Below are 57,671 nucleotides of genomic sequence, written 5' to 3'. Positions count from 1 at the left end.
GGGGTTTCACTCGGGCACAACGGTGCCCTGAATTTGCGCGCTCTTGCCGCGGAACATGGCAATCACTTCACCGTTTTGGTTGCTGACTTTCATGTCGTAAATGCCATGGCGGCCGCTGAGCGTTTGCTCAAGGCCTTCACAGGTCAGCACATCGCCGAGCCTGCCTGGCTTCAAAAATTCGATGCTGCAACCGGCCGCCACCGCGTTTTTGTTGTAACTGTTGCAGGCAAAGGCAAAGGTGGAATCGGCCAGTGTGAAGATGAAGCCGCCGTGGCAGATCTTGTGACCGTTCAGGTGCAGCTCTTTGACCACCATGCGCATCAGGGCGCGGCCGGGCTCGCAGGCCAGCAGTTCCATGCCCATGGTGTCTTTGGAGGCCACATCGACTGCGAACATGGTGTCGCCCACCAAACGGGCGAGGGCTTTGGGGTCTGGGGTACTCATCATTCTCCTTCGATCATTGGCCCGTGAATTGCGGGGCGCGTTTTTGCAAAAAGGCGTTCACGCCTTCCATGTAGTCGTGCGTTTTGCCCAGGGCCGATTGCGTATCACGTTCGACGTTCAGGTGCGTGTCCAGCGAGCGGGTGCCCGCATCGCGCAGCAAGTGGCGTGTGGCCACCAGGGCTTTGGTCGGCAAGACGGCCAACTTGTCGGCCAGCGCCAGGGCGGTGGCCACGCAGTCCTCGGCCACCTCCCAAATCAAGCCCCACTCTTTGGCTTTGTCGGCGCTCAACTTGTCACCCGTCATGGCCAAGGCCATGGCGCGGGGCAGGCCCAAACGCTCGACCAGCAACCAGCTGCCACCAGCGTCGGGAATCAGGCCAATCTTGCTGAAGGCCTGCACGAAACTGGCAGTCGGCGCGGCAATGGCAATGTCACACGCCATGGCCACCGACGCACCGGCACCAGCCGCTACGCCGTTGACGGCGCAAATGACCGGCATGCGCAGCGACTGCAGGCGGCGTGTGGTGGGGTTGAAGGCGTCATTGATCACCGGACCGGGGTCGGCGCGCTCCAGCAAGCCGGGGCCAGGGGTGAAATCGAGTTCCGACAAATCGAGGCCTGCACAAAAGCCACGACCTGCGCCGGTCAACACCAAAGCGCGCACGTTGGGGTTGGCCTCGGCCTGGTCAAATGCCGCCCACAAGGACTGGTGCATTTCGCGTGTGAAACTGTTGAGGGCTTGCGGGCGGTTGAGTGTGACCAGCGCCACAGCGCCTCGCACTTCATACAACACCGATGCGGTGGATTCGGTCATGTCGTTTCTCCTGAACCCGTGAATGTACCATTAACCGACCGATCGGTTGGTTAATGTTTTCCCTATGCAATCGACAACGCCAGAGCGACAGGTTCGGTACAGGGGGCGTGGTTATAGTCACCGTTTGACACCACTGCTGGAGAAACCCATGAGTTACGAAAACATTGAAGTCCGCACCGAAGGTGGCCAGGTGGGCATCATCACCCTCAACCGCCCCAAAGCGCTGAACGCCCTGAACGGCCCGCTGATGGACGAGCTGGGCACAGCCCTCAAAGCCTTCGACGAAGACGAAGCCATAGGCTGCATCATCATCACCGGCAGCGAAAAAGCCTTTGCAGCCGGAGCCGACATCGCGGCCATGGCCAAGTTCAATTTCCATGAAGTTTACAAAAACGACTTCATCACCCGCAACTGGGAAACCATCCGCAGCATTCGTAAGCCAGTGATCGCGGCCGTGAGCGGCTTTGCACTGGGCGGTGGTTGCGAGCTGGCCATGATGTGCGACTTCATCATCGCCGCTGACAACGCCAAATTTGGTCAACCCGAAATCAAGATCGGCATCATCCCCGGCGCAGGCGGCACACAGCGTCTGCCCCGCGCCATGGGCAAGTCCAAGGCCATGGACCTGGTGCTCACCGGGCGCATGATGGACGCCCAAGAGGCCGAGCGCGGCGGCTTGGTCAGCCGCGTGGTGCCGCTGGACAAGCTGATGGATGAAGCCCTGGGCGCCGCTTTGATGATCTGTGGCTACGGCCGGTTGTCGGTGATGGCGGCCAAGGAAAGCGTGAACCGCGCCTTTGAAAGCGGCCTGAGTGACGGGGTGATGTTTGAGCGCCGCATCTTCCACGGCCTGTTTGCTACTGCTGACCAAAAAGAAGGCATGGATGCATTTTTGAACAAGCGCGCCCCGAAGTTCATCCACGGCTGATGGGCTTGGCACCCCGGCGCAAGTGCCCAAGCTTTGGTGACAGAGTTCTGAGGGCGTGTCCCACGCCCATCGCGCTCGGTGTGCGACCTGCTGATCCGGCACGCTGAAGTTTGAAATGCGAGAGACATGTCATCGCGTACGTCGGTACTCGAAGAGTCCGACGTTTAAGCGCTTCGGCACAGGCTCATGTCAGGGTCTTCGCACGCCAACGGCAAGGACTCGCAGGTCGGTACTCGAAGAGTCCAACGTTCGTCCGCTTCGGCACAGGCCCATGTCGGGGTCTTCCCACGCCAACGGCAAGGAATCGCAGGTCGGTACTCGAAGAGTCCGTCGTTTGGCCGCTTCGGCACAGGCCCATGTCGGGGTCTTCCCTCGCCAACGGCAAGGAATCGTATGTCGGTACTCGAAGAGTCCGACGTTTGGCCGCTTCGGCACAGGACCATGTCGAGGTCTTCAACCATCGACAACATCTTTGAGCTTTGAAAACTTCACAGGGCCGAATCAATAGAGAAAGATCGACTCAATCCCCCTGATCAAGCTCCTGGCCATGGGCAGGAGCCCTCCCCTGTGGCCAATGTGTCACTGGCCTTCACTCAGTGGGCTGTCGTCAACAGTTCGGGCTGCCAGACCATGCGCTCTGGGGCGCTGAAGCACAAAAAGCGTTTGTTGGTGGCGCGGCCGATGGCGCATAGGCCCAAGCGCTTGGCCACGTCGAGGCCCATTTGCGTGATTCCGCTGCGCGACACCACCACGGGCACGCCCATCTGGGCAGACTTGATGACCATCTCGCTGGTCAAGCGCCCTGTGGTGTAGAACACCTTGTCTTGGCCGCTCACATCGTTCATCCACATCCAGCCAGCGATGGTGTCCACCGCGTTGTGACGACCCACATCTTCTACAAACATCAGCATTTGCTCGCCCTGAAACAGCGCACAGCCGTGCACAGAGCCAGACGATTTGTAGGTGGTCTCTTGCAGGCGGATGGCGTTGACCAAACCATAGAGTTGGCCTTGCGTGATCTGGGCGGGAGGCAATTGAATCTCGTCAATGTGGGCCATGAGGTCGCCAAACACGCTGCCCTGACCGCAACCGGTGGTCACCACGCGGTCAGCACTGCGCTCGATCACCACCTGGGCGTCAGCACGGGTTTTGACAGCGGCCACACCAGGCTCCCCCACCTCACCTTCGCCGATTGTCCAGTCCACGGTGATGGATTCGATCTGGTCCACCGAATCGATCAGGCGCTGGTTGCGCAAAAAGCCCAGGACCAACCACTCGGGCTCTGCCCCCAAGGTCATCAGGGTGACGAGCTCTTTTTTATCAAGGTAAATGGTGAGCGCGCGTTCAGCCGGGATTTGCGTGTGGGATGTTTCGCCCAACTCATTGCTGACCTGCACGGTGCGCGTAAGCGGAGCGCGTGCATGGGTGATGTGCGGCTTGCGCGGGGCCAAACTGGCAGCAGGGGCGTTCAAAACAACTGACATGGCTTGAGCCTAACGCAAAAATCCCTCGCCGTGACCGGCGAGGGATTTTGAATGCGCGACTGGAATGGGATCAGCCTTTTTTGGCGGGTGCGGTTGGCGCTGCAGGCTTTGCGGCTGCAGGTGCTGCAGGTGCTGCAGGTGCAACAGTTGCAGGCGCTGCGGCCGTCACCTCCGCAGGCTTGTAAGCACCAGGGTCCACACAAGCGGGCGTGGCCGTGGGTGCAGCTTTGCCTTTGCCATTGGTTTTGTAATAGTGCGCAGCCACTTTTTCGCGGGACTTGCACAGTTGAAAGTCGGCCACTTTGTTGCCGTGCGCGGTCTTGGCCGCAGCCTCGGCCGCTTTGGCCTTGGCTTCTTCGCTGGGGGCAGGCAGTTTGGCCGCAGCACCGAAGCTGATGGCCAATGTAAACATGACAAGCAGGTGTTTTTTCATGGTGTTCTCCTGGCTCAAACCGAAGCCGTAGATGCAGGGGCAGCAGGTGTGGAAGCGGAAGGGATGGAGCGCTGCACCGGGATCTTGCCTGCCTTGATGTCGTCGTACCAAAGCTGGTGGTGCTCTTTGGCCCAGGTCTCGTCCACATAGCCTTCGCGCATGGCCTTGTAGGCCCCGCGCATGCCGATGGTGCCCATGTAGATGTGACCGATGAACATGGCCATCATGAACAAGGTGGCGACACCGTGGATCATGTTGGCAATCTGCATGGTGCTGCGCTCATAAATGAGGCCAGGGATCAGCATGTCCAGCACCAGGCCGGACGCCACCACGATGGCCCCCAGGAACAGCACACCGCCCCAGAACACCACCTTTTCACCGGCATTGAAGCGGTGCGATGGCACTTCGGTGCCGGAAAACAGGCCACCGCCCTTGAGCAACCAGACCAGGTCGTCCTTGCTGGGCAGGTTGTCCTTGAAGAAAGTGACAAACACCACCACCAGCGACACCGCAAACAAAGGACCTGCAAAGTTGTGCAGGTTTTTCATCGCATAGCTCAACCAGCCAAACAAGGTGCCCCCCATGATGGGCAGCAAGAAGAATTTCCCAAAGGCCATGATGATGCCCGAGATGGCCAGCGACACAAAGGCAATGGCGTTGGCCCAGTGGGCTGAGCGCTCAAACGGGGTGAAGCGTTCGATCTTGCGGCCGGTTTCCTGGCCGTGTAACTCCATCGTGCCTTTGCTGAAATAAAACAGCGCCATCGCACCTGCGGCAATCAGCAACAAGGCCGCACCATAAGGGATGATGATGTTGTTGCGCACCTGACGCCAGGACTCACCGGCCGAAGCCAGGCGCGAGCCGGGATATTGCACAAAGGGCTGGATCAAGTTGCCCGCCTCGGGGGCCTGGCTTTTGGGCAGGCTGGTGTAGCCGGTCACGCCCTGCCCTACCGCGCGCCACATGGGCGCGTTGTTGCCGGGCTGGACTTGGCCGCGCTCGGCGTTGGTCTGGTCCTTGTACTTCGGATCGGCGTCTGCACCGGGCGCGATCTGGAAGATGTTGGCGCTTTTCACGCCCAAGCTGTTGTCAGCCGCGGCCGTAGATGGCGCGGGCGCTGTGGCAGGGGCCTGCGTCTGGGCGGCAACGCCCCACGCGGCCACAGCCAACCCGATGGTCAGTAAGAAGCGACGCATGAACTTCTCCTTGGCGCTCACTTGGGTGCGCGAACGTGGTCGTTTTGGCCGTAAGTGGCACGGGCCTTGAGGTGGTTGGCCCAAGCGTCTTTGTCTCCGGCTTTCCAGCCCGCTTCAGTGAAAGAGGCCACGCCAGTGCCACTGTAGGCAGGCTTGTCGGTTCGCACGCCCTTGACCTCTTGCGGCTTTTCGCCGCAAGCCACCAACAAGGCTGCGCTGCACATGATGAACGCTGCTTTCATGATCAGGCTCCTTGCTTGGCTGGTTTGGCTTGGTTGCCGTAAGCGGTGCCCCAGCCCCAGACTTCGGCACCCTTGCCACGGCTGATCACACGGCCCCGCAAGATGTCGGTGATGACATCGCCGTCACCGGCCAGCAAGGCCTTGGTCGAGCACATTTCGGCGCATGCAGGCAGCTTGCCTTCAGCCAAGCGGTTGCGGCCGTATTTCTCGAACTCGGCTTGGCTGCCGTGCTCTTCGGGGCCGCCAGCGCAGAAGGTGCACTTGTCCATTTTGCCGCGCACACCAAAGGTGCCTTGGCTTGGGAACTGCGGTGCACCAAAGGGGCAGGCATAGGAGCAGTAACCGCAGCCAATGCAGATGTCCTTGTCGTGGAGCACCACGCCCTCTTCGGTCTTGTAGAAGCAGTTGACTGGACAGACCGCCATGCAAGGGGCATCCGAGCAGTGCATGCAGGCCACCGAGATCGACTTTTCACCGGGAACGCCGTCGTTCAAGGTGACCACGCGGCGGCGATTCACGCCCCACGGGACTTCGTGTTCGTTTTTGCAAGCGGTGACGCAGCCGTTGCATTCAATGCAGCGCTCTGCATCGCAGATGAATTTCATTCGTGCCATCGTGTTCTCCTGGGGCGCTTAGGCTTTTTCGATGTTGCAGATGGTGGTCTTGGTTTCTTGCATCATGGTGACGCTGTCGTAACCGTAGGTCGTGGCGGTGTTGACAGCCTCACCGCGCACAATGGGCGCGGCCCCTTTGGGGTAATGCGCCAGCATGTCGGCACCTTGCCAACGACCCGAGAAGTGGAAAGGCATCCACACCGTGCCCGTGTCCACGCGCTCGGTGACCATGGCCTGCACGTCCAGACGCGCACCTGTGGCACCCAGCAGCCAGACGCGGTCGCCGTTGCGAATACCCCGATCAGCCGCTGTTTTGGGGTTGATCTCGACATAGGCCTCTTGCTGCAATTCAGCCAGCCAGGGGTTGGCACGGGTTTCCTCGCCGCCGCCTTCGTACTCGACCAAACGGCCCGAGGTCAGGATCAGCGGGAACTTTTCGTGCATTTTGTCGGCGATGTTCTTGTCCTGCACGGTCTTGAACAAGGTGGGCAGACGCCAGAAAGCCTTGCGGTCATCGTGCGTGGGGTACTTGACCATCATGTCCGGACGGGTGCCGTACAGCGGCTCGCGGTGCTGAGGAATGGGATCGGGGAAGTTCCAGACCACAGCCCGCGCCTTGGCGTTGCCAAAGGGGTGGCAGCCGTGTCCTTTCATGAACACACGGATCATGCCGCCCGATGAATCGGTCTTCCAGTTCTTGCCTTCTGCCTTGGCTTTTTCGGCCTCGGTCAGTTCGTCCCACCAGCCCAGCTTTTTCAGCAGGATGTGGTCGAGCTCGGGGTAACCGGTGGTGATGTCAGCGCCCATCGAATGTGAGCCATCTTCGGCCAGCAGGCTCTTGCCTTCGCGTTCCACACCAAAGTTGGCGCGGAAGTTACCGCCGCCTTCCATGACGTGCTTGGAGGTGTCGTAAAGGTTGGGCGATCCGGGGTGCTTGAGTTCGGGCGTGCCGTAGCAAGGCCATGGCAGGCCGAAATAGTCGCCCGTGAAGTCGTAACCGGTTTCCTTGTCTTTGCCGCCTTTGGCCTTCAGGGTCTTCACGTCGAACACGTTCATGTTCTTCATGTGGGCCTTCAGGCGCTCAGGGCTTTGGCCGGTGTAGCCAATGGTCCACACGCACTTGTTGATTTCGCGCAGGATGTCTTCGGGCACGGGCTCGTCCATGCCGCCGACTTTTTGCATCTTGTAGTTCTTGGACAGCTCTTTGGCAAAGCCGAGTTTTTCGGCCAGCTGGTGCATGATCATGTGATCGGAACGGCTCTCCCACAAGGGCTCAATGACCTTCTCGCGCCACTGGATCGAGCGGTTGGAGGCGGTGCAAGAACCACTGGTCTCGAACTGCGTGGCAGCCGGCAGAAGGTACACGGCACGGTTGGGGTTCAGGTCTTCGGCCTTGCCGGGCATGGCGGCCATGGCCGCTGTGGCCGATGGATACGGATCGACCACCACCAACAAGTCCAGCTTGTCCATGGCGCGTTTCATGTCCAGACCGCGGGTTTGTGAGTTGGGGGCATGGCCCCAATAGAACACGCCGCGCAGGTTGCTGTCCTGGTCGATCAACTCGTTGTTCTCCAGCACACCGTCAATCCAGCGGGAAACGGTGATGCCGTTCTTGCCCATCATGGCGGGGCTGGCGAACTGTTTTTTGATCCACTCGAAGTCAACGCCCCAAGTGTTGGCGAAATGCTTCCACGAGCCTTCGGCCAGGCCGTAGTAGCCGGGCAGTGAATCGGGGTTGGGACCGACGTCGGTCGCGCCCTGCACGTTGTCGTGGCCACGGAAAATGTTGGTGCCGCCGCCGGTCTTGCCCACGTTGCCCAGCGCCAGCTGCAAGATGCAAGACGCACGCACCATGGCGTTGCCAATCGTGTGCTGGGTCTGGCCCATGCACCAGACGATGGTGCCCGGGTTGTTGTCGTGCAGCATCTTGGCAATCTTGAACATCTGCTCTTCTTTGACGCCGCAAGCTTCTTCCACCTTGTCGGGCGTCCACTTGGCCAACACTTCGGCCTTGACGGCTTCCATGCCATACACGCGGTCGTTGATGTACTTCTTGTCTTCCCAGCCGTTTTTGAAGATGTGATAAACCAGACCGAACAGGAATGGAATGTCGGTGCCCGAGCGGATGCGCACGAATTCGTCGGCCTTGGCGGCGGTGCGGGTGAAACGTGGGTCCACCACGATCATCTTGCAGCCGTTTTCCTTGGCGTGCAGCATGTGCAGCATGGACACAGGGTGGGCTTCTGCGGCGTTAGAGCCGATGTACAAAGCGACCTTGCTGTTTTGCATGTCGTTGTACGAGTTGGTCATGGCGCCATAACCCCAGGTGTTGGCCACACCGGCCACCGTGGTGGAGTGGCAAATGCGGGCCTGGTGGTCGCAGTTGTTGGTGCCCCAGAAGCTCACGAACTTGCGCAGCAAATAGGCCTGTTCGTTGTTGTGCTTGGACGAGCCGATGTAGTAAACGCTGTCTGGGCCGCTGGCCTTTTTGAGCTCCAGCATCTTGGCACTGATCTCGTTGAGCGCCACGTCCCAACTGATGCGCTCGTATTTGCCATTGACCAGCTTCATGGGGTAGCGCAGCCGGTACTCGCCATGGCCGTGCTCGCGCAATGCCGCGCCTTTGGCGCAGTGAGCACCCAAATTGATGGGTGAATCGAACACTGCTTCTTGGCGAACCCAGACGCCGTTTTCCACCACCGCATCGACCGCGCAACCCACTGAGCAGTGGGTGCAGATGGTGCGTTTAACTTCGACCTTGCCTGCGCCCGTGATGGACTTGGCAGTGGCGGCCTGCGCTTTTTGCACCAAGCTCAACTGAGATGCAGCCAAGCCCACCCCTACACCCAAACCAGAGCGACGCAAAAAACTTCGGCGATCCAGCGTGGGCAGGGCCTGTGACAAACCACGGCGCAAACTGTGGATGAAAGGGGATGAAGTGGCACCCGTGGTGCCGGTGGTTTTTTTGGTCAGCAACATGGAGAGCTCCAGTTGGGGATGAACAGGAAAGAGAGACGAAAAATCAGACGCGGGTGGTCTTGTAGTACTGCTGAACGTGCTCGCTCAGGGTGTAACCACCGCCACGCGTGGGTTTAGGCAAGGCAGGGGCAGCAGGCACTGCCTGTTGGACCACACCAGGCAAAACGGCCGTAGCCGCTGCCACAGCGCCCACTGTGGCAGCCCCGGAAAACAGGGTGCGGCGCGAAAGAGAAGAAGTTTTGGAAGACATCAAAGACTCCTGAAAGAGGGACAAGGTGATGGCTTTACGGAGCACTCAACCTAAGCAAGCAATTGCATAGGTCATCTTACTGTCTTGAATACAAGCTTTCCATGTGAAAACCCTTACTCACGATTGATTTGCGTCAAGCAGGTGACATGCCAATCGAGGAAGGACTTCAAGAAAGAATCCACACACACAAAACGCCAGGTTCCGTGTGCGTGAACGCCGTTCTTTACTTGTACAGAACCTCAGGCAACCACATGCCGATGGCCGGGAACAAGTAGAGGAGCACAATCGCAAAGACCTGGATGGCCATGAAAGGCAGCATGCCTGCAAAGATCTGGTTGAGCGTGACGTGCGGTGGGCTCACACCCTTCAGGTAGAACGCGGCCATGGCCACCGGAGGGCTGAGGAACGCGGTCTGCAAGTTCAGGGCCACCAACAAGCCAAAGAACAAGGGATCGATGCCGAAGTGAGGCAGCAAAGGGATGAAGATCGGCATGAAAATCACGATGATCTCGGTCCACTCCAGGGGCCACCCCAACAAGAAGATGACCACTTGCGCCAGGATCATGAACTGCACGGGCGTCAGGTCCATGCCCAGCACCCAGGTGTTGATGATCTCTTGCCCGCCCAGCAGCGCAAACGCGGCCGAGAAAATGCTGGAGCCCACAAACAACCAGCACACCATGGCGCTGGTTTTGGCCGTGAGGTACACCGACTCTCGCAGCACCACATAGTTGAGCCTGCGGTAAGCCGCAGCCAGCAACAATCCACCCAGCGAACCCATGGCCGCCGCCTCGGTGGGCGTGGCCAGACCAAACACGATGGTGCCCAGCACCGCCAAAATCATGAGGGCCAGAGGGAAGAACGAACCCAGCAGCATCTTGAAGATTTCAAGGCGCACAAAACTGAAGTACGCATAAAAGATGGCCAAGGCCACTGCGCAACTGGCCAAACCGATCCAGAAAGACAGTGGCGCGGGCAAGCGCTCGGCATCGGCTGCGGGTGTTGCTGCCGCAGCAGTGACCGCAGCACTGGCAGGAGCAGGAGCATCGGCTTTGGCCGGCTCTGCCCCAGGTGCCGCATCTGATTTGGCGACCTCGGTCGAACCGGGTGGTGTTTGCAAGCCATCGGCTTCGGGTTCAGCCAAACCACTGACACTGGAGGCCTCTTCTTCGGCGACGGCCGAATCAGACAACTCGCCACCCATGGCCACGACGCCCTCCACCGCCTCGACTGGCAGAGGTGCTGTGACTTTGAAGTAGATGGTGCCCATGATCGCTGCCACAGCCAAAAGCGGCAGCAAAGCAATGACCAAGTGGTTGAGCAAGTCACGCATGGGCACGGCCGCATTGCGTTTGCCTTTGATCGCACCAATCAAACCAGGCAATACAGTGCTGCTGATGTCTTTGGACACCACTTGCGCAAACGCTGGCAAAGGCACGATGCGGTCTTCAGCCGACATGGGCGGGGCCATGCTGGGCTTGATTTTGGCAATGATGACCACATACAAGACGTACAAAGTGGCCAGCATGATGCCCGGGAAAAACGCCCCGGCGTACAGCTTGACCACCGACACGCCCGCCGTGGCACCATACACGATCAGCATGACCGAAGGCGGAATCAAGATGCCCAAGCAACCACCTGCAGTGATGGCACCGGCCGAAAGTTGCACGCTGTAACCAGCACGCAGCATGGCGGGCAGCGCCAACAAACCCATGAGCGTGACCACCGCGCCCACGATGCCTGTGGCCGTGGCAAAAATAGCGCAGGTCACGATGGTGGCCACCGCCAAGGAACCCGGCACACGGGCCATGGCCAGGTGCATGCTCTTGAACAATTTCTCGATCAAATTGGCGCGTTCAATCAGGTAACCCATGAACACGAACAAGGGAATCGAGATCAGCACGTCGTTAGACATGACCGAATACGCTCGCTGAACCATCAGGTCGAGCGTTTGCTGAACCGCCAAATCGGGGTTAGCGCTTCGGTAAGCAATCCAGGCGAAGATCATGCCCATGCCCATGAGGGTAAAAGCTGTGGGGAAACCCAACATGATCGCCACCACCACCAAGGCCAGCATCAACAAACCCAAATGACCGTTGGTCATCTCAGAGGGTGCAGGCAGCAACACAAAGGCCGACAGCACGACCAAGGCCATGATGGTCAGGCCAAACCAGACTTCTTTTTTCATTTTTGATTTCCCTTGGCAGTCGCCAGCTCGCCCAACTTGGCAATGTCTTCGTCTTTCACGTTGACCATTTCTTTGAGTTTCTCGACATCGACCTCGTCCACATCGTCGCCACGCTTGGGCCATTCGCCTTGCTTGATGCACACGATGCACCGCACAATTTCAACCAAGCCTTGAGCCAACAAGAAAGCACCCGCAATCGGCAAGATGGTTTTGAATGGATAGATGGGCGGACCGTCGGCCGTGATGTTGGAGTGTTCGTTGATAGCCCAGGACTCGGCAGCAAAGCCATAGCCGGCATAGGCCAAAGCCACCACACCGGGAATGAAAAACAGGATGTAAAGAATCAGATCGAGCCAAGCCTGCAGACGAGGCGGGAAAAAGCCATACAGCACATCGCCTCGCACATGACCGTTCTTGGACAAGGTGTAGGCACCCGCCATCATGAACAAAGTGCCATACATCATGCTCATGACGTCAAAGGCCCAGGCGTGGGGGCTGTCCAGCACATAGCGGGAGAAAACCTCCCAGGAAATCATGAAAGTCAAGGCCACGATCAACCAGGAAAAAAACTGACCGATCCAAGTGCTGACTTTGTCAATAAAGAGCAACAGGTTTTGCATAAGAGAACCACATAAATGAATCAGCCATCCAGGAGACCTGGATGGCTGATGGAACTGTCAAATGAAAATCAACCTTTTTTCGGTTCGGCTGCTTTGGCACCAAAGAAATGGTTCACAGCCATGCGGCGGCTGATGTTGGTGTCCTGGTCCCACTTGACCGCACGCTGAGCGAAGGCACGTTGCGATTCCACGATTTCCTTGAACAAGGGATTTTCCGCAGACTTCTTGGCAACGATTTCGGTCCAAATTTTCAGTTGGTCTTGCAAAATCGCATCGGGTGTTTTGTAGAACTTGACCTTGTCCTTGGTTTGCAACTCGATGTAGTCCTTGGAATAGCGGTCAATGGCTTTCCATGACATGTCGGCAGAAGCGGCCTCTGTGGCGATGGCGATCACCGACTTCATCTTGGCAGGCAGAGCGTCGTACTTGGTCTTGTTGAACATGATCTCGAACGTCTCGGCGCTCTGGTGGTAGCTTTGCAGCATGCACACTTTGGAGACATCGGGGAAGCCCAAAATACGGTCAGAGGTGGCGTTGTTGAACTCAGCACCGTCCAGCAAACCACGGTCCATGGCAGGCACGATTTCGCCGCCTGGCAAGGCGTTCACGGCAGCGCCCATGGCGGTGAACAGGTCAATGGCCAAACCGTTGGTGCGGAACTTCAGGCCCTTGAAGTCAGCCGACTTGGTGATTGGCTTCTTGAACCAACCCAGTGGCTGAGTGGACATGGGGCCGTACAGGAAGGACTGCACGTTGCCGCCAATGGAGGCGTACAACTTGGCCAGCAGTTCAGCGCCGCCGCCGTACTTGTGCCAAGACAAAATCATGTTGGCGTCCATGCCAAAAGCTGGGCCGGAGTTCCACAGGGCCAAAGCGTTTTGCTTGCCGTAGTGGTAACCCAGCACGCCGTGACCGCCATCCAAAGTGCCTTTGGACACGGCTTCGAGCAAACCAAAAGCAGGCACCACAGCGCCAGCGGGCAGCACTTCAATCTTCAGATCGCCACCGGTCATGTCGTTGACCTTCTTGGCGTAATCCAGGGCGTATTCGTGGAAGATGTCCTTGGCGGGCCAAGTGCTCTGCCAACGCATCGAGATAGGACCTGTTTGGGCCTTGGCGATCATGGGCGCAGACAATGCACCTGCGGCTACAGCGGCACCCTTGAGGAGGTTGCGACGACGTGGGGTTTTGGCTTCGGTCAAGGAGGTCTCCAGTGGTTATAAAAAACTTTTAAGCGTGAAAAGTTACCGCTTGGTTACATTATGTGAGGAGACCGCCTCAGCCCTCTAAGTGAAAACCCGCAATCTACTTGTCATTTTTTTCACTGTGATTCGAAAAAACTTTCAATCAGACCACCAAATCAAAACCCTGCGACTCCACGCTGATGAAAGCTTCAGTGAAAGCCGCCACGCGGGCATAAAAAACGGCACGCGGCTGCGACTGCAACACTTGGCACAGGGCGGGCAACCAGGTTTGCACATGTTGATTGAAAAAGGCTTGCTGACGCGTCAGGTTCGACACCGCCACATCGTCGCCCGCAATCAGAAAACGCATGACTTCAAATACATAGGCCACATGGTCTTCTGTTTCAAACATGGCTTCACTGCGTGCCAAGCCCAGCTCGGCCAGGTCATCACGCAGGCGCACCAAAGGTTTTTCGTTCAAAAATCCACTGAGGTAGTGCGAGCCGTAAAGGTAAACCTCGGGCTTGCCCACACCGCCAAACAGGCGGTTGTATTCGGCCACCACCTGATCATGGTTCAGGCTGCGTGCGCTGGCCACCAAATCGCGCCAAGGCTCCTCCAAAAAGCCACCTGCATCCGGCGCTTCGGTCACGGCCACTTGGAGTTGGCCCAGCAGTTCGGCGCTCGGCGCGGCGTAATACAACTGGGACAGCAAGCCGTAAATCTCGGCGCGGGCGGTTTCTTCGTCCAGTGCGTGGCTGTTGGCGGACACATTCAAATCTTGGCTCATGGCAACAACTTATTGGGATTTGGAGGGGGTGTTGGCACCGGGGATGCGCACCTGGTTTTCGTCGGTGAACATGTCCACCACGCGGCAGTCGCCGCACATTTTCAGGCGCTCCAGAGCTGCGCCCTGGAACATGCTGTGCCCAGCCAGGCGACCCAACATGGCTTCGATGCCCTTGAGCGTGCCAAAAGGTTTGCTGCAGCGAATGCAGGCATAAGGGGGGCTGCCGTGTAAAACACGGACTTGCGTGCGTTCGGCCAACAGCGACAGGCGAGGCTGCAAGGTGATGGCGTCTTCGGGGCAGGTTTTGGCGCACAAGCCGCACTGCACACAGTTTTTCTCGATGAAACGGATTTCGGGCTGCAGCGGGTTGTCTTGCAACGCGGATGAGGGGCAAGCCCCCACGCAGCTCATGCACAGCGTGCACTTGCTGCCGTCGACTGTGATGCTGCCTAATGGCGATCCGGCAGCGGGCAAATCGAGCGCTTTGGGGCGCGAGGCCTCGTCCATGGCCATCACGGGTGACTGGGCCATGAGGTGGTCGATGACCAGCTCCAGGTTGCTGCGCTTTTCAGCCTGCACGGCGTGGCGGGCTGCGACGGCGGGACCTGAGGGCAAGCTGCTGGCCTTGAGGTTGCGGGCGCACAGGCGCTGCAAATCGCCGTCCAAAGCCGTGGTGGTTTTGGCTTCGATCAGCTGGAAATGCACACCGGTGTAACCCAGTCCGTTCAGCAGACTTTGGGCCACAGCCATTTGTTCCATGAGCGCGGCGCGGTACTGCGGTGCTTCTTCGTCGGTGAGCAGCACCATGACTTGGCGTGCACCATAGGCCACGGCCGAGAGCCACAGCTCCATGCCCACACTGGCCGTGTGCCACAAGGCCACAGGCATCACGCGGGCGGGCACGCCTTGCATGACGCCCAGCTGCGCACCCCGACCCAGCTCGTCGATCAGGGCCTGGCCTTTTTCCTGGCTGTGCAGCAGCAGCGCGGCGTCGCGCCCGCCAGCGGCCTGGTAGGCCGAGAGCAGTGCGCGGATCTTGGTGCCCTGCTCCGCCGGGCGCGGGTAGGCGTAGGTGAGAGCGCCTGTGGGGCAAGCCGTGGTGCAGGCACCGCAACCCACACACAGGTTGGGGTTGACCACGATTTGTTGGCGGCTTTTATCCGAGCGCACAGCTTCGGCAGAGCAGATGTCGATGCAGGCGCTGCAGCCCACTTGCTCGTTGCGGCTGTGGGCGCAGAGCTTTTGTTTGTAGGCAAAAAAGCGTGGCTTTTCAAACTCGCCCACCAGTTCGCGCACCTTGAGCAGGGTTTGCAGGTCTTGCCCATCCCAGCGGAAATACCCCTGAGGCAAGGCGTGCGAGGTGAACGTGGGTGAGGCTTGGTCACCGCGCAGGTCCAGCACCACGTCAAAGCGCTCGGTTTGCGCACGCGCGTCACGGCCAAAGTCAATGGCACCCGCAGCTTCGCACACCTTGACGCAGTCGCGGTGTGAAGTGCAACGCGACAGGTCCACTTGGTAATCGAGGCCAATGGCCTGCTCGGGGCAGGCGGCCACGCATGCGTTGCAGCGGGTGCACAGGTCCAGGTCAATCGGGTTGCTGGCGTCCCACGACACCTCGAAGGCTCCCAACCAGCCTTTCAGGCCTTGCAAGCGACCAGCCACCACCGGAAAGCGTCGCTCCTGGCTGCCCCCGGCCTTGCCGGGGCCTTGCGCAAAAATCGTTACCTGCATCGCATCGGCCAAAAAGCTGGCCGCGCGCTCGGCGGCATCCACAGCGCCGATGATGAGCACGCGGCCTTCGCTTTTATAGGTGACGGTGGCCACCGGTTCGGCTTCGGGCAGGCGGGCTGCGGCCAGCAAGGCGGCCATTTTGGGTGTGGCGTGCTCGGCTTCACGGCCCCAGCCGCCGGTTTCGCGGATATTGACGAAGCGGATCGGTGAAATCGCGCCTTCGGTTTGCTCGGCCAGTTCACTGAACAAACGCTTTTCTTGGGTGCAGGCCACCACCACGGTCTCGCCGGTTTTCACGGCTTTCTGGAATTGCCCCGCCTCGCGGCGGCACAAAGTGGTGTGCAGCGTCAGGTCTTCACCCAGTGCTTGGCCCAGAGCTTGGGCTTGCAGGGGCATGGTTTGGTTGCAGTTGCAAATCAGGGTGGTCATGTTCTGGGGGTGCGGTTACTGTGGGCTGCAGCACGGAGCTGACCGGTCCTGCCGAATCAGGCAGGGAAGGCGGCGACTGTGCCACAACTGGCGAGACTTCCTGCGCAGCGGGACTTTGATCAGGGTTTTCACCGAGGCTTGCGCCATCACTGCCTGCGGGCAACGCGGGCTCGGCCGGGGCCTCAAGCTGCGCAGCCGATTCATGGGGTTTGTCCAGCAAACCGAGCAGTTGCGCACCCACCATTTTTTGCAACATGCCCGCAGGCAGGGGGTCGGGCGTGTTGTAGTCGCCGATGTAAATGTCCAGACCGTCCATCATGTTGAAGTGCGGGTCGGTGAACAGCTTTTTCACAGCGGCATTGCGCACTTCAGCAGGCACCCCCTGGCGCATGAAAGACTGAAAGTCAGAAGCTGGCGTGAGCGCTTGTGCATCTTGCAAAGTGGGCAATGGCGCTTCTGATTGGGCGCTGGCTGCTTGCGTCTCCAGTCCATCCGGATGCAAGGGTGGGACATTTGCAGGCTGTGAGGCCCCTTTCGCCACCGGCGCAAGTCCCTGTGTCAGTGCGCCGCCGCTTGGCAAAGTAGGGGCGTGGCTGGCTGGCTGCACCGGCTCATCTGCGGGCAAACCTTGGGCAGCTGCTTGCTTGCGCCGCGACCACCGACTCAAAAAATGATCACTCATGCGACTGCCCTCCACCGCCTGGGCCTCGGCGCTTTTGGCTCGTGCTGACCGATGCCGGTTGCCCAAACCGGTCGGTCAGGCCTTGAAAGCTTTGCGGGCGTTGGCGTTTCTTGACCTCGGGCACAAAGTGTTGCTGCACAAAGGCGCGCACGGCCTCCACCAGCACCCCAGGGGCCGCCACGGTTTCCACGCTTTCTTGCGCATCCAGCCAGCGCCCGGCATCGTGGTAACTCAGACTCACGGCCTGTGGCACCGCCAGGGGCTCCAGGCCCTCGCGCTCTTGCAGTCGCCACATCACAAAAAAGCTGGGTGTGGGCGCGCTGACATTGAGCCAGTAACCCTCGGCATCGTCGGTGAACAGCTCCACCGGCCAGCCGGGATAAAGCCACAAGGCATCACCCTCGTTTTCGCGCAAACAGCGTGGCGTGAGACCAAAACTGTCTTCGTGCGGCACCACGTCGTCGAGCACCCAACGCGACGATTGCCAACGGGCCATGGGGCCTTGCAAGGGTTCTTTGCGCATCAACACGGCCACGGTCGTCAAGACAAATGCAGACATCTTTTTCTCTTTGTTTCAAGCCAACAGGGTGTAGTCGATGGTGGGCAGGCGCAATGTGAACACTGTGCCCTGCCCAGGCTCTGACGTGAAGGTGAGCTTGCCCCCATGCGACTCGATGATCGATTTGCTGAGCCACAAGCCCACGCCCATGCCTTCGGATTTGGTGGTCTTGAACAGGCTGAAGACGTCGTCCTGGCGCTCTGGATCAATGCCCTTGCCGTTGTCCTGCACATGCAGCTCCAGGTGGTCTTCAAACACCTGGCCACGAATGCTCAGGTGTGGGTGCCGCACCTGGGATTCCAAAATGGCGTCAATCGCGTTGTTCATCAAATTCAGCACCACCTGCTGCAACTGGGTGGCATCCCCTGTCAACCGAAAATTATCGTCAAACTCGGTGCTCAGGTGGATTTCAGACTCCAACAATTTGAAACTCACCAGATCGGCCACATCCATCACCAGGCGCTCGAAGTCTATGCGCGTGTATTCGCCCTTGCTCATGCGAAACAGGTTGCGGAGTTTGCGGATGATGTCGCCAGAGCGCTGGGTGTTTTTCACAATCGCATCGGCCACCGTCTTGAGAATATTCAAATCAGGCTGCGTATTCTGGGACATGGCCGCCGAGAGCTTGGTCTGCACCAACTCGGCATGCAGCATGGTGGCCGTCAGCGGCTGGTTCAACTCATGGGCAAAACTGGCCACCAGAGCGCCCATGCCAGCACTTTTGTTGGACAAGGTCAGCTGCCGGATGATTTCCTCGCGCTCTCGCAACAAGGCCCCCAAGTCGTCCGAGTGCTGCTGAAACAAGGCGGCGCGTTCCTGTTCGCGTGCCAGACGTTGCTCTGCCTGAATACGGGCCCGGTGCGTCTGATCGATAAAGATCTGCATGAAGCCGACGTTCAACATGCTGATCGCCACGAACTGTCCGGCAAACACAATGAACTGGTCCCAGGAGACTTCATAAAGATTGGTGGCCCCATAGCCGGCCAGCAAGGCAATGGTCTTGATGCCCAAGGTGACCGTCAGCACGCCGCCTGCAGCCTTGACCGACGTGGCACCTATCGTGTCGTGCTCAATGCCGATGCGCTGGCCCGATACAAAATATTCCAAGCAGTTGAAGGTGAAATAGCCGTAAAAAACCAGCATGACCACTTCGACTGAGGCCCCCGAAAACTGCAAGGCGTAGGTCAGGGCCACAAACGCCAGATTCATCAAGCCATGCGCCCACATCCACCGGGCTGAGGCCGCATCGCCCAAGGAACGCAAAGCGATCTGCCGCCCCCAGTTGCCCAAGGTCATGAGCAGCATCCCCAGCACCACCACCATGTCGTCACTCAGGAAACCCCGGCTGCCAAACACGCACAGACCCAGCGCACTGAAGATGCCCGACAGACTCCACAGCGACACCAGACGGCTGCGAAAACGCGCCAGGCCATACCAAATGGCCGCATGCAGCATCAAATAAAGAAACGCGTCCATCCAGAAGATGGTTTGCACGTCAGGAATCACACGGCTCTCCTTGGCTGGCACCCGCCATGCGCGAAACCGCAAGCCCGCGCATGACAGAACAAGCCGCAGATTATGCGGTCAGCGGGGGTCAGGGTGACATGTGCGGGGCATTGGGCCTGCGATGTCAACGACGGGTCGAAGCTTGTTGACCGTAACCCTGCACCACCGAAAGCTCACCCCCAGCCCGGATGGCGACTGCACAGTACTTGAACTCGGGAATTTTCCCGTAAGGGTCCAGCGCTGCGTTGGTCATCAGGTTGGCCGCTGCCTCGTAGTAGGCAAAGGGCACAAACACAGCCCCCTGGGGGGTGCCATCGTCGCGCCTGACGTGCAAAGTGACTTGCCCCCGGCGCGACTCGATGGTGAGGACATCACCCGTGCTCAAACCCAATTGGGCCAGATCGCCACCACACATCGATGCCGTGGCCATAGGCTCAATCGCGTCAAGCACGGTGGCACGACGGGTCATGCTGCCTGTGTGCCAGTGCTCCAGCTGCCGTCCGGTGATCAACACAAAGGGATATTGGGCATCGGGCCGCTCATTGGCGGGAATGATGTCAGCGGGCACGAGGTTCACACGGCCGTCTTCGGTCGCGAAGTGGTCAAGGAAAACCGTGGGGGCACCCGGGTCATCGGCACTCAAACAGGGGTAGGTGACACTGGACTCGCGCTGCAAACGCTCCCACGTGATGCCCGAGATGGCAGTGTGCATGGTCCGGCGCATTTCGTCATACACCTGGGCCACCCCATCAAACTCGCCCGCGTAACCACAGGCCAGTGGACGACCACGACCCCAATCCCCAGCAGGGGCCGACGGGGTGTGCGAGGCATAGGCACCGATGCGCTGGGCCATCTGTTGAATGATCCACAAATCAGGTTTGGCTTGGCCGGGCGGGGCAATGGCCTGTTTGCCCAGTTGCACCATGCGATCGGTGTTGCTCACCGTGCCATTTTTCTCGGGCCAAGCGGTCGCAGGCAACACCACATCGGCCAGCCAGGCGGTTTCGGTCATGAAAATGTCCTGCACCACCAGGTGCTCCAGCGAGGCCAAGGCATGGCGGGCATGGTTCAGGTCCGGGTCGCTCATGGCGGGGTTCTCGCCCATGATGTACATGCCGCGCACCTTGTGCGGATCGTTCTCGGGCGCCAGGATCTTGTGCATGATTTCCACCACCGTGTAACCGGCTTGGGCGTCCAGTGGGGTGCTCCAGAAATCTTCAAACCAAGCGTGCGCCGCTGCGTTGGTCACGCGTTGGTAGTTGGGAAACATCATCGGGATCAAGCCCGCGTCCGATGCACCTTGCACATTGTTCTGGCCGCGCAGCGGATGCAGGCCAGAGCCGGGCTTGCCAATTTGTCCGGTCACGGTGACCAGTGCAATCAAGCAGCGCGCATTGTCGGTGCCATGCACGTGCTGGCTCACGCCCATGCCCCAAAGAATCATGGCACCTTTGGCCTTGGCAAATGCGCGCGCGACTTCACGCAAAGTCTCTGCTGGAATGCCGCAAATGGGTGCCATCGCTTCCGGGCTATAGCCTTGGACGTTCTCGCGCAGGGCTTCGTAGTTGTTGGCCCGCTTGGCAATGAAGTCCTGGTCGGCCAAGCCCTCTTCAATGACCACATGGATGAGCGCATTGAGCATGGCCACATCGGTGTCGGCTTTGAATTGCAAGGTGCGCCATGCGTGTTGACCCAAGTCTGTGATGCGCGGATCGGCCAGCACGATCTTGGCACCGCGCTGGGCTGCGTTTTTCATCCATGTTGCGGCCACGGGGTGGTTGGCCGTCGGGTTGGAGCCAATCACAAAAATCAGGTCGGAATGCTCGACGTCATTGACCTGGTTACTCACCGCACCTGAGCCCACGCCTTCAAGCAGCGCGGCCACGCTGGAGGCGTGACACAAGCGGGTGCAGTGGTCCACGTTGTTGGAGCCAAAGCCTGTGCGCACCAGTTTTTGGAACAAATAGGCCTCTTCGTTGCTGCATTTGGCAGAGCCAAAACCAGCCAAGGCTTTGGGGCCAAATTGATCGCGCAAGTTTTTCAGCTGGCCAGCACCCAGCGCCAGCGCTTCTTCCCAAGTGGCTTCACGAAACACCTCGGACCAGTCGGTGCCCTGCTCGGACATGCGTTGGTTCAAACGGTTGAGCAAATCTGGATCTTTGGACACCCCGGCCTTGCGGATCAAGGGCACCGTCAGGCGCTGTGGGCTGGCTGCATAGTCAAAACCAAAACGGCCCTTGACACACAAGCGGCTGTGGTTGGCAGGCCCGTCACGCCCGTCCACGCTCACGATCACGTTGTCCTTGACGTTGTAGGTCAGCAAACAACCCACACCGCAAAACGGACAGACCGAATCCACCTTTTTGTCGACCACCTGGCTGCCCACTTGGGTTTTGGGCATCAAGGCACCCGTGGGGCAGGCCTGCACACATTCACCACAAGCCACGCAGGTGCTGGCCCCCATGTCATCGCCCAAGTCAAACACGATCTCGCTGTGCGCGCCGCGCTGTGCAAAACCGATCACACCGTTGACCTGCTCTTCACGGCACGCACGCACACAACGGTTGCATTGAATGCAAGCGTCCAGGTTCACGGCCATGGCCGGGTGCGTCATATCGGCCTGCGGCTGTTCGCGGCGCAGTGCTTGGAGCTCTGGGCGCACGCGCACGCCCATGCGGTCAGCCCAGTCGCTCAACTCACCATGTTGCCCGGTGTCTGTGGCGGGACCATCCGCGTCGTTCCATTTGTACCCCACGTCGGGCATGTCAGACAGCAACATCTCCAGCACCATTTTTTGGCTTTTGACGGCTCGCTCGCTCTGGGCCTGCACTTGCATGCCCTCGGTGACGCTTCGGCAGCAACTGGGGGCCAGTGTGCGATCGCCTGCAATCTCGACCACGCAAGCGCGGCAATTGCCGTCTGCGCGGTAACCATCCTTGTAGCAAAGGTGTGGAATATCGATGCCATGGCGCTTGGCCGCCTGGAGGATGGTTTCGCCCTCATAGGCATGCAGGGTTTTGGCATCGAGTTTGAACTCAACGGTTTTCATCGTCACTTCGGTCAATGAGGTTGGTGCGTTCACAGCGAAGCTCCAATTTCCTGAGGAAAATATTTTTGAATGCACCGCACCGGGTTGGGTGCCGCTTGACCGAGACCGCAAATGGAAGCGTCGGCCATCACCTCGTTGAGGTCTTCCAGTGTCGTGTTGTCCCAAACAGGGGCGTCCATCAACGCCGCCGATTTGGCCGTTCCCACCCGGCAAGGGGTGCACTGACCGCAGCTTTCCTGGGCAAAAAAGCGCATCATGTTCAGCGCGGCATCGCGGGCTTTGTCTTGGTGCCCCAACACAATCACTGCCGCTGAACCGATGAAGCAACCGTAAGGCTGCAAGGTGTCGAAGTCCAGTGGTATGTCACCCATGCTGGCGGGCAAGATGCCGCCCGAGGCACCTCCGGGCAAATAGGCATACAAGTCATGGCCTGGGGCCATGCCACCGCAGTATTCGTGGATCAACTCTTTGACGGTGATGCCCGCAGGTGCGAGTTTGACCCCAGGGTGTTTGACGCGCCCACTGACGCTGAAACTGCGAAGGCCTTTGCGGCCATTGCGGCCAAAACTGCTGAACCATTGCGGGCCCCGCTGCAGGATGTCGCGCACCCAAAAAAGGGTTTCAAAATTGTGCTCCAAAGTGGGGCGGCCAAACAAGCCGACCTGTGCAATATAAGGCGGGCGCATGCGCGGCTCACCCCGTTTGCCTTCAATGCTTTCGATCATGGCGGACTCTTCGCCGCAGATGTAGGCACCGGCACCGCGGCGCAACTCGATCAAAGGCAGGGCACAAGGCGGGTTGGCGCGCAACTTCGCCAACTCGGCCTCCAGCAGTTCTCGGCAGCCGTGGTATTCGTCACGCAAATACACGTAGCAAGCGTCAATGCCCACCACCTGTGCCGCCACCAGCATGCCCTCCAGAAAACGGTGCGGGTCGCGTTCCAGGTAAGTGCGGTCCTTGAACGTGCCAGGCTCGCCCTCGTCAATGTTCACGGCCATCAACTTGGGCGAGGGCTGCTCACGCACGATGCGCCACTTGCGCCCTGCCGGAAAGCCTGCGCCGCCCAGGCCGCGCAGGCCCGAGTCTTCCATGGTTTTGATGCATGACTCTGCGTCGAGTACCCCCGAAGCCAAGTCCTTGAGCAAGGCGTAACCGCCTTGCGCCAAATACGCATCCCAACCCACATACGCAGGCGCGGTGGTCACATGGGACAAAGGGGGCACCGATTGCAGCGCCAGCACTGCGGCATCAAATTGGGCTTGGTCTGTGGGCTTGGGGTGGCTGTGCAAGCTGGCATGGACCGCCTGCACCACGGCCTCAGTCGTGGCAAAAAGCACTGGATGCTGGTGCACCACCACCGCGGGCGCTTGCTCACAGCGGCCAATGCACGGCGCAGCCACCACACGCACATCGCCTGAGCCCAAAATCTGCGGCAATCGGGTCAGCAAGTTTTGTGCACCGGCCAATTCGCAGCTCAATCCGTCGCAAACCCGCACGGTCAGGCCTGGAGCGGCAGCCTCACCCTGGATGACTTCAAAGTGGTGGTAGAAAGTGGCGACCTCGTAGACCTCAGCCATCGGGATGTTCATCTCTTTGGCCAAGGCCACCAAATGGTGATCGTGCAGGCCACCAAAATGGTCGTTGAGCACATGCAAGTGCTCAATCAAATGATCTCGCCGATGGGGCGCAGGGCCCAACAATGCGCGCACGGCCGCCAAAGACGCATCGTGTGGTTGACGGCCCTTGAGTTTGCTTTTGGTGCGGATGCGTTGGCGCATATCGTCGACCGTCGCCAAGGTCACGGACGATGACAAATCAGGGACTGAGCTTTGAGATTTTTGCATGGATGAATCATTGAAACATAAGGGCGTCGAAGCGGCTTTTGTAAACCCAAAAGCCCTGCAAACGCAATCACTGCGGCAGCGGGGTTTCACCGGGCATTGAGCCCGTTGTGCTGACGTGTGCGTCAGGCAAAAAACTTCGCCACGCTGAGCAAGGTGCGGTAGATACCCCAACCCAAAGGAATACCCACAGCGGCCCAAGCCACAACCACCACCATGGGGTTGACGGCATCCGAACCTGGCGCTTGCCCACTGCGCAGCACTTCAGAGGAAAGCGCCTTTTCATGCGCCAAACGTCGTTCATGCGCCAGTTCGTCTGCTGTCATGAACCATTTGTCGTTCAGCGGTTTGACCAGCAAATTACAGATCAAGCCCACCATCAACATGCCCACCAGGATGTACATGGTTTGGTTGTAAACCTGTTCACGCGCAATACCCAAGCCCAGTTGGTATTCGCGCATGTAGTTCACCACCACCGGACCCAGCACGCCTGCCGTGGCCCATGCCGTGAGCAAGCGGCCATGGATCGCGCCCACCATTTGCGTGCCAAAGAGGTCCGCCAGGTACGCCGGCACAGTGGCAAAACCACCACCATACATGCTCAAAATGATGCAAAAAGCGGCCACAAACAAAACGATGTTGCCCGCCGATGCACTGCCGGGAACGCTGAAATACAACAGACCACCGAGAACAAAAAACACCACATAGGTCAATTTGCGACCCAGTTTGTCCGACAAGCTGGCCCAGAAAAACCGGCCACCGATGTTGAACAAACTCAACAAGGCGGTAAACCCTGCAGCCACCGTGGCAATGGCTTTGAGCTGTTCTTTGTCGAGGTCAGCAAACTTGGCCTGTACACCGATCAAGCTGCCACCGAACACCTCTTGCAACATGGGTGAAGCCATGCCGAGCACCCCGATGCCGGCACTCACGTTCATGCACAGCACCATCCAGATCAGCCAGAACTGGGGGATGCCCCAGACTTTGCTCACATGCACATGCCGCTGAGTGATCATGGCGTTGTGCACTTGGGCTGGTGGCGGCGTCCAGCCTTCAGGTTTCCAGCCCGTTTCAGGCACGCGGTAACCCAAAGCACCTGCCATCATGAACACGAAGTACACCAAGGCCATGACGATGAAGGTGTGCATCACGCCCACATCAGTGGGGCCAGCGAAATACTGCATCAAGTCTGCAGCCAAGGGCGAACCAATCATGGCACCGCCGCCAAAGCCCATGATGGCCATGCCCGTGGCCATGCCCCGCCGATCCGGGAACCACTTGATCAGCGTCGAGACGGGCGAGATGTAGCCCAGGCCCAAACCAATGCCGCCAATGATGCCGGAGCCCAGCAACATCAACCAGAACTGGTGCAGGTAAACACCCAAAGCCGACAGCAGCATGCCCCCACACCAGCAAACTGCCGACACCACGCCCGCTTTGCGCGGCCCTGCTCGCTCCAACCAGCCACCCCAAGTGGCGGCGCTGGTGCCGAGCAACACAAAGAACAAGGTATACATCCAGCCCAAGGATGAAATTTGCCAATCACAGCTGGTGGTGAAAAGTTGCCCCCCAAACCCCACATCGGGTCCGCACGGGATGGCTTTCTGGATACCCAGGGCTTTGGACAGCGGCAGCCAAAACACTGAAAAACCATAGGCCATGCCAATGCTCAGATGAATGGCCAAGGCCGCTGGGGGCACCAGCCAGCGGTTGAAGCCGGGTCCGGCAATGATTCTTTCTTTGTCCAGCCAACCGGGGGAATGGGTGCTCATAGGGATTACTCTTGTCATTGATGTGGCCGCATGGGCCCGGTCAAGTCATCGGTCGCGCAAGCCCAAAGCGGCCCAATACTTGCGGGCAAGAATGCACCTGACGGAAACTGATGGATCCGGCACGCTGAAGTTTGAAATGTGTGTGCAATGTCATCTCGCAGGTCGCTACTCGCCAAGGCCGACATGATGGGTTTCGCCGCAGGCCCATGTCGGGGCCTTCGACCGCCGACCTGCAACATCTTTGAGCATTGAAAACTTCACAGACCTGAACAGGACCATGAAGCCTCCGGCTCAATACGTTTCGAGGTGCAGGCGGCCTTCTTTTTTGAGTACCGCGCCCACGGTATCCCAATCGAGTCCGGCCTTCTGTGCGATGTCGCGCAGTGCCATGACCACGCCCTCTTCCATGCTTTTGAGGCCACAGACATAAAAGCAGGTGTTCGGGTCTTTGAGTTGCAGCGCGATGTCGGCGGCGCGCTCGCGCATGGCGTCTTGCACGTAGCGTTTGGTTTTGCCAGCTTCACGCGAGAAAGCGAATTCGATGTCGATGAAGTCTTTGGGCAAGTTGTTCAGCGGGCCAAAGTAGGGCAACTCGGCAGGGGTTCGGGCACCAAAGAACAACATCAGTTTGCCCCCTTCGAACTTGCCGCTGGCGCGCAGGCGGCGACGCCATTCGGTCATGGCGCGCATGGGGGCAGAGCCAGTTCCGGTGCAGATCATGACGATGCTGCTCTTGGGGTGGTTGGGCATGAGGAAGCTGGCACCAAACGGGCCAATCACCTGCACCTTGTCGCCCACATTCAGGTCGCACATGTAGTTGGAGCCGACACCGCGAACGGGTTTTCCGTCGTGGTCTTCGAGCACGCGCTTGATGGTCAGCGACAGGTTGTTGTGGCCGGGACGCTCACCGTTGCGGGGGCTGGCAATCGAATACTGACGGGCGTGGTGCGGCTTGCCTTTGGCATCCACACCCGGCGGGATGATGCCGATCGACTGGCCTTCGAGCACCGGGAAAGGCATGCCGCCGAAGTCGAGCACGATGTGGTGGGTGTCGTAGTCTTGTTGGCCGTCTTGCTTGCCCACCTCGGTCACGCGCAGGTTGCCCGTCACGGTGGCGGTGATGGTTTTGTCTTGCGCCTTGGGGCCGTACAGGTTGGTGTAGGCGTGGGCAGCCGACCAGGGTGGGATGGTGGCGCCGAATTGGGCTGAGTTGAAACCCGAGGCGGTGGCGATGCTGACGGCTGATGAAGACGAAGCGGCGGCTTGTAACGCGGCTTGCGCTTCATCTTGGGCTGAACTGGCGTCACCCCCAGCGGCAGCCAGTTCTTCGGCGCTCAGTTCAGCGGGCAGGTCGTACCACTTGAGTTGTTCTTCAATGCTGTAGGCCTTGGCTTTGGGCACCATGCGCCAGTTGTCAATCGAGCCGGTGGGACATGGCGAGATGCAGTCCATGCACGAATTGCAGACGTCGGCTTTAACCACGTAGTTGAGCGAGTCGTGCGTGATGGCACCGACCGGGCAAATCGCTTCGCAGGTGTTGCAGCGGATGCAGATTTCCGGGTCGATCAGGTGTTGTTTGATCAGCGTGGCTTCGGTGCTCATGGCTTAGTCTCTCTTGTGTCTTCTTGGTCAGCAGTGTGTCTTGGTGGTCTGCGTGGTCCGCAACGGTTTGGCTTGGGTATGCATGGTCCGCAACGGTTTGGCTTGGGGCCGGGCGCCTCATGCTGGGGTACCAGAAATCGGCACCCGGCCCCAAACCATACCGTTGCTGAGTGCCCGTTTCAGCTTTCTGAGTCTACTGGCACCCTCTGTGTTCAGCACACCCATGTCATTGAAAGGGCAAGGGGCGGGTGACGATTTTCGGTACCCCGGTATGAGGAACCCGCCCCTTGCCCTTTCACTGACCGCCTCAACTCCAGGCAAAACATTCGGCATCCCAACCGTTGAGAAACCACCCAGACGCGAAACAAAGCCCATGCAGTGGACAGGGGAAGGGGCGGGTGACGATTTCTGGTACCCCAGCATGAGGAACCCGCCCCTTCCCCTGTCCACTGCCGCCCCCGCCAAGAGCGAGGACGGCAGCAAGAGGATCCATCAGTTGAACCGGACGTAATCAAAGTCCACTGGCTGACGGTTGATGCCCATGACGGGTGGCGCGATCCAGTTGGCGAACTTGCCTGGCTCCACGACACGGCCCATCAGGCTGGCCACATAGGCACGGTCTTCGTTGGTCGGCAACCACTCGCCCACTTTGGCCATCCACTCGGCGTCGGTCACCACACGGCCATCGGGCGTGATCTTGGAGCCGGACAAAGAACCGATGTTGCGGTGGAACGCCTTGTGTGGCGCAGTCAAGGTGAAAGGAATACCGGCCTTGCTGATCACACGGTTCCAACGGTCGATGCCGCCTTTGGAGTCGGTGATGTAGTCGTCGCGCAGCACTTCGTTCAAAGCGTTGAGCATCGGCACTTCTTTTTCGACCAGCTTGCCGTCTTCGACCGACAAAATCTTGTAGCTGTTGCCCTTCAAGATGTGGTCATCACCACGCTTGCCTTCTTCGTAGCGGCCTTTCAGGCCCGAGCTGTAGAAGGTGGCCGCGTTGGACGACTCGTCGGCACCGAACAAGTCGATGGTCACCGAGAAGTGGAAGTTGATGTAACGCTGGATGGTCGGCAGGTCGATCACGCCCGCAGCGCGCAGCTTGGCCACGTCGTCGGTCTTGAGCTGGTTCATCACATCCACGGTGCGCTGGATGGTGCGGCTCACGCCGGACTCGCCCACAAACATGTGGTGCGCTTCTTCGGTCAGCATGAACTTGGTGGTGCGGGCCAGGGGGTCGAACGCCGACTCGGCCAAAGCGCACAGCTGGAACTTGCCGTCGCGGTCGGTGAAGTAAGTGAACATGAAGAAGCTCAACCAGTCAGGCGTCTTCTCGTTGAAGGCCTGCAAGATGCGTGGGTTGTCTTCGTTGCCGCTGTTGCGCTGCAGCAGGGCATCGGCTTCTTCACGGCCGTCCTTGCCGAAGTATTTATGCAACAGGTACACCATGGCCCACAGGTGGCGGCCTTCTTCGACGTTGATCTGGAACAGGTTGCGCAGGTCGTACATGCTGGGCGCAGTCAGTCCCAAGTGGCGCTGCTGCTCGACAGACGCTGGCTCGGTGTCGCCTTGCGTGACGATGATGCGGCGCAGGTTGGCGCGGTGTTCGCCAGGCACGTCTTGCCAGGCTTTCTCGCCGATGTGGTCGCCGAAATGGATCTTGCGGTCTTGCTCGCCGGGGTTCATGAACACGCCCCAACGGTAGTCGCGCATCTTGACGTGGCCAAACTGGGCCCAGCCTTGCGGGTCCACGCTCACGGCGGTGCGCAGGTACACGTCCATGTCGGTCGAGCCCTCGGGGCCCATGTCATCCCACCAGTTGATGAAGTTGGGCTGCCACTGCTCGAGTGCGCGTTGCAGCGTGCGGTCTTCGCTCAAGTTGACGTTGTTGGGGATTTTTTCGCTGTAGTTAATACCGGACATCATGATCTCCTGGGGTGGTTAGGGGGGTGGGTTGTTTGGGGTTATGCGTTGAGCGTTGGGCGTTCGGCGTTGGTTTCCAGCTTCACGCTCAACTCTTAACCCTCAACGCCAAACGCTGATCGAATCAGACGCGGTTCAGATCAAACAGGACTTTCTCGCCCTTGCCGTAGACCTTCAGGGCACCCTTGTCGCCGACGGCGTTGGGGCGCTGGAAGATCCAGTTTTGCCAGGCGGTCAAGCGACCAAAAATTCGGGTCAGCATGTTCTCTTGCTGGGCAAAACGCAGGTTGGCTTCCAAACCGGTCAGCGCATCGGGCGACATGGAAGAACGCTCTTCCAGGGCCAGGCGGATTTCGTCAGCCCAGTCGATGTCGTCTGGCGCTGCTGTGACCAAACCCAAAGCCAAGGCTGCATCGGCGTCCAAGGCCTTGCCGATCGCGCCGCGTGCGGCTTCCATGGCGGGCACTTCTTCATAGAAGCGACGCTGCAAGCGGGTCTGATCGTTGACCATGGGAAAGAAACCGAAGTTCATTTCGTTCAGCTGGATCTTGGGGGCTTTGGCTTCATCGTCCGGCAGCGCCAGCATGTAGGCGCGGTCGGCGCAGAAAGCCAATTCGGCGAGTGTGCCGACAAAACAAGTCCCTTCTTCGACCAAGGCAAACAAGCTGCGCGAGGTCACGTCCATGCGGGCCAGGGTGCGGCGCAGGTGGCCGATGGTCTCGCGCACCAACCAGTGGTCTTTGTTCGCCAGTATCGTGGCATCGGAAGCCAGCACAGCTGCAGCGTCGCCCGAGGTCTTGAGCACCCAGGTTCCGATGTCGAGTTCGTTGGTGCGCATATGCAAGATGGCGTCGTCCAGTTCGCGCACCATCTGCAGCGGCCACCAGTTCACGCCTGCGGCTTCGATGCCGGCGATGTCGGTGGGCTGGGCAGTGGCGGGGGCCTTGACAGTGAAGGTGGCGATGCGCTTGGCGCGGTCGATGTCCACCGAGACATTCGTGTAGTTCAGGCTGTCAGCGGCGTTGTTGCGGTTCAAAGGTGTCAGTGCCACGCCTTTGGCACCCACGGGGCGAATGCTGTCAGCGGCCAGCTTGGCGGCGCGCGCTTTGACCACATCCTTGAACACAGCAGGCTTGGCGATCGCGTCGACCAAGCGCCAGTCCACGGCTTTTTGACCGCGCACGCCTTCGACGCTGGTGCAGAAGATGTCGGCCAGGTCGTGGCGCACATGGCGCTTGTCGGTCACGCGGGTCAGGCCGCCGGTACCGGGCAACACGCCGAGCAGGGGCACTTCAGGCAAGGACACGGAAGACGAACGGTCGTCCACCAGCACGATGTCGTCGCAGGCCAGGGCCAGCTCGTAGCCGCCGCCAGCGCAAGCACCGTTCAGGGCTGCGACAAATTTCAGGCCGTCATGCTTGCTGGAGTCTTCGATGCCGTTGCGGGTTTCGTTGGTGAACTTGCAGAAGTTGACTTTCCAGCCGTGGGTGGACACACCCAGCATGAAGATGTTGGCACCGGAGCAGAACACGCGGTCTTTCAAGCTGGTCACCACCACCGAGCGCACTTCGGGGTGCTCAAAGCGGATGCGCTGCAGCGCGTCGTGCAACTCAATGTCCACACCCAGGTCGTAGCTGTTGAGCTTGAGTTTGTAGCCAGGGCGGATGCCAGCGTCTTCGTTGATGTTGATCGACAAGGTCGCGATCTCGCCGTCAAAGGCCAAGTTGATGTGCTTGTATTGCGAAGGGTGGGTCTGGTAGTCAACCTGAGGTGCTGCGGTCATGGGGGTCTCCGTGTCAGAGGATGGGGTTGATGTCGGTCAAAAAATGCATTTCACTGCATGTTGATCTGAAGTTTAGTGCAGATACTCGCACACCACAACATGCACTTTAATTCATTTAATAAGTGTTTACCCTAGGAAATAAACATCCACACCGCAGCTCAAGCGGACAAGTCCAAATGCTGGCGAACCGAAGTCAGCAAGGCATCAAACGCCTGGTCTTCGGTGCAGCCACTGGTGTTGATGGCCATGTCGGCTTTGGAATAGAAGGCCGAGCGCCCGTCCAGAATGCGCTTGAGGTCTTCCATGGCCTCGCGACTGGCGGCCATGGGGCGCATATCGCCTTGCGCCGCCACCCGGGCCATGTGGTCGCTGGGGTCGGCTTGCAGCCAGACGGTGGTGCAGTGAGAGAGCAGCACGTTGAAGTTGGCCGAATCAGACACCAGGCCACCGGGCGTGGCAATCACCACTTCGGGGTAAATCTGGATCGCTTCTTCCAGCGCCCGTCGCTCGTAGCGCCGGTAGGCGTTGGCCCCATACAGGTTGTGGATCTCGCTGATTTGGCATCCCGCAAACTGCTCGATTTCACGGCTGAGTTCAATGAACGGAAAACCCAAATCGTCGGCCAGGCGCTGACCCAAAGCGGTTTTGCCCGCACCGCGCAAGCCAATCAAGGCAATGCGGTTTTTGCGCTCTTGCGCGTTGCCGCCTACGCCAAACAGTTCAACCAGTTGCACGCGGGCACGGCGCAAATCGGCCTCGCTGCGTTTGGACAGCAACTCGCGGATCAGCAGCCATTCGGGCGAGGTGGTGGTCACATCGCCCAGCAATTCGGCCAAAGAGCATTGCAGCGCCTGTGCCACTTGCAACAGCACCAGCACCGACACATTGCCCGTGCCGTATTCGAGGTTGGCCAGGTGCCGCTCGGAAACATCCGCGGCCAAGGCCACGGCACGGCGCGTCATCCCTTTGCGAGAGCGCAGGGTGCGCACACGCTCGCCCAGCGCCTCCAGAAATGGGTTACTTTTGGCTTGTGGCCCGCTCGGATCGGTGGACAGACTGACTTCGGAGGTCATGTTCAACATGGCTTTTCAAAAACAGGGAAAACCCTAGGACTTCAAGGAACCCGAAACATGCACTTTATTGCATACTTACAGGCAAGCACAATAGTGCATGAAGTTCTGTTTATACCGCCAACTGGCGCACTTGAACACCTGACACTGAAATCACTTGGAGACCACGCATGCGCCCCGCATCCCCACCGCCCACCGAATTCAACTTTGCCCAGCACCTGATCGCCAGCAACGCGACACGCCCCGAAAAAACGGCGCTGATCGACGACGCCGGATCGCTCAGCTATGGTCAGTTGACCGAGCAGATTCGCCGCTTTGCCGGGGGCTTGAAGGCACTCGGTCTCAAGCGCGAAGAACGCGTGCTCTTGCTCATGCACGACAGCAACGACTGGGTGGTGGCGTTTTTGGGTTCACTCTATGCGGGCGTGGTGCCGGTGGCGGTGAACACGCTGCTCACACCCGATGACTACGCCTTCATGCTGCGCAACAGCCGAGCCCAGGCTGCGCTGGTGTCCGCAGCGCTGCTGCCCACGCTGCAAGCCGCGATGGATCTGGCCAAAACAGAAGTGCGCCACCTTGTCGTGTCGCGGCCTACAGGTGCATTGAGACAGGGCCAGTTCAACATGGCCGACTTCGTCGCCCAAAACCCAGCCACGCTGCCCGCCTCCACTTTGGCGGATGAACCCGCTTTTTGGCTGTATTCGTCGGGCTCCACGGGCCAGCCCAAAGGCACAGTGCACAGCCAGGGCAACCTTTACTGGACAGCCGAGTTGTACGGCAAGGGGGTGCTGGCTTTGCGCGAGAGTGATGTGGTGTTTTCAGCCGCCAAATTGTTTTTTGCGTATGGCCTGGGCAACGCCCTGACCTTCCCCTTGAGCGCGGGCGCAAGTGTGGTCCTGATGGCCGAGCGCCCCACCCCGCAAGCCACCTTCAAGCGACTGGTGGAGCACCAACCCACTGTGTTCTATGGTGCACCCACCGGTTATGGCGGCATGCTGGCCCAGCCCGACTTGCCTGCAAAAAATGCGGTGGCCCTGCGCCTGTGCTCGTCGGCGGGTGAAGCCTTGCCGCGCGACATCGCCGAGCGCTGGTCCAGCCACTTTGGCTGCGACATCATCGACGGCATTGGCTCCACCGAGATGCTGCACGTCTTTTTGTCCAACCGCCCCGGCGACGTGCGCTATGGCACCACCGGCAAGCCCGTGCCCGGCTACGAAGTGCAGCTGCGGAGCGAGGACGGCAGTGTGCTCAGCGGGCACGACGAGATTGGCGATCTGTTCATTCAGGGCCCCAGCAGCGCCCTGATGTACTGGAACAACCGCGAGAAATCGCGCGACACCTTCCAGGGCGTGTGGACGAAAAGCGGCGACAAATACACGCGTGACGCCGATGGCTACTACACCTACGCAGGGCGCAACGACGACATGCTCAAGGTCAGCGGCATTTACGTCTCGCCCTTCGAGGTCGAGTCCACCTTGGTACAACACACCGCCATCCTGGAAGCTGCCGTGATCGGCAAGCAAGACACCGACGGTCTGACCAAAACCAAGGCCTTCATCGTCCTGAAACAGGGCCAGAGTCTGAGCGAAGCCGAAGTCAAAGCTTTTGTGAAGGAACGCCTGGCCCCCTACAAATACCCGCGCTTCATCGAGTTTGTGGCCGAGCTGCCCAAAACCGCCACCGGCAAGATCCAGCGCTTTCGCTTGCGCGACCTTGAAAAAGCCAGCTGAGCAACCCCTCAGGGCGGTTCACTATTGACCCGGCCCTGTGAAGTTTTCAATGCGCGAAGATCTTGTAGGTCGGCGGTCAAAGACCCCGACATGGGCCTGTGCCGAAACCCATCATGTCGGACTCTGCGAGTACCGACCTACGCGATGACATTTCTCACACATTGATGTTGTAGGTCGGCGGTCGCAGACCCCGACGTGGGCCTGTTCTGAAACCCATCATGTCGGACTCTGCGAGTACCGACCTACGCGATGACATCTCTCTCACATTGATGTTGTAGGTCGGCGGTCAAAGACCCCGACGTGGGCCTGTGCCAGGCCCATCATGTCGGCCCATGCGAGTGCCGACTTGCGAGATGAAATGTCTTTCACATTTCAAACTTCAGCGTGCCGAATCCCTAAGGTCTGCCCGGTGAAAGCGGTGCGGATGCCTCAAACCGCACCATCGGGCGTGTCAGCGACGACCACCCGGTTGATTTCCTTTTGCAAGGCCTCTTGCGACATGGGCTTGGACACGTAGCCATCTGCCCCTGCGGCCAGGAAGCGCTCCTTGTCGCCAGTCATCGCATGGGCTGTGACCATTAAGACCGCTGTTCGACGCCCCGTTCCAGCTTCTTTTTCGCGCAGCAAACGCAAGGCCGTCAAGCCATCCATGACCGGCATCATCACATCCATGAGCACCACATCAAAGTCGTGCTGATCCAGCAATCCCAAAGCATGCTGCCCGTCATTGGCCGTGTCAAAACCATAGCCCATGCGCTGCAACATGATTTCCGCCAGCTTGCGGTTGATGTCATGGTCCTCCACCAACAAGACCGACAAGGACCGGCCTGGCTGCGGACTGCCTGAAGACGCATTGCCGTTCACACGGGCTGCAGCTTCCAATGCCAGATTGCGCACCACCAGCTTGACAGGCAAGGTGGCCACAAAGGTGGCACCTTGCCCTGGCTGGCTGTGCGCGGTGATGTCCCCGCCCATCAGTTGCAGCAAGCTGCGTGTGATGGCCAGCCCCAGGCCAGTGCCGCCAAATGAACGCGTCACGGAGCCATCGGCCTGTGTGAAGGGACTGAACAAGGCATCGGTGCGCGATGGGTCAAAACCGATGCCTGTATCGGTGATGCGGATGCAAAGCACCTGCGTCTGCGCATCAGGCCCCGGCATGGCCTCGGCCCTGATCGTCACACTGCCCTGATCGGTGAACTTGATGGCATTGCCAATCAGGTTGGTGAGCACCTGGCGCATGCGCACCGCATCGAGCCACACCAGATCAGGCACCGATGCATCGGTTTGCACCCGCAGCTCAACCCCCTTGACCCGTGCAAGCTGCTCCAGCGAACGTGCTGTGTGCCGAATCAGTTGCGAGGGCACCACCTCCAAAAGCTCCAACTCCAGGGCATTGGCCTCGATTTTCGAAAAATCCAGAATCTCATTGATGATGTGCAACAAATGATGGGCCGAATCACGGGCCAGCGTCAGATACTCTTTTTGCTCCTTGGAGTCGTCGGTGTCCAGCGCCAGCTCGGTCATGCCCAAGATGCCGTTCATCGGCGTGCGGATTTCATGGCTCATGTTGGCCAGAAACTCTCCCCTCAAGCGGTTGGCCTGCTCGGCCTTGTCCTTGGCGTCAACCAGCATGTCCTGCGCATCCTGAATAGCCGTGAAATCCTGCATCACGCCAATGAAAAAATGTGCGTTGTCGACCCGCGTTTCGTTGATGGTCAGGCGCACAGGAAAGGAGGTCCCGTCCTGACGCCGCCCCTGCAGCACGCGCGGCTGATTGATCAGTTTTTTCTCGCGACTGATGAGGTAGTTTTGCATATACACATCATGTTGCCTGCTCTCAGAGAGGTTCATCAACAAGTTGATGCGCTGTCCCATGAGCTGGTCCATGCGGTAACCGAACATGGCTGCGGTGGCGTCATTGCACTGAACGATGCGCCCTTGCGCATCCGCCACCACAATGGCCTCGGGCACCGACTGAAAAATGCTGTTGAGCTTGCTCTCGCTCAACCGCAAATCGCGCTCAACCGATTTGCGCTCGGTGATTTCACCGCTCAGCTGGCCAATGGCCTGATGGCGATCAGCCGACAGTTGCCGCGCCTTCATCAAGGCCCCCCGCAGGCGCCGCACCGAGTACCAGATCATCAACAGCCCCCCCATCAGCAGGGCCAACAAGATGGAAAAGGTGCGATTGAGCACCTCGGTGCTGGCCAATTGCCATTGCGACACCGGCAAAATCACTTCGAGCGCGCCGCGCACATCCCCTTCTTTCCAGTTTGTACGGGGAGAGCCGGGGTAACTGTTGTGGCACGACACGCATTTGGGCAACATGCGGTCGGCTTGGGCAAAACGCAAGACACGCACCCCGTGCATGATCTCTTCGCGCACAAAAGGCTCATCGGGACGGGCCTTGAGGTGTTGCAGCGCCTGCTGCTGAAAGCTGTCCAGTTGCTGGTCCGCCAGGCGCCATGGAAAAGGCTGAGCGCTGTACAGGCGCACCTGGGTGCCGCCGTCGACCTTGGACAAATAATGACCCAGATCAATCGCCAAGGTAGCGGGCAGTGGCAAGGCTTTTTCACGCTGCTTGTAGTCGTGCGTGATCTCCATGCCGCCCTGCACAGCGAGGGGCACCAATTCCTGGGCATAGAAGTTGCGAAACTGCGTGATCGAAGCCGCATGAGCCGCCGCACTGTCAGTTGCATATTGCCGCACCACACGTTCGCTGGACTGGTAGGTGTAGAGAACCATCCACAGGCCCATGGCCAACAGGCCGGCCCCCAGCCACTGCATCGGCCAGCGCAGCAACAATTGCTTCCAACTGGACATCAAACTGTAAAAAACCTTCACATACAACTTTCAAATATCCATTGGATGATAACAATGAATACTTTGATACCCAAAAACAGGAATGCCTATGGCGTGTGACATCACGCCGTTGCAAACCCATTACCGGTCACGGTCCAGCCGCCAGCAAATCAGCCTTCCATTCAGAGCCCGTTGAAGCCAGCACTTGCTCGATCTTGCCGATCAGCCACAAAGCCGCTGGCGACAGCACCCGCCCTTGGGCATGGATGACCGATGTGGCCAGCGCCTGTGCGGCGGCGTACTGCACATGCGGCAAGGCAAGGCCTTGTGCAGAGGAAACAGCGCAGGGCAAAGCGCTGGCCATGGCCTCGTACGTGGCAAACAAAACACTGTCACTGGACAGCATCACCGACTGCAACACCGCCACGCTGTCGCAGCTCAACCCCACAGGCAATTCTTCGTGGTGGGGCAATTCATAAATCTCCTGCAAGGCCAGTCTGGCCTGCAGCGGCAAGACCGGGCCAATGAGTTTGTAATGCCGCAAAGCCTGGCGCTGCGCCAAGGCATCCAAGGCCAGCAAAGGATGCGACTGGCGCACAAAAAAACCAAAGCGCTGGGGCGGCAAAGGGCGCACTTCAAAGTCGGCAGGCGGCGGCAAGCTGTGCGTCAGGGCCACCACAAAATCAAGCTCGTTGCGTTGCAACTTGCCCCGCAGCCGCTGCCAGTTGCCAATGTCCACATCCACCGTGAGACCCGGTTTTTCTCGCACCTGCTCAATCAGCAATCGGGTCAAAAAAGCCTCGGCCGGAAACACCCCCACGCCGAAATTCACATGCCCCGAGTCCACCCCGACCAGTTGCTGCGCCTCGCGCTTGAGGCTTTCGGCATCGCCCAAAATTTGCAAGGCCCGGGGCAGGATGCGCTGCCCGGCGTCGGTCAAGCTCACGCCCTCATGGGCCCGGTTGAGCAGCTGCAGGCCCAAGGATTCCTCCAGCGTCTGGATGCTGCGCGTCAAGGCAGGCTGGGTCAAGTTCAGGCGCAGCGCCGCCTTCAGGAAGGATTTCTCCTCGGCAATGACAGCCAGATGTTCGAGTCTGCGCAGGTTCAACATATAAATTTATTTTATGAAAGTCCTATTTTTTTGCAATTGTTTTTATTTTGAACACCCTCTAAGCTGAATCCGGTGCCAGCGCCCAACCCCGCTGGCGTCACCGATAAAAACCACAGGAGACCTCCATGACATCACCTCTCAAGTCTTTCAATCTGCGCCAGCGACGGACCTGGGCCCGCGCCCTGCTCGCCAGCCTGTACATCGGACCGCTGGGCCTCGCCTGGGCACAAGACGCCGCCTGGCCCACGCCCGGCAAAGCTGTGCGCATCGTGGTGCCTTTCCCTGCCGGTTCCGGCTCTGATGGTCTGGCACGCACGATTGCGCGCAAATTGAGCGAAGACACCGGGGGCAACTTTGTCGTGGACAACAAACCCGGCGCGGGCACCTTGATCGGTGCCCAAGACGTGGCACGCGCGGCCAACGACGGCCACACCTTGCTCTACACCATCGTGGTCACCCACACCCAAAACCCACACCTGTACAGCAAACTGCCTTACGACCCGTTCAAGGACTTCACACCCATCACCCAGGTGGCCCGATCCGCCACGGTGCTGGTGGTCAACAAAGAGTCGCCCTTCAACTCGGTGCGCGACATGCTCAACTTTGCGCGCAGTAATCCCGGCAAACTCAACTTTGCCTCGTTCAGCCAGGGCTCAACCTCGCACCTGAATGCCGAAATGCTGATGATGCGCAGCAACACCCAAATGGTGCATGTGCCCTACAAAGGCACGCCAGACGCCACACGGGCCCTGATGGCGGGCGATGTGCAGTTTTACTTTGACGGCACCGCCACCGCTGTGGAGGGTGCCAAGGCCGGACGCTTCAAACTGCTGGCGGTTGCCGCCGACAAGCGCTTGAGTGTCTTGCCCGACTTGCCCACCATGACCGAGGCCGGGGTGGAAGGCATCGACATCGTGGGCTGGCAGGGCTTTTTTGCACCGGGCAACATGTCGCCTGCCCTGACCAAGAAAATCTCGGACGCCATAGGTCGCGCCTTGAAATCGACCGAGGTGAGCCAAATGATCACCAACCAAGGCAATGAAGTCAGCGGCGCTGGCCCTGAAGAGTTTGCCCGCATCGTCAAGCGCGACCATGAACGCTGGGGCACCGTGATCAAACGCCTGAACATCAAGCTCGACTGAACTTTCCCCCAATCACCACAGGAATTTCCCCATGCACGATCTCGTGATTCGCGGCGGCAGCCTCATTGACGGCACCGGCGCACCCGCCCAAGCAGGCGACATCGCCATCGACCAAGGCGTCATCAGCCAGGTGGGCGGAAAGGCAGGACCTGCACGCCGCACCCTTGACGCCCAAGGCGCCCTCGTCACCCCCGGCTGGATCGACATCCACACTCACTATGACGGCCAGGCCACCTGGGACCCCTACCTCTCCCCGTCCACGTCGCACGGCGTGACCAGCGTCGTCATGGGCAACTGCGGCATGGGCTTTGCCCCGGTCAAGCCCGACAAACGCGACTGGCTGATCTCGGTCATGGAAGGCGTGGAAGACATCCCCGGCGCCGTGCTCTCTGAAGGCATTCAGTGGGATTGGGAAAGCTTTCCCGAATACATGGATGCCCTGGCGCGCCGCCCCAAGGCCCTGGACATCGCCACACAAATACCCCACTCGGCCGTGCGGGCCTATGTGATGGGCGAGCGCGGTATCCAGCACGACGAAACCACACCCGACGATTTATTTGAAATGTGCGCCATTGTGCGCGAGGCGCTCAAGGCCGGGGCCTACGGCTTTTCCACATCGCGCACCTTTTTGCACAAATACGACCAGCGCAAATACCCCCCCGGCACCTTTGCCACCGGCGAAGAAATCTCCACCCTGGGCCAGGTGCTGGGCGAAGTCGGGCATGGCGTGTTCCAGATGACCTCCAACCACATCTCCATGCACCACGAGATTCCGTGGATGCGCAATCTGGCCCTCAAAAACAAGCTGCCCGTGCTCTTCAACCTGCAGCAGACCGACCCGGCTCCCGATTTGTGGAAAGACATTCTGGGCACCCTCAAGGAAGCCCATACGCAAAACATTCCCCTGTATGGCGGCATCTGCGGACGGCCTGTAGGCTTGCTGTTTTCATGGCACAGCAGCTTGCACCCCTTCATCGTCAGTCCAGCCTTCCTGGAGATCGCCAAGCTGCCTTGGCCCGAGCGCTTCGCCCGGCTGCGCCAGCCCGAAGTGCGACAGGCCATCCTGACCGGCGAACGCCTGCGCACCGACGAGCGCATGCGCACCATGTTTGGCAACTTCCACAAGATCTACCGACTGGCCGACAACCCGGACTACGAGCCCGAAGCCAGCGAAAGCGTGCAAGCCATGATGCAGGCCCAAGGCCGCAGCGGCCTCGAAGTTGTCTATGACCTGATGATGGAGCGAGACGGTATGGCCATGCTGTATTACCCGAGCTTCAACTACTCGTATGGCAATCTGGACCACTTGCATGAATGGCTGCAGACCGATGTGACCGTGAACAGCCTGTCAGACGGCGGCGCGCACTGCAACTACATCTGCGACGTGAGCATGCCCACCTTCATGTTGACGCACTGGAGCCGTTCGCGCACCCGGGGCGGCACATTCAGCGTGGAAGCCATGGTCAAGCGCCAAACGCAGGACACCGCACGCATCTACGGCATGCAAGACCGGGGCACGCTGCAAGTGGGCAAGAAAGCCGATATCAACATCATCGACTACGACAAGTTGCGCCTGTATGCCCCCGAGATGGTCTACGACCTGCCCGCAGGCGGACGGCGACTGACGCAACGCTGCGATGGCTACATCGCCACCTTGGTAGCCGGTCAGCCCATCTTTGAACACCAGCAGGCCACAGGTGCATTGCCGGGTCAGCTGATGCGGGCTGGTCAAAAAAGCTGAGCCCACACAAGAAGCCTTGGTGCCATATCAACCTCAGCAACTGGATTGCCACGCTTCGCTCGCAATGACGAATTCACAGTCGTCACGGTGAGTGAGGCTGCACCCTGTCCCTGTCAATTCGAGGAGCATGCATCCTATCCCCGTCACGGCGAGTGAGCCTGGGCCCGCTCCCAATCACTGCGAGGAGCTTGCGCCCTTTCCCCGTCACTCAGAAGAGCTTGCGTCCTTTCCCCGTCACTGCGAGGAGCTTGCGACGTGGCAGTCCAGTTGCGGCGTTTGCTTGAGCAGGCGTGCCAGATCAACCGCAAATGGCTGCACCATCGGAACAAGCTCAGTGATCAGGTGTCCTTGCTGACCTTGATGGTCGGGAACTTGCTCGAAAAATCCTTGGCCTTGGCGGCGATCTTGACCGCCACCTGACGGGCCACGGCCTTGTAGATCTGCGCCACTTCGCCGTCGGGGTCGGACACCACCGTGGGCTTGCCCTGGTCGGCTTGCAGGCGAATTTGCATGTTCAGCGGCAAGGCGCCCAGGTAGTCGATGCCTTTGTCTTGCGCATAGCGCTTGCCGCCGTCTTCGCCAAAAATGTGCTCCACATGGCCGCAGTTCGTGCACACATGCACCGCCATGTTTTCCACAATACCCAAAATCGGAACGCCCACTTTTTCAAACATCTTGATGCCTTTTTTGGCATCCAGCAAAGCGATGTCTTGCGGCGTGGTCACGATCACAGCGCCGGTCATGGGCACGCGCTGACTCAGTGTGAGTTGGATGTCGCCAGTGCCGGGTGGCATGTCCACGATCAAATAGTCGAGTTCTTTCCAGTTGGTCTGACGCAGCAACTGCTCCAGCGCCTGCGTGGCCATGGGGCCGCGCCAAATCATGGCTTCGTCGGGGTCCACCAAAAAACCAATCGACATGACCTGCACGCCGTAGTTTTCCATCGGCTCCATGGTCTGGCCGTCTTCGCTCTCGGGGCGGCCTTCGATGCCCATCATCATGGGCTGGCTGGGGCCGTAAATGTCGGCGTCCAGCAAGCCCACTTTGGCGCCTTCGGCAGCCAGCGCCAGCGCCAAGTTGACGGCGGTGGTGCTCTTGCCCACGCCACCCTTGCCCGAGGCCACGGCCACGATGTTTTTCACCTGCGGCAGCAGAGCCACACCGCGCTGGGCGGCGTGAGCCGTGATCTTGCTCGTCACGTTAGCCGACACGTTGGACACGCCCGCCACGCCCTTGGCGGCAGCAATCAATGCCTGTCGAATGCCAGGAATCTGGCTCTTGGCCGGGTAACCCAACTCCACGTCAAAGGACACATCTGAGCCTTCGACTTGCAGGTTTTTCAAGGTTTTGGTGGAAACGAAATCTTTGCCCGTGTTCGGGTCAATGACGGCTTGCAGGGCCTGGAGGAGTTGTTCGGTGGTCGCCATGGTCTCTTTCTAGAATGGGCCGGAGTTTACCGACAAGCCGTGCCGTACACCCTAAAATCACCGATTCCCCTACAAACTGCCCCACCATGTCTGCCCCCAACGCGCCCCGCCAGCTTTTTGTCACCACCGCCTTGCCGTATGCCAACGGCAACTTCCACATCGGCCACATCATGGAGTACATCCAAGCCGACATTTGGGTCCGTTTCCAGCGCATGCAGGGCAGCCAAGTCAATTTTGTGGGTGCGGACGACACGCATGGCGCGCCCATCATGATCGCCGCCGAAAAAGCGGGCAAGACGCCCCAGCAGTTCGTGGCCGACATCGCCGCGGGCCGCAAGCCCTACCTGGACGGCTTTCACATCCAGTTTGACAACTGGCACAGCACCGACGCGCCCGAGAACCACGAGCTGGCCCGCCAGATTTACCGCGACCTGCGCGACATTTCGGCTGCCGACGGTGGCTCGCTGATCGAGGTGCGCTCGGTCGAACAGTTCTTTGACCCCGAGAAGAACATGTTCCTGCCGGATCGCTTCATCAAAGGCGAGTGCCCCAAGTGCCATGCCAAAGACCAGTATGGCGACAACTGCGAGAGCTGCGGCGCGGTTTACGCCCCCACCGACCTGATCAACCCCTTCTCCGCTCTGTCGGGTGCCAAGCCTGAGCTCAAAACCTCGGAACACTTTTTCTTCAAGCTCTCCGACCCGCGCTGCGTCGAGTTTTTGAGCCAGTGGACCCAAGATGGCAAGCTGCAGCCCGAGGTGGCCAACAAGGTCAAAGAGTGGTTTTCTGTGCGCACCAACCCGGACGGCAGCACCAGCGAGGGCTTGGGTGACTGGGACATCTCGCGCGATGCGCCTTATTTCGGCATTGAGATTCCGGACGCACCGGGCAAGTACTTTTATGTGTGGCTGGACGCGCCTGTGGGCTATCTGGCCTCGCTCAAAAACCTGCTGGACAAACGGGGCGAAGATTACAACGCCTACATGGCCAACCCGAATCTGGAGCAAATCCACTTCATCGGCAAAGACATCGTGACCTTCCACACGCTGTTTTGGCCAGCCATGCTGCACTTTTCAGGGCGCAAGACGCCCGACAAGGTGAACGTGCATGGCTTTTTGACGGTGAACAATGGCGAAAAAATGAGCAAGAGCCGGGGCACTGGCCTCGACCCGCTCAAGTACCTGAGCCTGGGCATGAACCCCGAGTGGCTGCGTTACTACTTGGCTGCCAAACTCAACAGCAAGAACGAAGATGTTGACTTCAATGCTGAAGATTTTCTTGCGCGTGTTAATTCAGATTTGATTGGCAAATTTGTCAATATCGCTTCACGTGCTGCGGGATTCATTTCAAAACGATTTGATGGGAAATTAGGCAACACATCATCAGGACTTCCTTGGTCATCTAATGCCTTGCTTTCAGGTCTGAGCCTTGAAGGTGAATCCATCAGACATTTGTACGAATCTCGAGACTACGCACAAGCTATGCGTCTAGTGATGCGGCTTACAGATGAAGTCAACGAATACGTTCAAGAAAATAAACCTTGGGAAATTGCTAAACAAGAAGGTCAAGACGAGCGTTTGTGGGAAGTCTGCACAGCCTGCATTGAAGCATTTCGGTTCATCACAATTTTCCTAAAACCAGTACTACCAAATCTTGCCAAAGAAGTTGAAACCTTCTTGAATTCACCACCTCTAGGGTGGCTCGATCTGAACGCACCACTCGGTTATGGCCACACCATCAACGCCTACCAACACCTCATGCAACGCGTCACCCCCGAACAACTCGAAGCCCTGTTCGAGCCACCGGCCGTGGTCGAAGAAAAGCTGATCCCCGGCGGCGAAGACATCGCCCCCACCATCAGCATCGACGATTTCGCCAAGGTCGATCTGCGCATCGCCCAGATCGTGAACTGCGAACCGGTCGAAGGCTCGGTCAAGCTGCTGCGCCTGACGCTGGATGTGGGCGAGGGGCGCATGCGCAATGTGTTCAGCGGCATCGCCAGCATGTACAAGCCTGATGACCTGATCGGCAAGCTGACCGTGATGGTGGCCAATTTGGCCCCGCGCAAGATGAAGTTTGGCGTGTCCGAGGGCATGGTGCTGGCCGCCAGCCACGCGGATGAAAAAGCCGAACCGGGCATCCATGTGCTGCACCCCTGGCCCGGCGCCAAGCCCGGCATGCGCATTCACTGAAACCCCTGCAAATACGCTGCACATGTTTCCTCTGATTCGTGGATGGACCGATGTGCAGCGAAGCCCCCAGGCCAATTTGCGCCTGGGCCTGGCGCTGAGCTTTGTGGCGGGGGCCACCAATGCAGGGGGTTTTTTGGCTGTGGGGCGTTACACCTCGCACATGACGGGCATCGTGTCCTCCATCGCAGACGACCTGGTGCTGGGTCATGGCACCCTTGTCCTGGCCGGACTGGCCTGCCTGATCTCATTTGTGCTGGGTGCCATGTGCACCGCCATCATGGTCAACTGGGGGCTGCGCCAGCAACTGCGCAGCAGCTACAGCCTGCCGCTGTTGCTGGAATCCCTGGCTTTGCTGATCTTTGGGCTGTTTGGGGCAGCCATCGCTTCCTGGTCCCAGGTTTTCCTGCCCATGACGGTGGTCTTGCTGTGCTTCATCATGGGCCTGCAAAACGCGGTCATCACCAAAATTTCGCACGCCGAAATTCGCACCACCCACGTCACCGGCTTGGTCACTGACATCGGCATCGAGCTGGGCAAGTGGCTTTACATCAACCGGCTCGCCAATGGCTCCCCCGTGCGCGCCAACCGCCATCGTTTGCGTGTGAACAGTGCTTTGGTGCTGGGCTTCTTGCTGGGCGGGCTGCTGGGTGCGCTGGGCTTCAAGGCATGGGGTTACATCACCACCCTGCCATTGGCGGCCTTGCTGTGGCTGCTGTGCTTGCGCCCACTGATCGATGATCTGCGTCAGCACGCTGCCCAATTTTCCAAATGACCCATCGTCCTCCATGGCCATGACCCGCTTTGTCCCTGCTTTCTTCCACCCCAAATTGATCGACAGCCTGCAGGGCTACAGCCGCCAGCGCCTGGTGCGCGACATCGGCGCGGGCATCACCGTGGGGGTGGTGGCTTTGCCGCTGGCCATGGCTTTTGCCATTGCCTCGGGCCTCAAACCCGAAGCAGGCTTGTTCACCGCCATCATCGCGGGCTTTTTGATTTCGGCGCTGGGCGGCAGCCGGGTGCAAATTGGCGGGCCAGCCGGTGCCTTCATCGTCATCGTTTACGGCATCGTGGACCGCTATGGCCTGGCCAACCTGATTTTGGCCACCGCCATGTCGGGGGTCTTGCTGTTTTTGATGGGTCTGTTCCGCCTGGGCAGCTTGATCCGCTTCATTCCGGTGTCGGTGGTGATTGGTTTTACCAACGGCATCGCGGTGCTGATCATGCTGTCCCAGATCAAGGATTTTCTGGGCCTCAAAACGGGTGCCATGCCTGCGGATTTTTTTGGCATCCTGCACAGCCTGAGTCAGCATCTGCACACCACCAACCTGGCCGCCTTGCTGGTGGCGCTGGGCTCCTTGTCCTTGCTGGTGGGCTGGATGCGCTTGGGCCGCCGACTGGAGGGCAGCCGCTACCAATGGGTCAGCATGGTGCCGGGCTCCATCATCGCCCTCGTATTTGCCACAGTGGCTTGCATGGGGCTGTCTTTGCCGGTAGAGACGATAGACAGCAAATTTGGCGGCATTGCGGCCGACATGCCCGGCTTGCAATGGCCCGATTTCAGCTGGGACAGCGCCCGCTTTTTGCTCATGCCCACCCTGACCTTGGCATTGCTGGGGGCCATTGAATCGCTGCTGTGCGCCCGCATTGCCGACGGCATGATCGATGACCGCCACAACCCCAACCAAGAGCTGATGGCGCAAGGCGTGGCCAATTTTGTGACCCCGTTTTTTGGCGGAATGCCCGCCACCGGCACCATTGCCCGCACGGTGACCAACATCAAAAGCGGTGGCACCAGCCCGATTGCGGGCATGGTGCACGCCCTGACTTTGCTGGCCGTGGTGCTGGTGGCCGCGCCGCTGGCCGGGCACATTCCCCTGGCCGCTTTGGCCGCCATCTTGATGTTTGTGGCCTGGAACATGGGCGAGTGGCGCGAGTTTTTGCACCTGCGGCAGTTTCGCCTGCCTTACCGCATCACCTTGCTGGCGGTGTTTTTCCTCACCGTGGTGTTTGATCTGACGGTGGCAGTCGAAGTGGGTCTGGTGGCCGCCTGCCTGACTTTCATTTACCGCATCTCCAGCTTGAGCCGCAGCGAAGCCGTCACCCGCCTTGAACACCCGAGTCTGATCGGACACGAAGACCGCATCCAGGCCTGGCGCATTTATGGTGCCTTGTTCTTCGGGGCCGTCAAACTCATCGAAGAGATTGAAGACAAGATCAGCGCCCCCGTGTTGGTGGTGGATCTGAAAAACGTGATTTATGTCGACTCGTCCGGAGCCGATGCCCTGATGCACCTGATCGAGACTTGCCACAAAAAACAGCTGCGTTTGATCGTCTGCGGCCTGCAACACCAGCCGCTGGACATTGCCCGGCGCAGCGGCATGCTGAGCCTGCTGGACGGCCAACTGGAGCCCGATCTGCCCACCGGGCTGAAGCGGGCTGTCAGCTGGCTCACGGCTGCGCCCAGTAAAATGGCCCCCTTTCGTTGATGGTGGCCTTGGCGCTCTTGTGTAGCCCCGCCACATCTGCCTTGTCTTTTGCGATCTTTGCTTTTTTTCGAAAGCCTCCATGTCCATTTTCCGCCGCCCTGACTACAGCTCTGACACCTCCCAGTTCATCGACCAGCTCAAAGCCCAGCACCCCGAACTGGAAGCCCGGCAGCGCGAAGGCCGTGCCTTGCTGTGGGACAAAGCAGTAGACCGCAAGGCCCAGCAAGAGTTCAAGGCCGCCCGCGTGGCGCAACAACCTTACGTCTACCAAACCCAGGCCTCTCAAGGCTGACGGCCCGCGCGCAGACCCCAAGCGCCTGCGCCCCCCGGCATCGCCCATCCATGAGCACCGAACCCACCGAGCTGCCCCCAGCGCTGGACAGCACCGCCGCGCCCATGCCGCAGGTGGTGGACCAGGTGGCGCTGGCTCGCCTGTATGGCGAGCCTCTGTTTTCGATGCCCACGGACCTGTACATACCGCCCGATGCGCTGGAGGTGTTTCTGGAGGCCTTTGAAGGCCCGCTCGATTTGCTGCTGTACCTGATCCGCAAGCAGAACTTCAACATCCTTGACATCCCCATGGCCGGGGTGACGCGCCAGTACCTGAGCTATGTCGACGAAATCCGGGAGCGCAACCTGGAGCTGGCCGCCGAATACCTGCTGATGGCGGCCATGCTGATCGAGATCAAGTCGCGCATGCTGCTGCCGCCCAAAAAAGCGGCCGAAGGCCAAGAGGCCGAAGACCCCCGGGCCGAACTGGTGCGTCGCCTGCTGGAGTACGAGCAAATGAAGCTCGCTTCCATGCAACTGAACGCCCTGCCTCACTACGGGCGCGACTTCCTCAAGGCACAGGTGTATATCGAGCAAAGCCTGCAGCCGCGCTTTCCGGACGTGAGCATGCAAGAGCTGCAATCGGCCTGGCGCGACATCCTCAAGCGGGCCAACCTGGTGCAGCACCACAAAATCAGCCGCGAAGAACTCAGCGTGCGCGAACACATGAGCATCGTGCTCAAGCACCTGCAAGGCCGTAAATTCGTCGAATTTGAAAACCTGTTCGACCCGACCCAAGGCACACCGGTGCTGGTCGTCACCTTCATCGCTTTGCTGGAACTGGCCAAGGAAACCTTGATCGAGATCACACAAGCCGAAGCTTTCGCGCCGATTTATGTGCGGCTGGCGTTCACGCCTGTCTGAACAAGCCTGATACGGTGACAGAATCGGGCACCCTCAAGCCCCCCTGTTGCCATGAACACCTCTTCGACCGCAACGCCTTACGGCACATTGCCTCCGGCATCACCCGTGGCGGCCCGCAAACCCATCAGCCTGCCGCGCCTGAACGAGCTGCGCGAGCGCGGTGAAAAAATCACCATGCTCACCGCCTACGACGCCACCTTTGCCGCTGTGGCCGATGCCGCTGGCGTCGAATGCATTTTGGTGGGCGACTCGCTGGGCATGGTCTGCCAGGGCCTGCCCAGCACTGTGGGCGTGAGCCTGGAGACCATGCGTTACCACACCGAAAGCGTGGTGCGCGGCGTGCAGCGCGTGCAAGGCACCGCCTGGATCATTGGCGACCTGCCCTTTGGCACCTACCACGAGTCACGCGAGCAAGCCCTGCGCAGCGCCACCGTGCTGATGCAGGCTGGCGCACACATGGTCAAGCTCGAAGGCGGCGGCTGGACCACCGAGACCGTGCGCTTTCTGGTCGAGCGCGGCATCCCGGTCTGCGCCCACCTGGGCTTGACGCCGCAAACCGTGCACGCCTTGGGCGGCTACCGGGTGCAAGGTCGTGGCGACTCGGCCGCCAAACTGCGCCAGGACGCCCTTGCCCTGCAGGACGCAGGCGCGGCCATGCTGGTGCTGGAGATGGTGCCCGCCGCTTTGTCGGCCGAACTGACCGAGGCCCTGCCACGCTGCCACACCATCGGCATAGGCGCGGGCAAAGGCACCGCAGGCCAGGTGCTGGTCATGCACGACATGCTGGGCATCAACCTGGGCAAGAACCCCAAATTCGTGCGCAACTTCATGACGGGCCAAAGCAGCGTGCTGGACGCCATGGGCGCTTATGTGCTCGCCGTCAAGGACGGCAGCTTTCCCGACAACGCCTTGCACGCCTGGTGAGGCGTCATTCACTCCCCCGAGCCACCCCAAGATTTCACCCATGATCATTGCCCGTTCCATCGACGAACTCCGTCAGGCCCTGAGCGCATCACAGCGCCCCGCCTTTGTGCCCACCATGGGCAACCTGCACGCAGGCCACATCAAGCTGGTCGAGCTGGCCAAGCCCCAGGGCGACTGCACCGTGGTCAGCATTTTTGTGAACCGCCTGCAATTTTTGCCGCACGAAGACTTTGACAGCTACCCCCGCACCTGGGAGGCCGACTGCGCCAAGCTGCAGGCCGCAGGCTGCGACGTGGTGTTTGCCCCACGCGAGACCGACCTTTATCCCGAAGCCCAGACCGTCAAGGTGCATGCCGATCCGGCGCTGGGCGACATCCTTGAAGGCGAATTCCGACCCGGCTTTTTCACGGGTGTGTCCACCGTGGTCATGAAGCTGTTCATGAGTGTGTTTGCAGGCAAGGCCCAGGGCGTGGCCGTGTTCGGCAAAAAGGACTACCAGCAGCTCATGGTGATCCGCCAGATGGTGCGCCAGTTCGCGCTGCCCATCACCGTGTTGGGCGTGGACACCTGCCGTGCCGAAGACGGCCTGGCACTGAGTTCACGCAACGGTTACCTGAGCGAGCGCGAACGCGCAGAAGCGCTGCAACTGTCCCTGGCGCTGCGCGCACTTGGTCGCGACGCCCTGGCCGCTGCCGACGCGCTGGCCAGCCACCTGCCCGCCCTCGAAGCCAAAGCCATGACGGCCTTGAGCCAGCGCGGCTGGCAAACCGACTACCTCACAGTGCGCCGCCGAAACGACCTGCAAGCCCCGCAAGCCGGTGATGCGCTGGTGGTGCTGGGGGCTGCCAAGCTGGGAACGACCCGCCTGATTGACAACTTCGATATTTGACGCGGCCAAGCTGCTGCGGATCCGGCCTGCTCAAGTGCTGGCTTGGGGTGTACATGTCGGGGTCTTCGACCACCGATCTACAAGCACCGACCGGCGAAGTCGCTGCCCTGGCTTGGGCTGCACCTGTCGGGGTCTTCGACCACCGACCTACAAGCACCGACCTGCGAAGTCGCAGCCCTCGTAGGTCGGTACTCGAAGAGTCCGACGAATTCCTGCACAACAACACTGCCTGCTCAAGCGCTGGCCTTGGGGTGTACATGTCGGGGTCTTCGACCACCGACCTACAAGTACCGACCGGCGAAGTCGCTGCCCTCGTAGGTCGGTACTCGAAGAGTCCGACAAATTCCTGCACATCGACACGGCCTGCTCAAGCGCTGGCCTTGGGCTGCGCCTGTCGGGGTCTTCGACCGCCGACCTACAAGCACCGACCTGCAAATACACGGCGGCCTCATCGTCGGACGGGGCTGAGGCTGCGGCGTCAATGGCTGCGGCCGCTTCTGAACATGCCGTGGGTTTTGCGGTTGAGGACGCCTTGGGCGGCGAGTTTGTTCATGGAGGGGCTGGCGTGGGCGTGGGTGATGGCCATGCCCAGAGCATCGGCGGCATCCTGGCGGGGCACCACCGGCAGTTGCAGCAGGCGTTTGACCATTTCCTGCACCTGCGATTTGGCGGCCCGGCCGTGGCCAGTGACCGATTGCTTCATCTGCAAGGCGGTGTATTCGGCCACGGCGATATCGCAAGACACCAGCGCCGTAACGCAGCAGCCACGCGCTTGCCCCAGCAGCAAAGTGGCCTGGGGGTTGATGTTGACGAAGACGATTTCCACCGAGGCCACATCGGGCTGGTAACGCGCATGGATTTCGCGGATGCCGTCGTACAGCACTTTCAGGCGCGCGGGCAGGTTGCCCATTTCTTCGCGGGTGGTTTCAATCACACCGCTGGCCACGTATTGCAGCTTGGAGCCGGTCATGTCGAGCACGCCAAAGCCGGTGGTTTGCAAGCCCGGGTCAATGCCCAGAATGCGCAGGGTTTGGGGGGCCGCGTTGGTCAATGTGCTCATGGCAAGGTCACGTCGTTCATGCGGGCCATGATGGTTTCTGCACGGCTGGCCAAATAGGCCGATTGCGCCCTTTTTTCGAAATAGCGGGGCCGCGGCAGCATCACGGCCAGGCGTGCCGCTTCCCAGGCGTTCAGCCGGGCCGCACTTTTGCGAAAGTAGTGCTGGGCTGCCGCTTCGGCACCAAACACGCCTTCGCCCCACTCCACGCTGTTGAGGTAAATCTCCATGATGCGGCGCTTGCTGAGCAAGGTTTCCAGCGTCAGGGTCAGCAGCATTTCCTGCCCTTTGCGCAGCAAGGTGCGCTCACCCGAGAGCAAGAGGTTTTTGGCCAGCTGCTGGGTGATGGTGGAGCCGCCCACGATTTTGACGACCGGGGGCTTGGCGTCGGGTCTGCGCTGGGCGCGTTGCTCGGCCAGGGCTTTGGCCTTGGCGTTTTTATCCCAGGCTTTTTCCAGCGAGTCCCACCAAATGCCGTGGTGCTGGGTGAAGGCGCTGTCTTCCGAGGCCATGACGGCGCGTTGCAGCAAGGGAGAAATGGCCGAAAGTTCAACCACCTCTTGGCGCCAGGGCAAACGCCCCTGGTGACTGACGATTTGCCAGATTTGCGAACGCTCAAAGGTGGTGGATTCGGGCAACCACACCGCCATGCAGGCGATGCGCAGCACAAAAAACAACTGCAGCCCGACAAAGGCCAGAGCCAACAACATCAAAAAACGTGCAAAAGCGCGCATCGTCAATCCGTCTCCTGGGCTCACTTCTTGTCTGGATCGGGGGCCAGCATGCGGGTTTCGAGCGTGTCGTCTCGCGAAAAGTTAAAGCGTGTGACGACCACAATCTGGTCGGCTTGCTGCCGCATTTTTTTGTTGAATTCACCAAAAGGTGCCGAGCTGCGCACGATGGCAATCGCCCGCTCATCGAGCAAAGGGTTGCGCGAGGAGCTGGCCACTTCGGTCTTCAACAGGCGCCCTTTGCTGTCTACCGTGATGACCATGGTGAGCTGACCGTAAATCTTCTGGCCACCCGATTCGGGAAAATTCATCGTGCCTTGTTGCTCGATGGTGCGGCGCAGTTTGTCGTAGTACATCGCGTACACCACCTCTTTGGTGGCCGGGCTGATGTAGCGCTTGCGGGCTGCGCCCTGAGTTTGCACCACGCGCTGCTCAATGCTGGCCAGTTGCCGGGCCAGCTGCTGCTTGCGCTCTTCGCGGGCCTGGCGGTCGGGGCTGTCCGCTTTGTCTCCGGCGTTGTCTTTGGAGAGCACGGCCAGCTCGTCCTTGAGCTGGGTCAGCAAGCGCATTTGCTGCATTTTCAGCGCCTCGATCTTGCGCTGCATTTCACTGATGTCAGTGCCCGCCTCGGTCTCCAAGGCGGGTGGCAAAGGCGTGCTGGACAGGCTGACATCGGGCACTTGCCCGCCGCCAGCGAGTTTGACCTGGGCCAGCACCTGGGCATCTGCGGGCTTGTCTTCGCTGCGAGCGTTGACCAGCACCACTTCGAGCGGCGTGTCTGCAAACACCCGGTTGTAGGTTTCCGGCGCAGCAAAGCGCAGCGTGACCAAGCCCAAATGCACCCCCAGCGAAAACGCCAAGGCCCAGGTCAAGGCCCGGTGGGGCGATGGTCTGCGCTTTGCCCTTGGCGCATCTTGCGGCGCGGCCGGCGGAGGGGGCGAAAAGGCTTCAGCTTGCATCGCTTTGGGTGTTGTCGTTCAGGTCCACCGCAATGGTCAAAGGACCTGCGGCCAGGGCTTCTTCCTCGTCCGCCTCATCGGCCTCGCTGTCCACAGCGGCCACCGGGGCATCCAGGTGCGCGGTCACGGTGCCGCTGACATCGAGCGCCATGAGGTCAATCTCGCCCAACTTGACGCGCACACGCGCCCCACGGGCCAGACCCTGGGCACCCATGACGCTGAACATCAGCGGCAAGGTGTCGGCACGCACCAGCCAGCTGCCGCCGCCCATTTCCTTGACCAGGCTGGCTTCCAATTCTTCAATGCTTTGCTGCTGCACATGGCGCAGCGTCCAGTAGCGCTCCATGCTCGACTGCACCCCGTTGTAAGCGCTGTAGGCGGCATCAAAGCCGCTGATGATCGAGAACAACTCGGCGTCTTTGGGCTTGAAGGGCGCGGCCAGCGCAGCGGTGGCACCGTGTTTGGCACAGGCGATGATTTGCCACTGGTTGACCAGGTCGGTGTAGCGGCGCAGAGGCGAGGTGCTCCAGGCGTAGCTGGGCACACCAATGCCCGCGTGCGGCAGCGCCTTGGTGCCCATGCGCACCTTCACACCCGGCGCCATGCTGGCCTGGCTGCGGTAGATGCCAGGCACACCCAAGCTGGCCAGCCACTGACCCCAGGTGCTGTTGGCCAAAATCATGGCTTCGGCCACCATCAAGTCGAGCGGGGCACCGCGCTTGCGGGTGCCGATCAGCACGGTTTCCTCGCCCGTAGGTGGCAGATCATTGCTGGGGCGCTCGAGCTTGAAGCTGTAGTCGGGACGGTTGAAGTTTTCGGGTTTGCCGCGCACCACTTCGCGGCGCGCCTTGAGTGTTTGTGCCAGTCGCCAGAAAAAGCCCAGCGTGGCGCGGCTCACCGGCACATCAGCATGGTCGCTTTGGTCTTCGCCTTCGAGCCATTCGCGGGTGATGCGGTCATCCAGCTGGTCGTGGCGCAGGTTAACGAGAATCGGCACGCGCTCCAAGCGGGTGACGGCACTTTGCACTTCCAGCGTGTCTTCGCTGAAGGTCACATACAGTGACACGGCCGGGCAGTCGCGGCCTTCGATCAGGGTGTAGGTCTGCACCACGCTGTCGGGCAGCATGGTGATTTTGTAGCCGGGCATGTAGACAGTGGACAGGCGCGCACGGCCCAGTTGATCGATGGTGCTGCCCGGCGTCAGAGCCAAGCCAGGCGCGGCGATGTGGATGCCCACCGTGACCGTGCCGGTGCCCAGGCCCTGCAGCGACAAGGCGTCGTCAATTTCGGTGGTGTGCGAGTCGTCAATGGAAAACGCCTGCACGGGTGCCAGCGGCAATTCGTCCTGGATCGCGGGCGCCTGCAGGGCCGGAAAGCCGGTGCCTTTGGGAAACAGGTCAAACAGGAAACGCTGCCAATGGAAATCCCAGGCCGAAGCGATGGCACCTGCGTTTTGCAGCAGATCCAAAGGGGCAGTCTGGCTGCTTTTGCTGGCTTCGACCACGGCCTTGTATTCGGGCGTGTTTTTGTCGGGACGAAACAGGATTTTGTAAAGCTGCTCGCGGATCGGCTCAGGGCAAGTACCGGCCACCAGATCTGCCGACCAGGCCTCAATCTGGGCCTGGATCTGCTTTTTCTTTTCAATGGCGGCTAAGGCCTGTTGCACGATTTCAGGGGGGGCTTTGCGAAAACGCCCTTTGCCTGCACGGCGGAAATAGTGCGGCGCTTCGTGCAGACGCAGCAAAGCGGCCACCTGCTCCACCGTGCTGGTACCTGCGCTGAAATAGTCACGAGCCAGGTCGGCAAAGCCGAATTCCTGCTCGGGCGCGAATTCGTAGGCCAGCTCCAACTCAATGCTCTGGCTCAGGGCGGTGGCCTCGCTGAGCAAGGCGGCGGGTGTGGGTTTGTCGAACTTGAGCAGCACATTGGCCGCCTTGACTTTGACCCGTTTACCGGAGTCCAGCTCGACTTGGGCAGAGGCATCGGCCTCTGACAAGACCCGACCGGCCATGAATTTGCCGGCATCTTCAAATAGTACGTACATGCCTTGATTTTCCCATGCCCCTTTGCCTTTGCGCAGGCGGAACTCAGGCCAATTGCAGAAATTCGAGGATTTCTGGCAAGTCATCGTCGAAATCGCTCAGGGCATGGCAGATGCGCACGGTTTGGCGCACACGGCCGCTTTGGTCACCCAGCAACACCTCATCGTTTTTGGCGATCAACGCCAGAGATAGCCCATACGGCCTGGCGCTGGTCTTGAAAGAGCAGTTGTACTGACCACCAAAGCTGAATTTGTTTATTTTTGATATCGAAATAATTTAATCAATGTGTTAATTATTAATATTAAATGAATATTTAACGATTTTACTGTTTATTTTTAGTACTTTTGAATGTATTTGCAAATTGCTTACTTTTTGTTTCTATTTATTTAACAAATATTACTTTTATTTTTGCATACTACTTAACAAATTAGTCATCACTAATCGCAATTAGAACAAATTAAGGAGATGAAAATGAAAAAATACAGATATTGATAACGAAATTAAATATTAAATTCGTGAAATTTACATATAAATAAAAAATGATAAATATGCATTTATCAATATTTATATTTCGGATGCATGCAACAACACATTCTCCGTGACCGAACAGCCGCCAAAGCGCCGCTGAGGATCGTTTTTTCGAGCATGTCCAGCCCTTAACGACTGCGTTCGCTCGAATCTTCCAATCGCCGTTCAACGCATCCACCAGCCCATTTGAGCTGCGCAAACTCCCCCTCCCTTCACCCGAGTTGAAAGCCACCATGTCTGCACCCCACATCCAAGTCATCGCCTTACCAACCCAAGCCAAGACAGCTGAAAGTTTTGAGTTCAAACCGAATGCGGGTACGCCAGGACAGGTCTTGCGCATCCCGGCCAAAGCAGGTGTCACATACCAACTCAAAGACTTGGCACGCGAAGGCCAAAAAGCACCTGAAATGGTCAAAGCCAAGCGTGTGGGGAAACACCTGGAGATCACGTTTGAATCGGGCAACGAAGGCCCCGATCTCGTGTTGGAGAACTACTACGATGTCGTGACAGATGGCTCCATGAGTCTCGTGGGTGAAGCTGAAAACGGCCATATGTACGAATACGCCGTCAGCAATGCCAACTCGAATACACCACTGGCCTTGGTCACTCCATCACAAGGCAGCGTTAACGCCGTGCTGGGCAGCGCTGAATTCATTCAAAGCAGCGGAGCCGCGCTGAGTGAGCAATCCCTTACCCCCCTGTTCGCACTGCTCGGCGGTGTTGGTATCGCTGGAGTAAGCGGGGCCGTGCAGGGCAAGCAAGACAACGCTGCCAGCGCCGCTGCGCTCAAGACATTACAAGCAGCTGCACAAGCCAATAACGCATCTACCTCAACCACAAGCCTGGAGACCTATTCAGCAGCAGGCATCACAGGTGTGACTCAAGACAATCTGGCCGCCATCAACAACGCCCTCAACACCGCCGCCGTCTCGGGCACTCATGTCGACACCGCAGCCAAAGTGCAAGCCATTGTGGATGCTTACAACGCCATTCTGGGTGAGGCGAACGGCGCAACACCTGATACCACGCCGGTCGGAAACCCAACCGCCAGCCAATACCAAGCTATTGGCGCAAACATCGGTCTTGCTGCAACAAATGCAAAAAACTTGGCATTGCTCAACGACATCGTGGGTGCAAAAGAAAAGTCAAGTGTGGACACCGTTGCCGAAATCAACGAACTCGCACGCATTGCCAACGCCATCCAACTGGTGGCGACAGGCGGCAAACCCAACCCAACCCTCACGGCGGCAGACTTTGACAAAGCGGGCATCACAGGCGTGACCGATGCGAACTTGGCCGCCGTCGTGGCTAGCCTGATGTCAAAAGCAGACAACGGCACACAATCCGATAGTCTCAAGGAGCTGCAAGACGTAGTCACTACCGCCAACAATGCCTTGGCAAAATTCGAAGCGTACAAAAACGGCCGGAGCGATGATCCCGAAGCTTTGACAGTGGACGACTACGCAGAAGCTGGCATCACCGGCGTGACCACCGACAACTTGGCCGCCGTCAACGCCCAAGTGCTGGCCGCAAAAGCAGGCGAGGCCAACAGCGTGGGTGAAGTGCAAGGCTTGGTGACTGCTGGCAACAATGCATTGGCAAAGATCGAGAACTACGACGGCACCACCGCCCTGAGCGTGAACGACTACGCCGCCGCAGGCATCACCGGCGTGACCGCAGACAACCTGGCCGCCGTCAACGCCCAAGTGCTGGCCGCAAAAGCAGGCGAGGCCAACAGCGTGGCTAAAGTGCAAGACTTGGTGACTGATGGAAATAACGCGCTGGCAAAGATCGAGAACTACGACGGCACCACCGCCTTGGGCTTGGAAGACTACGCAGAAGCTGGCATCACCGGCGTGACCACCAACAACCTGGCCGCCGTCAACGCCCAAGTGCTGGCCGCAAAAGCAGGCGAGGCCAACAGCGTGGCGGAAGTGCAAGGCTTGGTGACTGATGGAAATAACGCGCTGGCAAAGATCGAGAACTACGACGGCACCAACGCCCTGAGCGTGAACGACTACGCCGCCGCAGGCATCACCGGCGTGACCACCGACAACTTGGCCGCCGTCAACGCCCAAGTGCTGGCCGCAAAAACAGGCGAGGCCAACAGCGTGGCTGAAGTGCAAGGCTTGGTGACCGCAGGCAACACTGCTCTGGCAAAGATCGAGAACTACAACGGCACCACCGCCTTGGGCTTGGAAGACTACGCAGCAGCTGGCATCACCGGCGTGACCGCAGAAAACCTGGCCGCCGTCAACGCCCAAGTACTGGCCGCAAAAGCAGGCGAGGCCGACAGCGTGGTGGAAGTGCAAGACTTGGTGACCGCTGGCAACAATGCATTGGCAAAGATCGAGAACTACGACGGCACCACAGCCCTGAGCATGGACGACTACGCAGCAGCTGGCATCACCGGCGTGACCACCAACAACCTGGCAGCCGTCAACGCCCAAGTACTGGCCGCAAAAGCAGGCGAGGCCAACAGCGTGGTGGAAGTGCAAGACTTGGTGACCGCAGGCAACACTGCTCTGGCAAAGATCGAGAACTACAACGGCACCACAGCCCTGAACGTGGAAGACTACGCAGCAGCTGGCATCACCGGCGTGACC

At 59.4% G+C, this 57,671-nt stretch carries 44 protein-coding genes; 12 read left to right on the top strand and 32 right to left on the bottom strand.

What is annotated here, in order from left to right; genetic code table 11:
- Positions 1–6 precede the first annotated feature (6 nt).
- Positions 7–444 (bottom strand): hydroxyphenylacetyl-CoA thioesterase PaaI, encoded by a 438-nt coding sequence (gene paaI / locus H663_RS36955; RefSeq protein ID WP_420844064.1) that lies wholly within the window; start codon positions 442–444, stop codon positions 7–9.
- A gap of 13 nt (positions 445–457) precedes the next feature.
- Positions 458–1,258 carry an enoyl-CoA hydratase-related protein gene (locus H663_RS36950; RefSeq protein WP_053173816.1) on the bottom strand — a complete coding sequence of 267 codons (801 nt, stop codon included), beginning with the start codon at positions 1,256–1,258 and terminating at the stop codon, positions 458–460.
- 148 nt (positions 1,259–1,406) lie between these two features.
- Between H663_RS36950 and H663_RS36945 the strand changes: the two genes are divergently transcribed.
- On the top strand, positions 1,407–2,186 hold the full coding sequence (locus H663_RS36945; protein WP_053173814.1) for an enoyl-CoA hydratase: 780 nt from the start codon (positions 1,407–1,409) through the stop codon (positions 2,184–2,186).
- 593 nt (positions 2,187–2,779) lie between these two features.
- Here the strand turns inward: H663_RS36945 and H663_RS36940 are convergent.
- The 22 genes from H663_RS36940 to H663_RS36830 form a co-directional block, all read right to left on the bottom strand.
- Positions 2,780–3,670 (bottom strand): formate dehydrogenase accessory sulfurtransferase FdhD, encoded by an 891-nt coding sequence (locus H663_RS36940; protein ID WP_053173812.1) that lies wholly within the window; start codon positions 3,668–3,670, stop codon positions 2,780–2,782.
- A 70-nt stretch (positions 3,671–3,740) separates the two neighbouring features.
- The gene (locus H663_RS36935; RefSeq protein WP_053173810.1) at positions 3,741–4,103 is read right to left on the bottom strand and encodes a hypothetical protein; all 363 of its coding nucleotides are present in this window, start codon (positions 4,101–4,103) and stop codon (positions 3,741–3,743) included.
- Between the two features lie 14 nt (positions 4,104–4,117).
- On the bottom strand, positions 4,118–5,299 hold the full coding sequence (locus H663_RS36930; protein ID WP_053176704.1) for a formate dehydrogenase subunit gamma: 1,182 nt from the start codon (positions 5,297–5,299) through the stop codon (positions 4,118–4,120).
- 17 nt (positions 5,300–5,316) lie between these two features.
- Positions 5,317–5,541 (bottom strand): hypothetical protein, encoded by a 225-nt coding sequence (locus H663_RS36925; RefSeq protein WP_053173808.1) that lies wholly within the window; start codon positions 5,539–5,541, stop codon positions 5,317–5,319.
- A gap of 2 nt (positions 5,542–5,543) precedes the next feature.
- Positions 5,544–6,155, bottom strand: a complete 612-nt coding sequence (gene fdh3B / locus H663_RS36920; RefSeq protein ID WP_053173806.1) for a formate dehydrogenase FDH3 subunit beta — start codon at positions 6,153–6,155, stop codon at positions 5,544–5,546.
- Positions 6,156–6,173: 18 nt separating this feature from the next.
- The gene (locus H663_RS36915) at positions 6,174–9,134 is read right to left on the bottom strand and encodes a formate dehydrogenase subunit alpha (RefSeq protein ID WP_053173804.1); all 2,961 of its coding nucleotides are present in this window, start codon (positions 9,132–9,134) and stop codon (positions 6,174–6,176) included.
- 43 nt (positions 9,135–9,177) lie between these two features.
- Positions 9,178–9,384 (bottom strand): hypothetical protein, encoded by a 207-nt coding sequence (locus H663_RS36910; RefSeq protein WP_053176702.1) that lies wholly within the window; start codon positions 9,382–9,384, stop codon positions 9,178–9,180.
- 223 nt (positions 9,385–9,607) lie between these two features.
- Positions 9,608–11,572, bottom strand: coding sequence for a TRAP transporter large permease (locus H663_RS36905; protein WP_053173802.1), 1,965 nt, complete (start codon positions 11,570–11,572; stop codon positions 9,608–9,610).
- Positions 11,569–12,192 carry a TRAP transporter small permease subunit gene (locus tag H663_RS36900; protein ID WP_053173800.1) on the bottom strand — a complete coding sequence of 208 codons (624 nt, stop codon included), beginning with the start codon at positions 12,190–12,192 and terminating at the stop codon, positions 11,569–11,571. Before H663_RS36900 ends, H663_RS36905 begins: the two co-directional genes overlap by 4 nt.
- Before the next feature lie 68 nt (positions 12,193–12,260).
- Positions 12,261–13,394, bottom strand: a complete 1,134-nt coding sequence (locus H663_RS36895; protein ID WP_205872744.1) for a TRAP transporter substrate-binding protein — start codon at positions 13,392–13,394, stop codon at positions 12,261–12,263.
- A 145-nt stretch (positions 13,395–13,539) separates the two neighbouring features.
- A complete protein-coding gene (locus H663_RS36890; RefSeq protein ID WP_053173796.1) occupies positions 13,540–14,166 on the bottom strand; it encodes a TorD/DmsD family molecular chaperone in 627 nt (208 codons plus the stop codon).
- A 9-nt stretch (positions 14,167–14,175) separates the two neighbouring features.
- On the bottom strand, positions 14,176–16,326 hold the full coding sequence (locus tag H663_RS36885) for a 4Fe-4S binding protein (protein WP_240620557.1): 2,151 nt from the start codon (positions 16,324–16,326) through the stop codon (positions 14,176–14,178).
- Complete coding sequence (locus H663_RS36880) at positions 16,253–17,008, bottom strand: DUF3306 domain-containing protein (protein ID WP_053173793.1); 756 nt, start codon at positions 17,006–17,008, stop codon at positions 16,253–16,255. The genes H663_RS36885 and H663_RS36880 overlap by 74 nt, the downstream gene beginning before the upstream one ends.
- Positions 17,001–17,567, bottom strand: coding sequence for a DUF3305 domain-containing protein (locus tag H663_RS36875; RefSeq protein WP_053173791.1), 567 nt, complete (start codon positions 17,565–17,567; stop codon positions 17,001–17,003). The genes H663_RS36880 and H663_RS36875 overlap by 8 nt, the downstream gene beginning before the upstream one ends.
- Before the next feature lie 15 nt (positions 17,568–17,582).
- Complete coding sequence (locus tag H663_RS36870) at positions 17,583–19,073, bottom strand: sensor histidine kinase (RefSeq protein ID WP_133240057.1); 1,491 nt, start codon at positions 19,071–19,073, stop codon at positions 17,583–17,585.
- A gap of 124 nt (positions 19,074–19,197) precedes the next feature.
- Positions 19,198–22,155, bottom strand: coding sequence for a molybdopterin-dependent oxidoreductase (locus tag H663_RS36865; RefSeq protein WP_053173787.1), 2,958 nt, complete (start codon positions 22,153–22,155; stop codon positions 19,198–19,200).
- The gene (locus H663_RS36860; protein ID WP_053173785.1) at positions 22,152–23,966 is read right to left on the bottom strand and encodes an NADH-ubiquinone oxidoreductase-F iron-sulfur binding region domain-containing protein; all 1,815 of its coding nucleotides are present in this window, start codon (positions 23,964–23,966) and stop codon (positions 22,152–22,154) included. Before H663_RS36860 ends, H663_RS36865 begins: the two co-directional genes overlap by 4 nt.
- Positions 23,967–24,088: 122 nt before the next feature.
- On the bottom strand, positions 24,089–25,735 hold the full coding sequence (locus tag H663_RS36855) for an OFA family MFS transporter (RefSeq protein ID WP_053173783.1): 1,647 nt from the start codon (positions 25,733–25,735) through the stop codon (positions 24,089–24,091).
- Positions 25,736–26,026: 291 nt separating this feature from the next.
- Entirely contained in the window at positions 26,027–27,337 is a 1,311-nt protein-coding gene (gene boxA, locus H663_RS36850) for a benzoyl-CoA 2,3-epoxidase subunit BoxA (protein ID WP_053173781.1), read from the bottom strand.
- A gap of 492 nt (positions 27,338–27,829) precedes the next feature.
- Positions 27,830–29,257 (bottom strand): benzoyl-CoA 2,3-epoxidase subunit BoxB, encoded by a 1,428-nt coding sequence (boxB, locus tag H663_RS36840; protein WP_053173777.1) that lies wholly within the window; start codon positions 29,255–29,257, stop codon positions 27,830–27,832.
- Between the two features lie 124 nt (positions 29,258–29,381).
- Complete coding sequence (gene boxC / locus H663_RS36835; RefSeq protein WP_053173775.1) at positions 29,382–31,040, bottom strand: 2,3-epoxybenzoyl-CoA dihydrolase; 1,659 nt, start codon at positions 31,038–31,040, stop codon at positions 29,382–29,384.
- A gap of 158 nt (positions 31,041–31,198) precedes the next feature.
- The gene (locus H663_RS36830) at positions 31,199–32,113 is read right to left on the bottom strand and encodes a helix-turn-helix transcriptional regulator (RefSeq protein ID WP_053176700.1); all 915 of its coding nucleotides are present in this window, start codon (positions 32,111–32,113) and stop codon (positions 31,199–31,201) included.
- 167 nt (positions 32,114–32,280) lie between these two features.
- On the opposite strand from H663_RS36830, the gene H663_RS36825 reads away from it, so the two are divergent.
- Positions 32,281–33,840, top strand: coding sequence for a benzoate-CoA ligase family protein (locus H663_RS36825; RefSeq protein ID WP_053173773.1), 1,560 nt, complete (start codon positions 32,281–32,283; stop codon positions 33,838–33,840).
- A 429-nt stretch (positions 33,841–34,269) separates the two neighbouring features.
- On the opposite strand, the gene H663_RS36820 is transcribed toward H663_RS36825, so the two are convergent.
- Both H663_RS36820 and H663_RS36815 read right to left on the bottom strand, forming a co-directional pair.
- The gene (locus H663_RS36820) at positions 34,270–36,663 is read right to left on the bottom strand and encodes an ATP-binding protein (protein WP_133240056.1); all 2,394 of its coding nucleotides are present in this window, start codon (positions 36,661–36,663) and stop codon (positions 34,270–34,272) included.
- Between the two features lie 127 nt (positions 36,664–36,790).
- Positions 36,791–37,753: a LysR family transcriptional regulator gene (locus H663_RS36815; protein WP_053173769.1), complete on the bottom strand. Its 963-nt coding sequence runs from the start codon at positions 37,751–37,753 to the stop codon at positions 36,791–36,793.
- 125 nt (positions 37,754–37,878) lie between these two features.
- Here H663_RS36815 and H663_RS36810 point away from each other — a divergent pair, with 125 nt between their 5' ends.
- Positions 37,879–38,895: a Bug family tripartite tricarboxylate transporter substrate binding protein gene (locus H663_RS36810; RefSeq protein ID WP_053173767.1), complete on the top strand. Its 1,017-nt coding sequence runs from the start codon at positions 37,879–37,881 to the stop codon at positions 38,893–38,895.
- Between the two features lie 31 nt (positions 38,896–38,926).
- A complete protein-coding gene (locus H663_RS36805) occupies positions 38,927–40,636 on the top strand; it encodes an N-acyl-D-amino-acid deacylase family protein (protein WP_053173765.1) in 1,710 nt (569 codons plus the stop codon).
- A gap of 338 nt (positions 40,637–40,974) precedes the next feature.
- Here H663_RS36805 and apbC read toward each other — a convergent pair whose 3' ends face one another.
- On the bottom strand, positions 40,975–42,063 hold the full coding sequence (gene apbC / locus H663_RS36800; RefSeq protein WP_053173763.1) for an iron-sulfur cluster carrier protein ApbC: 1,089 nt from the start codon (positions 42,061–42,063) through the stop codon (positions 40,975–40,977).
- A gap of 86 nt (positions 42,064–42,149) precedes the next feature.
- Here apbC and metG point away from each other — a divergent pair, with 86 nt between their 5' ends.
- The 7 genes from metG (at position 42,150) to panC (ending at position 49,748) form a co-directional block, all read left to right on the top strand.
- A complete protein-coding gene (gene metG / locus H663_RS36795) occupies positions 42,150–44,255 on the top strand; it encodes a methionine--tRNA ligase (RefSeq protein ID WP_053173761.1) in 2,106 nt (701 codons plus the stop codon).
- A 22-nt stretch (positions 44,256–44,277) separates the two neighbouring features.
- Entirely contained in the window at positions 44,278–45,027 is a 750-nt protein-coding gene (locus H663_RS36790; protein WP_053173760.1) for a YoaK family protein, read from the top strand.
- A 19-nt stretch (positions 45,028–45,046) separates the two neighbouring features.
- Positions 45,047–46,741, top strand: coding sequence for a SulP family inorganic anion transporter (locus H663_RS36785; protein WP_116695918.1), 1,695 nt, complete (start codon positions 45,047–45,049; stop codon positions 46,739–46,741).
- A gap of 79 nt (positions 46,742–46,820) precedes the next feature.
- Positions 46,821–47,033, top strand: a complete 213-nt coding sequence (locus H663_RS36780) for a DUF3460 family protein (protein ID WP_053173756.1) — start codon at positions 46,821–46,823, stop codon at positions 47,031–47,033.
- A gap of 50 nt (positions 47,034–47,083) precedes the next feature.
- On the top strand, positions 47,084–47,935 hold the full coding sequence (locus H663_RS36775) for a segregation and condensation protein A (RefSeq protein WP_053173753.1): 852 nt from the start codon (positions 47,084–47,086) through the stop codon (positions 47,933–47,935).
- 51 nt (positions 47,936–47,986) lie between these two features.
- Positions 47,987–48,859 carry a 3-methyl-2-oxobutanoate hydroxymethyltransferase gene (gene panB, locus H663_RS36770; protein ID WP_053173751.1) on the top strand — a complete coding sequence of 291 codons (873 nt, stop codon included), beginning with the start codon at positions 47,987–47,989 and terminating at the stop codon, positions 48,857–48,859.
- 40 nt (positions 48,860–48,899) lie between these two features.
- A complete protein-coding gene (gene panC, locus H663_RS36765; protein ID WP_053173749.1) occupies positions 48,900–49,748 on the top strand; it encodes a pantoate--beta-alanine ligase in 849 nt (282 codons plus the stop codon).
- Positions 49,749–50,226: 478 nt separating this feature from the next.
- On the opposite strand, the gene ruvC is transcribed toward panC, so the two are convergent.
- From ruvC to H663_RS42420, 5 genes are all read right to left on the bottom strand, one after another.
- Positions 50,227–50,775 (bottom strand): crossover junction endodeoxyribonuclease RuvC, encoded by a 549-nt coding sequence (gene ruvC, locus H663_RS36760; protein WP_053176698.1) that lies wholly within the window; start codon positions 50,773–50,775, stop codon positions 50,227–50,229.
- A gap of 29 nt (positions 50,776–50,804) precedes the next feature.
- On the bottom strand, positions 50,805–51,539 hold the full coding sequence (gene mtgA / locus H663_RS36755) for a monofunctional biosynthetic peptidoglycan transglycosylase (RefSeq protein WP_053173748.1): 735 nt from the start codon (positions 51,537–51,539) through the stop codon (positions 50,805–50,807).
- Positions 51,540–51,559: 20 nt separating this feature from the next.
- A complete protein-coding gene (locus tag H663_RS36750; RefSeq protein ID WP_053176696.1) occupies positions 51,560–52,408 on the bottom strand; it encodes an energy transducer TonB in 849 nt (282 codons plus the stop codon).
- Positions 52,409–52,484: 76 nt separating this feature from the next.
- A complete protein-coding gene (locus H663_RS36745; RefSeq protein WP_053173746.1) occupies positions 52,485–54,539 on the bottom strand; it encodes a ribonuclease catalytic domain-containing protein in 2,055 nt (684 codons plus the stop codon).
- A gap of 43 nt (positions 54,540–54,582) precedes the next feature.
- Positions 54,583–54,717, bottom strand: a complete 135-nt coding sequence (locus H663_RS42420; RefSeq protein ID WP_276309846.1) for a hypothetical protein — start codon at positions 54,715–54,717, stop codon at positions 54,583–54,585.
- A 581-nt stretch (positions 54,718–55,298) separates the two neighbouring features.
- Here H663_RS42420 and H663_RS36740 point away from each other — a divergent pair.
- A partial coding sequence (locus H663_RS36740) for a hypothetical protein (RefSeq protein WP_133240055.1) occupies positions 55,299–57,671 on the top strand: 2,373 nt, incomplete at its 3' end.

This window comes from Limnohabitans planktonicus II-D5 (assembly GCF_001270065.2).
Taxonomy (GTDB): domain Bacteria; phylum Pseudomonadota; class Gammaproteobacteria; order Burkholderiales; family Burkholderiaceae_C; genus Limnohabitans_A; species Limnohabitans_A planktonicus.
The sequence above is the reverse complement of the archived record's forward strand: the minus strand, read 5'-3'. Positions and strand labels throughout refer to the sequence as shown.

Coding starts and splice junctions, on each gene's coding strand:
- H663_RS36915 (WP_053173804.1), bottom strand. CDS start 9,134: ATGTTGCTGACCAAAAAAACCACCGGCACCACGGGTGCCACTTCATCC.
- H663_RS36875 (WP_053173791.1), bottom strand. CDS start 17,567: ATGTCTGCATTTGTCTTGACGACCGTGGCCGTGTTGATGCGCAAAGAA.
- H663_RS36825 (WP_053173773.1), top strand. CDS start 32,281: ATGCGCCCCGCATCCCCACCGCCCACCGAATTCAACTTTGCCCAGCAC.
- H663_RS36885 (WP_240620557.1), bottom strand. CDS start 16,326: ATGACCACCCTGATTTGCAACTGCAACCAAACCATGCCCCTGCAAGCC.
- metG (WP_053173761.1), top strand. CDS start 42,150: ATGTCTGCCCCCAACGCGCCCCGCCAGCTTTTTGTCACCACCGCCTTG.
- H663_RS36900 (WP_053173800.1), bottom strand. CDS start 12,192: ATGCAAAACCTGTTGCTCTTTATTGACAAAGTCAGCACTTGGATCGGT.
- apbC (WP_053173763.1), bottom strand. CDS start 42,063: ATGGCGACCACCGAACAACTCCTCCAGGCCCTGCAAGCCGTCATTGAC.
- H663_RS36855 (WP_053173783.1), bottom strand. CDS start 25,735: ATGAGCACCCATTCCCCCGGTTGGCTGGACAAAGAAAGAATCATTGCC.
- H663_RS36780 (WP_053173756.1), top strand. CDS start 46,821: ATGTCCATTTTCCGCCGCCCTGACTACAGCTCTGACACCTCCCAGTTC.
- H663_RS36905 (WP_053173802.1), bottom strand. CDS start 11,572: ATGAAAAAAGAAGTCTGGTTTGGCCTGACCATCATGGCCTTGGTCGTG.
- H663_RS36860 (WP_053173785.1), bottom strand. CDS start 23,966: ATGCAAAAATCTCAAAGCTCAGTCCCTGATTTGTCATCGTCCGTGACC.
- H663_RS36745 (WP_053173746.1), bottom strand. CDS start 54,539: ATGTACGTACTATTTGAAGATGCCGGCAAATTCATGGCCGGTCGGGTC.
- H663_RS36775 (WP_053173753.1), top strand. CDS start 47,084: ATGAGCACCGAACCCACCGAGCTGCCCCCAGCGCTGGACAGCACCGCC.
- fdh3B (WP_053173806.1), bottom strand. CDS start 6,155: ATGGCACGAATGAAATTCATCTGCGATGCAGAGCGCTGCATTGAATGC.
- boxC (WP_053173775.1), bottom strand. CDS start 31,040: ATGACCGCAGCACCTCAGGTTGACTACCAGACCCACCCTTCGCAATAC.
- H663_RS36805 (WP_053173765.1), top strand. CDS start 38,927: ATGCACGATCTCGTGATTCGCGGCGGCAGCCTCATTGACGGCACCGGC.
- H663_RS36935 (WP_053173810.1), bottom strand. CDS start 4,103: ATGAAAAAACACCTGCTTGTCATGTTTACATTGGCCATCAGCTTCGGT.
- H663_RS36950 (WP_053173816.1), bottom strand. CDS start 1,258: ATGACCGAATCCACCGCATCGGTGTTGTATGAAGTGCGAGGCGCTGTG.
- H663_RS36925 (WP_053173808.1), bottom strand. CDS start 5,541: ATGAAAGCAGCGTTCATCATGTGCAGCGCAGCCTTGTTGGTGGCTTGC.
- H663_RS36930 (WP_053176704.1), bottom strand. CDS start 5,299: ATGCGTCGCTTCTTACTGACCATCGGGTTGGCTGTGGCCGCGTGGGGC.
- H663_RS36945 (WP_053173814.1), top strand. CDS start 1,407: ATGAGTTACGAAAACATTGAAGTCCGCACCGAAGGTGGCCAGGTGGGC.
- H663_RS36785 (WP_116695918.1), top strand. CDS start 45,047: ATGACCCGCTTTGTCCCTGCTTTCTTCCACCCCAAATTGATCGACAGC.
- H663_RS36790 (WP_053173760.1), top strand. CDS start 44,278: ATGTTTCCTCTGATTCGTGGATGGACCGATGTGCAGCGAAGCCCCCAG.
- H663_RS36810 (WP_053173767.1), top strand. CDS start 37,879: ATGACATCACCTCTCAAGTCTTTCAATCTGCGCCAGCGACGGACCTGG.
- paaI (WP_420844064.1), bottom strand. CDS start 444: ATGAGTACCCCAGACCCCAAAGCCCTCGCCCGTTTGGTGGGCGACACC.
- panC (WP_053173749.1), top strand. CDS start 48,900: ATGATCATTGCCCGTTCCATCGACGAACTCCGTCAGGCCCTGAGCGCA.
- mtgA (WP_053173748.1), bottom strand. CDS start 51,539: ATGCGCGCTTTTGCACGTTTTTTGATGTTGTTGGCTCTGGCCTTTGTC.
- H663_RS36820 (WP_133240056.1), bottom strand. CDS start 36,663: ATGTCCAGTTGGAAGCAATTGTTGCTGCGCTGGCCGATGCAGTGGCTG.
- H663_RS36815 (WP_053173769.1), bottom strand. CDS start 37,753: ATGTTGAACCTGCGCAGACTCGAACATCTGGCTGTCATTGCCGAGGAG.
- H663_RS36890 (WP_053173796.1), bottom strand. CDS start 14,166: ATGAGCCAAGATTTGAATGTGTCCGCCAACAGCCACGCACTGGACGAA.
- H663_RS36910 (WP_053176702.1), bottom strand. CDS start 9,384: ATGTCTTCCAAAACTTCTTCTCTTTCGCGCCGCACCCTGTTTTCCGGG.
- boxA (WP_053173781.1), bottom strand. CDS start 27,337: ATGAGCACCGAAGCCACGCTGATCAAACAACACCTGATCGACCCGGAA.
- panB (WP_053173751.1), top strand. CDS start 47,987: ATGAACACCTCTTCGACCGCAACGCCTTACGGCACATTGCCTCCGGCA.
- H663_RS36940 (WP_053173812.1), bottom strand. CDS start 3,670: ATGTCAGTTGTTTTGAACGCCCCTGCTGCCAGTTTGGCCCCGCGCAAG.
- boxB (WP_053173777.1), bottom strand. CDS start 29,257: ATGTCCGGTATTAACTACAGCGAAAAAATCCCCAACAACGTCAACTTG.
- H663_RS36830 (WP_053176700.1), bottom strand. CDS start 32,113: ATGACCTCCGAAGTCAGTCTGTCCACCGATCCGAGCGGGCCACAAGCC.
- H663_RS36880 (WP_053173793.1), bottom strand. CDS start 17,008: ATGAGTGATCATTTTTTGAGTCGGTGGTCGCGGCGCAAGCAAGCAGCT.